Raw genomic sequence first — 50,538 nt, 5'->3', positions numbered from 1 at the left:
GCCGTCGTTTACCGAGCACGGGCGCGTCGGCGTGTATTACGAGGCGGCGGCGGTGATCGTGTCGCTGACGCTGCTCGGCCAAATGCTGGAACTGCGGGCGCGTTCGAAAACGTCCGCGGCGATCAAGGGCCTGCTTGGTCTGGCGCCCAAGGAAGCCCGGCGGGTCAACGCCGACGGCACCGAGGAAGACATCCCGCTGACCCACGTTCATGTCGGCGACCACCTGCGCGTGCGACCCGGCGAAAAGGTGCCGGTGGATGGCGAAGTGGTGGAAGGCCGCTCCAGCGTCGACGAGTCGATGCTCACGGGCGAACCGATCCCGGTCGAGAAGACCGGGGGTGACCAGGTCATCGGCGCGACCCAGAACGGCACCGGTGCGCTGGTGATCCGCGCCGCCAAGGTGGGTTCCGACACCGTGCTCTCGCAGATCGTGCAGCTGGTCGCGCAGGCGCAGCGTTCCCGCGCGCCGATGCAGCGTATGGCCGACACCGTCGCCTACTGGTTCGTGCTCGCGGTGCTGGCGATCGCGGTGGCGACGTTCTTCATCTGGGGCTTCTTCGGCCCGGAGCCGTCCTGGACCTATGCCATTCTGAACGCGGTCTCGGTGCTGATCATCGCCTGCCCGTGCGCGCTGGGCCTGGCGACGCCGATGTCGATCATGGTCGCCACAGGCCAGGCGGCACAGGTTGGCGTGCTGTTCCGGGATGCCGAAGCCATCGAGCACATGCGCCGCATCGACACCCTGATCGTCGACAAGACCGGCACACTCACCGAAGGACGCCCGGCCTTCAAGGAAGTCGTGGCCTTCGAGGGCTTCGACGCCGACCGGGTGCTGCACCTTGCGGCAAGCCTGGACCAAGGCAGCGAGCACCCGCTGGCCGATGCCATCGTGGCCGAGGCCCGACGCCGGAACTTCGAGTTCGACCGCGTGGAGGACTTCGACTCGGTGACCGGCATGGGTGTGCGCGGAACCGTAGCCGGTCATGCGCTTGCGCTGGGCAATACCGCACTCATGGACGATCTGGGCGCGGATCCCGGTGCACATGTCGACGTCGCCGAGCGTCTGCGCCGCGAGGGTGCGAGCGCCATGTTCCTCGCCGTGGACGGTCGCCTGGCGGGTCTGATCGCGGTCGCAGACCCGATCAAGGCCTCTGCCGCGGCCGCCATCAATGAGCTGCACGCCGCCGGGCTGCGCATCATCATGGCCACCGGCGACGGGCTCACCACCGCACGGGCCGTGGCCACCGAACTGGGCCTGGACGAAGTGCATGGCGAGGTCCGCCCCGAGGACAAGGCCGAGCTGGTGCAGCGCCTCAAGCGCGAGGGCCGGCGGGTGGCGATGGCGGGCGACGGCATCAACGATGCGCCCGCGCTGGCCGCGGCCGACGTCGGCATTGCCATGGGCACGGGCACCGACGTCGCGATGTCGAGCGCACAGATCACCCTGGTCAAGGGCGATCTGCGCGGCATCCTGCGCGCCCGGAAGATCTCCCAGGCCACCGTAGCCAACATGAAGCAGAACCTCACCTTCGCGTTCGTCTACAACGCGCTGGGGGTCCCGGTCGCGGCCGGGGTGCTCTATCCCGCGTTCGGGATCCTGCTGAGCCCGATGGTCGCGGCGCTCGCCATGAGCCTGAGCTCGGTATCGGTGGTGGCCAACGCGCTTCGCCTGGCCAGGTCGGCCGCAGGTCCGGCGACACCGAAGGCGACCGCGCCGGACCAGGCGCCTGGTCTGGCCCGGGGTTGATCTGGATCAGCTGCATCGAGTCCCAGTTCGCTCTGCCGGCCATAGCGAGTGCCTGGATCTCCCAGGCACGCCGGCGGCGTTTGTCGCTGCCGCCACCGACACCCGTCACGACCACCATGGCCACGGCTGCGATGCCGAGGTTCCCTCGGCGAGCAAGGCGTGTGCGGCGCACACTGCACCGAGGGTGACCTCTCGGCGGCCAGTGGGCGCACCCCTTCGATTCCGCTGATCCTTGTCGGGGCATGGTTCTCCTGGATCGCGGTCGCCGGGATTGCGGACATCGGGCCCGGCGTCACGTCCACTTGGGTGGATTCACGACCCCGGCCCGCGTCTGCCCACTGCGACACCGAGGACGGACCCGCTGCTGTGCAGGACGGCCACGGGCGCTGAGGCCGCCGCAGCGGTTCGGCTATCGCAACCGACCCCTGCCTCGTCGGTGACCTCGCTATCTTCCTTGGTGAACGGACGGATCTCCGACGGCAGGATGTCGAGCACGACCTCCGATGGCCGACACAGATGGGTACCCAGTAGCGCTTCCACCCAGAATGCAGCCCAACCCTTGATTTTCTGGGGCGGCAAGAAAGCCAGCTGCGACAGGCAGTTAGCTCGCTTTCGGCCGTTTTTTACACGAATCCCGGCCGACCCTCTCCTCCAGACCGTCCACCAGTTGGTTCCTCCCGAACAGCTGGCGCAACAGGCCGCGGACGCGGTGCGCGAGCTCATGGCGGAAGCTGCGGCCGAGAACACCACCCGCAGCTACACCACTGCCCTGCGCTACTGGGCCGGCTGGCATGCGGCACGCTACGGCATCGAGCTGGCCTTACCGGTGCCCGAAGCCACCGTGCTGCAGTTTGTGGTCGACCACGTGCAGCGCCGCTCGACTGTTGGTGAGCTGGCGTGGGAACTGCCGCCGATTGTGGACCAGGCCTTAGTGGCGGCCGGCCTGAAAGCCAAACTTGGGCCCTGGACGCTGGCCACCGTGCGGCATCGCGTTGCCGTGCTTATCCACCGCCCACCGGCTCAAACAAGCCACCAATCCCTGCGAGCAGCCGGCGATCCGCACCGTGCTCAGGCGCGCCGCGCGGGCCGCGGTCAAGCGCGGCGAGCGCCCACGCAAGAAGACAGCGATCACCCTGGCCGAGCTGGAGGCCATGTTGGCCACCTGCGACGACAGCCTGGAAGGAATTCGGGATCGCGCCCTACTCTGCTTCGGGTTTGCCAGCGGTGGGCGACGGCGCAGTGAGATCGCGGCCGCCGACCTGCGCGACCTGCGCCGGATCGGCGAGGCGGGCTACATCTACCGCCTGGAGCACAGCAAGACCCAGCAGGCCGGTGTTACCGCGAACTCGACCCCGGACAAGCCGGTGCTTGATCGGGCCGCCCTCGCGCTTCAGGATTGGCTGGACGCAGCCGGGATCACCGAGGGGGCGATCTTCCGACGGCTGTGGAAGCAGCGCGTCGGCCCTGGTCTGTCTCCGGCCGCGGTAGGCGAGATCGTCCAGCGGCGGGCGCGACTGGCCGGACTGGAGGGGGATTTTGGGGGGCACAGCCTCAGGTCGGGATTCGTGACCGAGGCCAGCCGTCAAGGAGTCTCGTTACCGGCGATCATGCAATTGACCGAACACCGGTCGGTGTCGAGTGTCATGGGGTATTTCCAGACGGGTGGCGCCACGGCTAATCCCGCCGCACGCCTTCTGGAAGACTGATCAATCACGGGTAGAGGATTTCCGCTCATTCTAGTTAGAATCCGCGCCTCGCCGGACCAGGTCGTTCATAGTAGACCGATGGAATTCGCCAAGTAGAAGTGTTCGATCTCGCCTCGAACCTAAGGTGACTGCTGTCACTGCGTGGTCATTTAGTGACGCAGTCGCTCGCCGTCAAATTTGCGAATAGGTCTTCCGACTAAGCGACTTCGTTCGGGATATTCAGGAGGTTGGATCGTTGCCTCAAAGATGCATCTCTACGGCTAGAGAAAAAGGCAGCCATCGCGCTGGGGGGTCACGATCGTCGTGCGGCGGATGGCCCGCGTAACCGCGACGCGCAGCGCCAGCCGCGACTGCGCGATGCGCCTAGCGTCTGCGTTAGCAGCCACGATGCGCCCGGAGAACGTGCCCTCGTAGATGACGACCTCATCGAACTCCTTCCCCTTGGCCTTGTGGATCGTCATCACGTGCAGCCCGCGCCACTCCTTCTGCGCGGCGACGAAATGCTCCTGGAGCAGTGCCTCGCGAAGTGCCGCCTCTGCACCTACATAGTCGCCCCGCGTCCGCCACATCTCACTGAGCGCCGTGCGCAGCGCGGAGCCCCTGTGCAGCAGGCGAAGAAAACGCGCGTCCTCGGCCACCCGGGCCACTTGGGGCGCGGTGGACGTGGCGATCAGGTATCGCATGGCAGCCCAGTCTTCCTCGGGGCTTCCTGAGAGCCTGATATCCGCGCGTTCGGCCGCGATCCTCTGGCACTCCTTGATGATGAGTTCCCTGTTCTTGCCGCGGATCTTTCCCGTCGACATGTAAGTGCCGATCGCGCCAGCGAGGTTCATCTCCGCCTGCGCAGGAGTCTTGTTGCCACCACGGCCACGGATGTGAGTGTGCAGCGTGGCTATCAGGCGTGACGCCAGCGCCGCAGTGGAGCCGCCTCCCAGCAGCACGGCGATGAAGCTTGCCGCCAACGACGGCGATTCCGCGTCCATCGCCACATCGTGCCGGAGTGCGGGCAGGCCATCCAGGTCCGAAGACAGGTACTGCGAGAACTGCAGCATGAATGCCTTTGATGGCACCAAGACGGACACCGAGGTGTTCAGCTGGTCGCGCAGGCGCCGGAGTGCGGCCAGCACCTCCGCCTTCGCCCGGAAGTGCGGGCTCTGGTTCCTGCGGAAGCCGTAGCGCACGATCTTCACGTGCGTGTACTCCTTGCCGCGGTTCCGACCAGTCAACAAATCGTTACCGAACACGGTGATATCGGTTCCGCTGCTTCGGTGGTTCTCGCCCGAGAAGTCGAAGCTCCCTGGCTGGAATACCTCGACGAATTCCCTCAAACGACGGGGATCGGCACCCCGGAATTCGTAGATGCGTTGGTCGGGGTCACCGAGCGCGATCAGGCGGCTATGTCGACCCAAGTGGCGGATCAGCGCCCACTCGTCGGCATTGGTGTCCTGGAACTCGTCGAGGATCACCGTGGGATAGGAGTCCCAGTAGATGTTCGCCAACCGGCCACTGCGCTGGAAAATCTGTGCGGCCAGCCGCGCGAATAAGTCGAAGTGCAGCCGCCCCTCCTCTTCGAATAGCCGAAACATCTCCTGCTCGCGGGCGCTGGCGTCCACATCAGCGAAGTGGGCCGCAGCCTCCGGTGGCGGCAGGAGGGTAATGGCCCTCGCGGTGTTCAATAGGTAGCCGTGGCTACGCAGGATGCCCCAGGCGAACCCGTGGTAAGTGTTGATCTCGAGATGCTTGAGCTCCTCCGGCGAGATGAGCTCCGCCGCCTTTTCGAGGATGCGCGCGACCGTCGGCCTCGCAAAGCTCAGGAATAGCACCTTCTGGCCCGGCTTCAACGCTCCGCTGGCAACCTGCTGCTGGGCTTTGATCAGCGCCACGTGGGTCTTACCGGCGCCCGGGCCGGCAAGAGCCAATGCGTGTCCTGGGTAGGCCAGGAACGCGAGCTTCTGCGGACTCAAGACCATGGGCTTCAGGCCGCGGTGGGTTCGACGGAAAGTGCAGGTGGCTCTGGGGGCGGAGGCTCAATGACGCGGAATATGCCGTGCAAGCATTGGGCGATGTATTCAGGCATCTCTTGCCAACCCGTGCAACACGCCAGCAGATCAGCCGCCTGGCCGCTACCTTTGCCCCAGGCGAAGTATTCCGACAGCGCATTCGTCAGCGTGGCCAGATCGGACTCTGCACTCGGCCTCACGGGAATCAGGTGCTGAGGCCAGTCACCGTCTGCTACCACGCCCAGCGCATAGCGCCTGATCGCCTTCTCGTTGGTCCCCTTCAGCACCAGCGACTCGAACCCCTTCATGTGCGATTCGTACGGGTAGTCGACGGCAGCACGGATGAGGGCAAGCTGTGCCTCGTCCTGCTTGTCGAAAACCGCGAAGACGGTCTTGCCCAGAGCCCTGAAGAAGTTGCCAAGCGGCGCGACCTGGGAGTCCGTCTTGGCATCGATGACCGCCACACCAAGCGCCTCGAGCGACTTGAAATATTGTGGATCGGTCTGGCTGAGCGTGCGCGCGGCCGCCGGCAGCGCGTCGAACTCCGTGCGTCCCTCGACGATGAGAACGTACTTGGCGAGCAGTGCCTCGCAGAAGCGCGCCCGGAACTCCGCCTTGTAGGCCTTCGGCTTGATCGTTGGAGGCAGGCTTGCGGAAACGGAGGTCAGCACGCCGCTCGCGCGCTTGAGCACCTTGATCTGCGCTGGCTCGAACTCCTCGAGTACGTACGGGGAGTGCGATGTGAAGAGGGCCTGCGCCGACTTCTCGCGCACGCTGTTGACGATGCGCTTCTGAGTGTGCGGAGGCAGTGCTGTCTCGGGCTCCTCCATGGCGAAGATGACGTTCTGCTTGAGCTCGGCGATGATGGACAGCAGCGCGAGCACCAGCGTATTTATGGTACCCGTGCCCTGATGGTGATACGGAGCCGCGTAGGTGCTGCCATCCGGGCGCTTCGCGCCTGTGCCCATGAAGACCGTCAGCGTACGGCGCAGGGTTTCGCGCGTGAGGTCCGAGACGCGCATGTGCGGATCCTCTGCCCAGTCAGACGGGACGAACTTCTTGATCGAGGCCTGCACTGCGGCCAGCAGCGCGGTGACGCCGAGCTCGGGCTTCTCGGCGACAGGCAGGATGCGCAGCGAACGCAACAGCTCCTCCCACATTTTGAGGCGCGATTCCTGAAGGCGCAGGATCACGTCGAGTAGTGAGCCACGCTCCAGGCTGAGCGCGCGCGAGCCGGTGCGCACAGTTCGCAGGTAGAGGAAGCCGCACTTGCGCTTGTCGGAGGCACGGAACGTCTGGTATTCACCGGAGCCAATTGGGGCGGGCAGCGCGAAGAAAGTGTTGCCAAGGAAGTCGTCTTCCTCCGCGTCGTAGGCGCCACGGAAGAAGACGCGCAGTGCGGGGTCGATGCCGGCGGCGTCGGTGGCCTCGACCGGCGGGCCGGCCAACAGCGTCTTAGCGTTCGTGTCCCACCATTCCAGGTGTTCGCGGAAGTGCCGGAGTTGCTCATCATTGAGGTCGGCGACGATGACCTCGACTGACAGCGGGATCGGCAGCTCTTCGGCACTGAGGTACTGGCCCGCATAGAAGTCGTGCTCGTCCACAACCGGCCGCCGGGAGAGCCGCTCTGGGCCCAGCACGAGGTCAATCGCCTCAAGTAGCGTAGATTTGCCTGCGTTGTTGTCGCCAACGAGCACGCTGTGTCCATCGAAGTGAACTGTGCCCTCCGCGATCCCTCGGAAGTTCGCAATCCTGACCTGAACGATCTTCATGGAACCCCCCGTGTGACTCGTTAGTGCGGCCACCTACTTAAATACGCGCTCTGCCGCTATGGTGCAAGAGGTCGACCGCCTCCTTCGCCAGGACTGCACTGCAATGGCGCTCTTTTGCAGCTAACATCAGCTGCAGAAAGATACCTTTAAGAGCGCGCTATGAATGGCCGCTTCGGACCGAAAATAGCCTTTACCTAGCCCCGATAAATCTTCCTAATTCACTTTCTATCTGCGGCTTACTTCAATCGATTTCTCTCAGGGCCAGGGCTAAACTTGGAATTTACACCTTGCCGTACCTGCGCTACATCGGGAAAGACGTCCACCATGCTGTCAGTCGCCATCTCCAAGATCCCGGCGCAGATGTGCATTGCAGTCGTCAAATAGCTTCGATCGCTATCGTTATCCAAGCCAGTGCCGCGGCCATTCGCCTCCATACGGTAAAAAGAAATGGGGTGAATATGGGAGTGCTGCGACCACAGATCCCATAATACGTCGAATTGCAGCTTCTCCATTCCCACAAGTTCCACTAATTGGGCCCGGTCCATGAACCAAGCTTTCTTGCCCGATAGGCACTGCGCTTGGACGGGTTGCGCCAGTCGCTGATAGAACGGAATGGTCTCCAATCGGGTGATAAGTTCACTTCGCTGCTTCTCAAGCCCTTTCCGCTGCTCTTCACTATCTGAAAACATCTTCAATCGACTGCAGCAGTCGTTGAGTTGGAGTAGCGTCACCCGAGCTCTGCTCTCCTCCAATTCCTCGTTGACCGGTGACATGAGGTAGTGGAAGTAGAGATTTCCTTCAAGTAACGCTCTGGCATGGCAAGCTAGGGCATGAAATCCCCACTGCTCATGGTCGCTTTCAAACCAACGGGAGAGTGGCACGGCACGTATGGCGGCGGTTCCGTGAGCGCACATGCGGGCGAAGACGTACGTGGCGTATCCCACGCAGGGGGCCGCAGCCCTTCCGGTTTGCGCTTGTCCGACGGCTAGGGCTTCGCACACAGCCTCGTCAAGGCAGTCCAGTGCCGCCTCATAGTCTTCCCGCGTGGGTGACCCCATTTGATTCAGTCGTCGAACGAGAGCTTCAGCTTTACTCATACATCGCCTCAAGTACGAGATGCCATTTTAGCTAGCACATTTGTGCATTTATACGCACGCTCAGTAAATGCGTGTCGGTAAATGGCTGCTTCTTGGATGAAGCCTAGGCCCGCTTACGGCGATGCCCGGACGAGAAGCACAAGGCTAGAAACGCCTGCGACTATAGGAAAGACAAACTCAATGACAACACGAGCCCAAGAGATTGGCCCTACAACTCTTTCGAGCATTGAGTAACGACCCACGTGGCCAGCGTTACGCCACATGGCTCCAACGCGCCGCTCAATCTCGGCCAGCTCTTCCCTATCCTCATCTGTAAGTGATCGGCTCTCAAGCATTGATTTGCGAACATTGTCGTAGCCTTGCGACTCTTCCTCCCACGCCTTTGCTGAGAAAGACATGCGCCAAGCGGCAAAGTCTGCAGCAGCGGTAACCGCGAACGACAATAGAAGAAACGCAACGACTAAGCCGAGAACCCAGAGCATTGAGCCACGGTCGGTCTGCGAGAACTCGATGCCCAATGCAGTAATTTTCGCGGGAATGAGGCCCGTAGTTGAGATGAATATGGCGATCACGCTTGCAATCAAAAGCGATTTTCGCACCGATCGAGTGTGTGGTGAAAGGGGGTCTGATATACTGATGACGCTTACTTCGAATGCACTCACTAACCGCCTCCAGCGAGAATTGCCAAGTAGCCGGAACTCTGGGGACGGTTACCTGATTTATAGACAGGCCACCGGATGGTGGATGCCCCTCAATACGGCTAGATCTTAAGGTGGCTGCGGACGGCGCACAAGCCTACGCACAAGCTAAAGGACGGCATGCACTGCGCGAGTGTCTGACGTAAGTAGAAGCTCAAACAACCCGTCGATTGGTGGCCGGTCGCTGTCTTCTCGTACCCCCGATAAATCCTCATAATCTCCCCCTCCGGCCTTGGAGTCCTCGCTTTGCTAAAGGCGGGCAGGTCACCGCCAATCTAGCGTTCTCTTCATATTAATGCATGATTGTTTCGTACGCAGTATCCAAATTCGGTAAACGCGCTTGAAGAAGCCTAAGTATGATGTTATAGCGACCCTTGGCAGAACTGATATCAGAACGGTAGAGTGGGCAGAAGAGTCGGCAGCCAGCTCGTTCAAACGTGGTGAGCTTCACGTTCATATGAATGGTGCAATTCCTGCCTCGACAATCCGAGAAATACTCGACGATGAGGGGACTATCCTGCCTGAGGGTTTCAATTTCCGGCGAGACATGGCACGGCTGACGCCTTGCAGTTCACTGGCAGAGTACCTAACACCTTGGAAGATCCTTCGTCTCTTCCCCAAGAAGCGCGAGAACCTTGATCGCCTGAGCTACTCGGTCTTCGGCAGCCTCGCTCAAAACCAAGTGGACTTTGTCGAACCGCGCAGCAGCTTGTTGTATCTGGCGACGCTTCAGCAGTGTTCGCCGGCCCAAGCGCTAGAACGCCTCATCGAGTCGACCGGAGAGGCTGCACATCACCACGGCATCCGCCGCGGCCTGATCCTCACCGTGACCCGTGGAGAGTACGGGGCCGTTAATCTCGCCAAGCTCCTGCAGGCATTCGAGGACCTCGGCCGGCCGAAGGATGTGGTGGGGCTGGACTTGGCTGGCGACGAGGAGGTGTCCTACCCCACAGAGCTGCCGTCCATGTTCCGCGATGCCAAGAATCGCTTGGGGCTGGGCATCACTATCCACGCAGGCGAGACGGGTCGTGCAGAGAACGTGCGATCCGCCGTCGAGGTGTTCGACGCTGATCGCATTGGCCACGGGACTGCCGCCGGCAAAGATCCTAGCCTGTTGGAGCTGCTGGCAGATCGAGGCATTTGTGTCGAGGTCTGCCCGATCAGCAATCGGCTCACGGGGGCGGTGCCCCCGAACGAAGCCCATCCGATTCAAGAGTTTCGGCGCCACGGTGTGCCTTTTGTCATCTGCTCTGACAACCCGGCCATCCACCAGAACGGCCTGGCTGAAGACCAAGCTGCGGCGATGGCTGAGGGCTTGTCGATTTGCGAAATGCAGCTTCAATACGGTATCGCCAAAAAGTACTCATTCATAGAGGGGCTGATTTGAAGATCCGGTTCATGTCTAGCAACAAGCACAAGATTGATGAGGTCCAGCGCATTCTTGCTCCCGTGGGCATTGACATCATTGCGGTGCCCCAGAAGATCCAGGAGCTGCAGACCGAAGACGTCTACGCTTTGGTCGAGGACAAGTTGATCAAGGCCTTTGAGGCCATCGGCCGCCCGCTATTCGTCGAGCACACAGGCCTATACCTGAGCGGGCTCAACGGGCTGCCTGCAGGCTTGACCCAGATCTTTTGGGACCGGCTGAAAGCGGACCGCTTCGCCAGCCTCGTGGCGAGTCTGGGCGACATCAAGGTTACCGCCAAGACAGTGCTCGGTTATTGCGATGGCCACAAGATGCATTTATTCGAAGGCGCCATCGAAGGAACTGTGCCGAAAACGCCTGTCGGACCACATGACTTCCAGTGGGACTGTGTCTTCACTCCCAACGGCTTTAGCCAGACCTTCGCTGAAATGGGGTCGGCCAAGGACAGTATCTCCATGCGCCGCATCGCGCTGGACAAGTTTGCGGATCACCTAAAAGGTGCGATGGGCACGAAATGAAAGAAGAACTCCTCAAGGCACACCGCAACGGCAGGCTGATGCTATTCGTGGGCGCAGGTGTGTCGGCAAACCTCGGGTTGCCGGACTGGAATGCACTGATCGGACGCATTGCCGAAGAGCTGGATTACGACCCGAAGATCTTTGCGACCTATGGGACGCCCTTGGCGCTCGCGGAGTTCTACAAGAAGAGAATGGGCGGCTTAGGTGCGCTGCGCAGCTGGATGGACCGTGAGTGGCATAACGTCAGCACAGATATCACTAAGTCCGATATCCACCGCCTGATCGCCCAAGGCAACTTCCCCAAAATCTATACGACCAACTACGATCGCTGGCTCGAGAGCGCCCATGACGCCCTCGGCGTGAAGTATGACAAGATCAAGAGCGTCGCCGATCTGGTGAAGCTTACAGAAGGTCGCCGCCAGATCATAAAGCTGCATGGTGACTTCGACTTGGAAGAATCAATCGTTCTCGACGAGACCAGCTATTTCAAGCGTTTGAACTTCGACACTCCGCTGGACATCAAGCTACGGGCCGATGTACTCGGCAGTTCGGTGCTTTTCATTGGCTACAGCTTGAACGACATCAACATCCGGCTACTATTTTATCGACTGACGGAGATGTGGGGCAGTTCAAACTTTGCCACCGCGAGGCCAAAGTCTTATGTCTTCACGAGTCGCCCCAACCCGGTGGCCGAAGAAGTCCTAAGACATTGGGGCATCGAGATGATTGTCTCTGAGGAGCATGATCCCGGAAAGGCGCTCACAGAATTTCTTCAACAACTGACGACCTGACCGCAAGCGAGCATTACATCTCCTGTCGTCTGCAGTACTGGCGATCCATTGGGCAAACCAGTGCCCGCGTGCTCAAAGATAACTCAGGAGCTGCCAAACCACGCGACAGTCTTGTGCGCCTGATTCGAGCTCGGTTAGGGATTTGGAGAACACTACAGTCAATCGGTCTCGCCTCAATCCGGAGCATGAACGACTGCCCCTAGGAGCTGATCGGATTCGTCGACACCGGACATCTGATTTGGATCGGCGCCCCCTTCCTACCCCCGATAAACATCCCATATCGACTACAGCACCTGGATCAATGAATTCTAGCGACGTCCGGCACCCTCGGGCCGGCGGCGACGATCTCTCGATCGCTGATCGTCGCCCTCGCCTTTATCTGCCTATTCACTCAGATTCGCTCGACCCTTAGTTTTAAGTGCTAATGCAAAAACTTCAAAATCGCCATTTGCAGTTTCAAGGGCACTATACACATCAGTCATCGGCGTTAGGAGCTTAAAGCGTCGCTGGACTCCTTGGCCCGTCCAGGGAATCTCGCCGATCACTCCGTCTGCAATCAAGCGCGGCAGGACGTCGTCAAACAATACAGAACTCAACACGCGGCCAGCCTTAAGCTTAAGCACAGAGGCGTCCACATAGGTTCGTCTCGTGAACGCGCGGAAAAATCTGTCAGCTGCTCTTGTTCTCTCGTCGGTGGCTCTAATCTCGCCGTGGACTTCGGAATCTTGGCCTTCGAAAACCACCCCGTGTTCACGGAGGTGCTGAGAGATGGCGCGGGGATCGAATGACTGAACATCGTCCCCTGGGATAGCCAGCGAAGCTATCCTGCAATCTTCCATGCGAATCCCGCGGAGATCCGAATCACCATCAAGTTCCAGTCGCTCGAAGTCACAGTCGACAAAGCGCACATCATCCATGTTGGCCCCATCAATTCCCGTCGGCTGCAATTCACAGGAAAGGAATGACACATTCGAAAGGCTGCGACCCTCCAGGCTTGCAGCTGAAAGTATTAGCCGCTCCAGCTGGATAGGATTGTTTACGGAGCTCGCCACCTCCGCGATCCGGATCAATAGAGCACTGCAATTCTGTTTGCTAAAGGTAAAGCCTGTCTCCTGACCGTTAATCGACGCAAGCATGTCAATGATTAATGTCAAGTTGACTCCATTACGCTCCAGATATTGCACCGCCTGTTCCACAGTAGCGTGAGGCAAAGTATTAACCTGAAGAAACGTCCTGACCTCTACCGGCCTTTCCCCTGATAACAAAAGACCTAGACTTTCACCCAAATAGAATGCCTGGAAGTCCTCGTGATCAAATGACAGCCCCATTCCACGAAGACTGTTCGCCGAAAGTAGAGAGTGCTGCCGAATCCGCTCCTTCACTTGGCGAGTAACATGGGCAGGCTTGCCCTTGCTCTCTGTGAACAAATCTACAAGCACGTCTACTACGTCGTACCGAAGCGCCCCCACGGACGCCTGCCACATCTCCTGCGCCAAGCTTGCAAGAAGGGCGTGATGTTCCTGCTTCGTGAGAAGTGGTTCACGAACTTCGCCTGCAACTAGTGCGAGCCACTTTTGACTGGCTTCGCGCTGCACGATTGTGTCAACGAAAGTGTAGAAATAGTCATGAGGGTTGGAGCCGAGCTTTGCAGCCAGCTGGTTCCTATCCTCTTCACTCTCGGCCACGTCAAACAGCCTGCTGACCAACACGGCTCGGGTCAGGAGCGGGTGATCAGCGTCGAGTCGCGCGGCAACTGTCTCATAAATTGCTGCCGGATCCGTCACGCCGCGAAGCTCTCCATATTGGCAGAACAGATCCTTATCCCAGCGCTGTAGCTGTAGTCGACCGAACACGGCTGAACGATCTCCAATCGCGTCTAGCAGGCGCGCCTGAGTACGGAAACTCAAGTACTCAAAGAAGGCCTTGCGTGCCGCAATTATCACGGACCCAGAGCTCTGTAGGGACTGAACTAAATTTCCCAGGGCCGAGACTGCTTCCCCTTTCGACCCCTCAACTAGCATCTCTTCATATCCATCAAACGCGGGCACAATCGCACCGAGCTTGACCAGGTGTAGAAATGCATCGTAGTAGTAATAGCCGAAGCGCAATTGATTAGACAGGGCGGCGATCACCGCATCATCGAAAGTTAAGAATGATCGCCCGCTCAGCGGGATGGGCACAATTAGACTTGATACTTTCTTATCTTTAAATCGTTGAGCTTGGTCAAGCGCAACGCGCTTGATCAACGTAGTCTTGCCCTCGCCAGCGTCGGAAGTTAAGTAGAGGATAGATGTGGCACCAGGCGTTGCCGAGGTTGCAGCGTCAACGAGAGCTTCGTTAGCATTTTCACGGCGCTCATCAGTTACGCTCTCATTGGTGCCCGCCAGATCGCCTGTGTATAGCGCCTTTGGTGCGACAAACGGGCGTAATCCATCGCCTAGCGGTGAAGCACGCCCCGAGCTAATGATTCGATCGGCCAGCTGCGGGAGCCTCGCGACTCTTTGGATAATCCAAGGTCGCCAGTGAAGTTTTATGCCATTTTCCTCAACGATGATACTTTGGTTCTCATCAAAAGATAGATTTGCCTCAATGATGTCGTCGCGAATTTGAGCGGTGATCTTTCCCGAGCGAACATCCACATCGGCAGGCTCATCTGCGAAAGAAGTCAGTATTTGCTTCAGCTGAGCAATGTCCATGGCTTTAGATTGAAATCTCTCTGTAGTAGCTCGAAATGTCAGGGTGCAACATATTCTTTAGGTTCGAAGCAGTGACGATCTTCGGCGTGGCGTGGACTTGGGTAACTGCGCAGCCCCCCTTTATCGCCAACAGAATTCCCGGCCATATGTCTGCGTCTGAGCTAACAACGACCACATCATCATGCTTGTCCACGAAAGTAATGTGGGCCAAATCGGCCACCATCAACGTGTCTACCATTTTTTGCTCGTCGCGCACCAGAACATCTTTTGCAGTGATCGCACAAGCTCCTTCGCTACACGGAGTGTTGTGACGCAAGTCGCCTATCGACCGCATCCCGCACGCATCGGAACTTACACACCCTGCCGGGTTAGGCTTTGGCCTGAAAGATCGCAGTGGTCGGTCCGTTTGGAGTGTGGTGGCGAACACGCCATTCCCTCCGATAGGTCCAAGTGCTAGTTGGACGACAAATCGAATCTTCTTAGCATCTGTGGAGTGGCCAGGTCTTTGAATATAAGTGTGCCCCATTGTGAGATGTGCCATCAGTCCTTGGGCGCGCTGCGTCGAGACTGAGTTGGTCTTCCAGCCCCCATACAGCCTGACGACAAGGTCTGGCTCACTTCCAATAACAGCTGCCGGTAATTGCGCGCAAATGGCGGAAGCAGCCTCAATTGGACCCGGTGACCACAGTGCCGATGGAACGTTGTCGTAATCAATTAGAACGTACAAGGTCCCCTCTCCTCTCCGAGGCGCCCCAAATCTCTGCTCGCCAGTATAGCTTGCTCTGCACGGCAGTCAGCAAAGGGTTCCCGCACGGGCTCTTGGCGATCGTTCGGGCACTGAAGCGTAGGGGTGAGTCTAGGCGCCTGGGTTCGCATTGGACTCTGGCCGGACATCTCCTCACCCGCGATAACGTGCGCTAATCAACTTCTCCTCAAGCGCCGGCTCAGCGCCGTAGAACGACCTTTCGTTTCTGCGGATGCGACCGGTAAGCACTACGCGGCTGCAGCCTTAGATGACTGCCGACGTGTCGCTACGACACTTTTACCGAGAGCCAAAGGGATAGCGCACGCGCAGGTATTGCCCTTTTCTACACCTGCCACCCGCCTGTCTGGACGTATTGGTGTAGCCCACGTTGCTGCGCATTCGCGCCGGAATGCGCCCACGACCCGAGGATTACCTGTCGTGGGTACACCCGATGGCATGGTGACCAGCTCAAGTCCGCGTGCAATCTCTAACGCTCTCAGGCTGCCCAGGGCTGGACCGTTGGCCCAGACCACGCCCCGTGGCTCAGACCTGCCCTCTTCCGGGTCAGGAAAGTGTATTCAAGGCGCGCCCGCAGGCAGTCCCCGTGCGGTCAGTACCCAGCGCTACCCAGGAAGAAGGATGGACCGGCCAGACTTCCGTAGACATTCATGAGCCGCTTTGCGCGTAGCGCCGTTCAAACTCTACAGGGGCCAGGTTGCCAGAGAAACCATGCCGGCGAATTGGGTTGTAGAACATCTCAATGTAATTGAATACATCCGAGCGTGCCTCGTCCCGGGTGGGGTAGATCCGTCGCTTGATCCGCTCTTTCTTCAGTGCACTGAAAAAGCTCTCAGCCACCGCGTTGTCATGGCAGTTTCCGCGTCGACTCATGCTTGGGATCATGCCATGCTGCTTCAACAACGATAGCCAGTCGCTGCTCGTGAACTGGCTGCCTTGGTCAGAGTGGATGATCAAGCCCGCAGCAGGCTTTCGCTTCCATACCGCAGATACCAGTGCCTGTAGCACCAGGTCGGTGGTCATCTGGGACTGCATCGCCCAGCCAACGACTTGCCGTGAGTAAAGGTCGACGATCACTGCCAGGAAAATCCAGCCTTCGTAGGTTCGAATATATGTGATGTCGGTGACCCATGCCCTGTTTGGCGCAGCGGGCGAGAAGTCGCGATTGACGACGTTCTCAACCATCCCACGCGGACCGCCTCGATGGCGTGGCTTGATGCCGTAGCCAATTTCTGCCCTTATGCCCTCTGCCTTCATCAGACGTCGAACACGATGGCGGCTGCAACGTTCACCGGCCTCACGAAGTTCCCGGGTGATCTTGCGGTAGCCGTATACCGTTCCGCTTGCCAGCCAGGCGTGCTCGATAAGGCCGCGCAAACGATCATCCTCACGACGTCGCGGCCTGCCCGAATTGCCCACCCATGCATAGTAGCCACTGCGGTTAACCCCAAGCACTCGACACATGGCCGTCAGCCTGAACTCGCCCAAGTGCTCACGCATGAAAGCGTACTTCGCCGTCACCCCTTGGCGAAGTACGCCGCGGCTTTTTTCAGGATGTCGCGCTCTTCAGTCAGCCGTTTCACCTCGGCCTTCAACCGACGCACCTCGGCTGAGTCCTTGGGCGTGGGCAACATCGACCCCTCTGGTGTGCCTGCCAAGGCCTCGCTCTTGGCCTTGCGGAGCCATTGGTAAAGGCTGTGGGATGAGACCCCCAGCCGCTTGGCAACCTCGGCTACAGCAAAGCCCCTTTCGGTGACCTGCTTGACCGCTTCGGCCTTGAACTCATACGTGTACTGCTTGCTCGTCATAGACACCTCTCTCGCTTCCATTGATTATGGCTCTGAGATGTCTACGAAATCCTGACCGATCCAGTCCGGCTAACAAGCCGATGCATAGCCGGACCCAGCAAGCAGACCATGCCGCATCTCAAGAGCAGTGGACAAGCACTGATGGATGTCCGCCTTCGGCCAGAAGCGGTCTCTAGTAGTGAACGGTCACATCCGCGCCCAGGCGAGATCAAATTGAGCAGATCCATTGAAGGAGCAGACTAAGCTACCCGAGCCAGCACAGCGGGGTATCGACACAAGCTAACCATGTGACTCAAATGCCTTTGCTCTAACACGGTTTCCCTACAGCGCGGCGCCTAACTCACTATGTTCCTGGTATCGAAGATGGATCAGGGGATAAGGTCGCCCTTGCGAGTCGACCTCTGAACGACCGGATTCCACAAACCCCATCCGTCGGTAGAAGCCAACAGCTTGGGCGTTCTGCATATTGACGTCCGTGCTCAACGCCTGATGCAGCGACAATCCGTGCTGCAGTAATTGGCGGCCGACACCCGTCCCGCGCACGTCCGGATCGACAAAAAGCGCCTCCATGTGTGTTCCATGTATCAGCATGAGTCCGAGGATCTTGTCGTCTTCGTCCACAGCTACAGTCAGGGGCGCATCGGGTAGGAATCCGCAAACTTCGGCATCAATGCTCTTTCGATCTTCGACCTTGAGAAAGTGATGGGTCGCGTCCACGGAGCGCCGCCAGAGATCAACTAGAGCGGGGCCGTCTTCAGCGCGTGACGTGCGAAGTGAGTACATGACGGTGCCCTGCATAGTCCTGATTTGAGTTGAGATGCCCGCCAACGTCGAGCTGGGCCGTAATAGCTAGCGAAGAGTACCTGACCATCTGCTTTCGGCCACAAGCAGCCACACGCCTGACGCCAGCGAGCACCGGGCACGCGCCTAAGCCTCAGGCACACCTGACAGCCGTGCCAGTACGTCTGCGCGGCACACGTCCAGGATCTCCTCGGCCAGCGACGAATCATCCGGGCAGGAGCGTGACAACACGATGGCGCCGACGGCCTGCGCGATCAACGCGATCCGTTCTGCACGGGCACCCTGGGCTGCGGTGGCCTCGACCTGCGCATGATGCCCCTGCCCCGCTGCCAACTGCGCTTCGATACCCGCTGCGAAGGCCTGCTTGACCGACGTGGGCTGCCGCGCCGCATCACTGCAGAGCGCCGCCATCGTGCAGCCCTGGCCAGGATTGTCGCGATGCTCCCGCGACAGGTAATGGCCCAGGAACGCCGCCGCGTCCATCTCGCCCAGCGACTCGGACGAGTTGGCGAATCCGCAACTGGCAGATTCGGCCATCAGGTCCGCTTTGGACCCGAAGTGTTTGTAGAAGCCGCCGTGGGTAAAGCCCGCAGCGGCCATCAGGTCCGCCACGCCCACGCCGTCGAAGCCCCGTTCCCGGAAAAGCGCGGAAGCGGTCTCGACGATGTGTGCCCGGTTGGCCTGCGCTTGTGCCTTGGTGACCTTCATGACGGCTTGCCTCTTGGTGCTCTGCCCTGCTGGAAGCGCAGTTTACCACGTATAGATGATGCGCATCATCAAACCGTTGACATCTAAGATTACGCTCATCATCATTGCGCCATCCCCGCTTCCGAGTCCTCCTCGCCATGACAGCCGCGACGCTCTTCCAGCCCTGCCCCCTTGGCCGCGTCACTCTGGCCAACCGCATCGTGATGGCACCGCTGACGCGCAACCGCGCCGGGGCCGGCCTGGTGCCCAGTCCGCTGGCTGCCACCTACTAGAGGGCTGGCAGGGAATCGTTACGAGCACGGCCAGATCTTCGCTAACCGATTGATGGATCGCTGAATTCTACCCTCGGCCGCACTTCCAGGCTCGGCCCTCCCCTGGAAGCTGTGGCACCATTCAATAATGGCCACCACGTACTACTTCTTGGACACCGAGTGGGCCGATGTAACGGGCAGCGAGCTGGTGAGTCTGGCGCTGGTGAACGAAGGGGGAGACCGCCTTTTCTACGCTGAGCGAGCCAGCCTGCCCGACCCACCGACTTCGTTCGTCAAAGCGTCTACCCGCTGCTAGACCGCGGCGACGCAGCCCTGCCTGATGCCGCCCTGACTACCGAGCTGCGCGCCTTCCTCAGCGAGGTCGACGCGCCGGCGGTGATGGCGGATTTCCCGAACGATCTCCAGCTGCTGCGGTACGCCCTTGATGGGTTTGAGTTACCCGATGACCAGGTTGCCGCGTGCGGGCCCCGGCCGGCGCCGGTCATCCTACGATCACGCCCCTGTTGCTCATGTTGGTCAGAGCGCCGGCCTTATACCCCGGTGAGAGCACGCGCCAGATAAGCGCGTACACGTCGGTTCGATTCCGACCAGGGGCACCACCGTCAGCGACGGAAGAACCGCTCCACTTGCGCGCCATGGCAACGCTTGTACTTGCTGCCGCTGCCACACAGGCACGGCATATGCTCGCGCAATCCCGCACCGAGTGACTGACCCAGAAAGTCCCTCGCCTGCAGAAGAGGCTGGATTTCGGCTGCCGGAACGCTCACCTCGCCATACTGAGATGCGCGCTCGCCGCGGTTCATCACCCGCACGATCGCTTCGGACAAGCGCATCATCCGCCTTCCTGATTCCATCACCCTGGATCAGGGGGCCGCCTTTCCCATCAACTACGTCACCGCCCACTAGGCTTTGACCCGCATTGGACAGGTGAAGGCCGGGCAGACGGTGCTGATCTCTTGAGCGTCCGGGTCCGTGGGACACGCACTGATCCAGATGAGCAGAGCGCTGGGAGCCATGCCGAGTGCCGTCGTTTCCTCGGCCGCCAAGGTTGAACGAGCGAAGTGGTCTGGTGCTGAGGTTGTTGTGGATCTGGCCGAAGATGATCTGCGTGCAAGCGTGCTGAGAGGCACCGGCGGGAAAGGTGCAGACCTGGCCTTGGATCCAGTTGGTGGCAAGGTGCTCGGCCGCTCCCGCTCCACCCGCCCGGGCCCGGGCCCGGGCAAAACATGAACAAGCCTCAGCTTGCTGAGAACTATGATGCAAGGTATCTTCCCGGCCACGTCCGTATGGGTCGAAGCAGCACGTGACTTCCCTTGCCATCCACGCCAAGCGCTACGCCTTGGCACTGCTACTTGCAGTGCTGGTAATAGTGCCTGTCGTCGATGCTTCGGTCTGTTTCTCTGAAGAGCAGTCCCATCAGGAAGTAGCAGGGCCAGGCGAGAGGCACTCCGACAAGGCACACCCAGCCTGTGGTCATGGTCATTGCCATCACAGCAGTGCATTCGTGGCGTCTAACGGATTTGCGCCGGGCGAGGCGCCACTGGATGAGGGTGGGCACGTGTTCTACGAACGGCCCGTGGCGCCCCACACCCCCGACAGGCTGATTAGACCTCCCAGGGCTTGATCGCGACCCAGGCGCTAGGCGCCTGTTCGTCCTTCTGCGATCACCCTTAGCGGATCTTTCCATGATCACATCTTGTTTCTGGGCGCTTTGTGCGTCCGGCCGACGCGTGCCTGCTCGCGCAGTCGCCGAACGGCACCGTGCCGCCTCTAAGAAGGCGGCTTGAATGCCCCTCTCAATATCTACCTACCTCCGAACTCCGCGCGGTCAAGCGGCACTGCTGATGGCAACCGCTACGGTGGTCCTCGGTGCGGGCCTGGGCCTGCGCGACCCTTGGCCTGCCGATGAGCCGAGATTCGCCTTGGTTGCCTCCCAAATGGTGGACAGCGGAAACTGGCTGTTCCCACGCCGCGGTGGAGAGCTGTACGCAGACAAGCCTCCGCTCTTCATGTGGATCCAGGCTGCCCTGCTGCAGCTGACCGGAAATCTCAGGATTGCCTTCCTGCTTCCCTCGGTGCTGTCAGGTATCGCATGTGTGTGGATGACCTACGACCTAGGACGGCGCTTGTGGTCCAAGCAGGCCGGGATCTACGCAGGTTGGGCGCTACTCCTCGCCGTGCAGTTCACTCTGCAGATGAAGCGCGCGCAGATCGATCCCCTGCTGCTTGCATGGGTCACCTTGGCCCACTACGGCCTCATTCGGCACATTGTTCGCGGTCCGGATTGGCGGATGTGGACCGTGGCGTGGTTTGCGGCCGGGTTGGGAGTGATCACCAAGGGCGTGGGAGTGATTGCACTCTTCATGCTGGTTCCAGCCCTGGCGCTGACGTTTTCCAGGAAGATGAGTGCTTCTTGGATAGGTGATCGACGCGCGTGGCTGGGACCCCTGGCCTTGTTGGTCGCGATCGGCATCTGGCTCATTCCGATGCTGATCGCTGTATGGATCCACCCCACCCAAGAGAACCTTGAGTACGCGCGTAACATCCTGTTCCGCCAGACGATCCAGCGTTACGGAAACTCATGGCATCACTTCCAGGCACCGTGGTACTTCCTCGTAGTTATAGCTACGTCGTGGTTGCCAACGATCGCCCTTCTTCCCTGGGCGGGCCCAAGCCTCTACAAAGGGCTTTGTCGCTTTGACGAACGTCTATGGCTTCCGGTCGGCAGCCTCGCCCTGATCGTACTGTTCTTTTCAGTTCCTGCAGGAAAGCGGGACATGTACATCCTCCCCGGCCTGCCGATGCTGTGCTTGGCGCTCGCTGCGTCTCTTCCAGACATTGTCGGAAGAGTCGGAGTACGAAGATTGGCGACCGCGTTTGTCTCGCTCCTGGGTACGGCAACGGCGACCTTGGGGATATGGATGCTCGCTTCCAACCCTCGGTTCGAAGTGAAGCTTCTCACTGAGCGTGGCTCTAGTGAGGACTCGCACTCGATCGCCATCCTGGTCCTCCTCGCCTCGTTGCCCTTGCTGGTTGGTGCGGCTCTTTCACTTTCAGGCAGCGCCTGGAAGGGGCTGGTCACGGGGATGAGTGGTTTTTGGGTCGTCTACGGGCTTGCGGGTCCCAGCGTCCTGAACGAGGCAAGCTCATCCCGGGGGCTCATGGAACAGGTGAGCACACGCATCGGACCTTCGGCGCAACTGGGACTGGTCGGTTGGCGCGAGCAGCAATTGCTCATGTCGCAATCAGCCACGGCGGAGTTCGGCTTCAATCGGCCTGCTAGGCAGCAGCTTGCCATGGCATTGAGTTGGCAGCAGGAGCGCCAGGACGTGCGTTGGCTGCTCATTGAGGGGTCCGTGCTAGAGAACTGCGGTGATCGAAGGCCGGATCCATCCTTGCAGTTTGGAGTAGCCAATCGAAGAACCTGGTGGCTCATTCCGGCTGGAGCTCTATCGACATGCGAAACCTCAATTCGCTAGACCTCGCCGCCGCTTCCGAGTGTCGAGGGCGTCAGGTCCTTTGCACCTGTACTGCCCCTCTGAGCACCCCTTAAGTAGACCCGCGAGCACAGCGACTTCGGTTTGCACAGCGCCGGCGTACTCGCCATGAGCGCGTCTGCGGGTCCATCAAACGGAAAAACAAATGGACTACTTGAAAAAATGCTTCAGCCGGAGTGATCGGCAAGGCCGAGCTGTCTCAGATCCACTCGGTCGGCTTGGCAGGCATGTCAGGGGACCTCAGCTGGGGATCAGTACTCTGATCATCGTTGTGGCGTTGTACTTCACGTTGTTCCTCAACAACGCCTTCTTTGCAGAGGTCATCGCCAAGAGTGGTGTTGATGGAGCGGCCCGTGCGCTGCTTCTCTTGTCAACGGCAGCGATTCTTACCTCCTTGAACGTACTCTTTCTTGGGTTGTTGTGCACTCGATGGACGGTAAAGCCCGTCGTTTCCTTGCTTCTTGTCGTGTCCGCTGCTGCCGCCTACAACTCAGACAATTACAGCGTCTACTTCGATGCAAGCATGGTGCGAAACGTGCTGAAGACTGACAGCGCAGAGGCTGGCGAGCTGCTGACCTGGGGATTCTTCCTTGCGGTGTTGATGAAAGGCGTGTTTCCAGCCGTCGTGGCATGTACGGTTCGGATCCGGCGTCCCTCCAGTGTGGCGAGCGCCGTACTTGCTAGAGTCCTTCTGCTCGGCGTTTCTGTCGTGGTCATAACTGGCGCGGCCTTCGCCTCGTTCGACAACCTGTCCTCGCTCATGCGTAACCACAAGCCAGTCAGGTACTTGGCAACACCCGGAAACTATCTTGCTTCCATTGCCAAGGTTGTCCGAGAAGAGACGCGAGCCGAACGGGGTCCGATTCAGGTGGTCGGTCCGGACGCCAGAATGGAGCCCCATCCACCAGGTGCGAAGCCACACTTTCTGGTCATAGTCGTAGGCGAGACGGTTCGCGCGCAGAACTGGGGACTGAATGGATATAGCCGGCAGACAACGCCACAGCTGGCGGCATCGGACGTTGTCAACTTCTCGGACGTGACTGCCTGCGGGTCAAATACTGAAGTTTCCGTGCCTTGTATGTTCTCGGTGTATGGAAGGCGAGACTACGATCGAGACAAGATCAGGGGCTCAGAGTCGCTGCTTCATGTGCTTGAGCGAGCTGGCATCAAGACGTTATGGCGGGACAACCAGACAGGTTGTAAGGGGGTTTGCGCGGACCTGGCATTTGAGTCCTTCCGCGTGCCTATCAAGGATGGGTTGTGCGATGACCAAGCGTGCCGCGATGAGATCATGTTGCGGGGATTGCATGACGCGATCGATGACAATCCGGGTGATGTTGTGGTCGTTCTGCATCAGCTGGGGAACCACGGGCCGAGCTACTACAAGCGATATCCCGAGGGTCTGAGGAGGTTCACGCCTGACTGCCGCAATGCAGATCTGGGCAAGTGCACACGCCAGCAGATCGTCAATGCGTATGACAACGCAGTTCTTGCAACAGATGACTTCTTAGGAAAGGCCATCCGCATGCTTGAGCAGGATCAAAGCCATGACACTGGATTGATCTACGTATCCGACCACGGTGAGTCACTGGGCGAGGCGAACGTCTATCTCCACGGTCTCCCCTATGCCATTGCTCCCGACACTCAGATCAAAGTGCCCATGGTCATGTGGATGTCCGAGGGCATGAAGAGCAGCAACAACCTAGACCTTCAATGTGTCCGGGACCGATCAAAGCGGCCGGCCAGCCACGACAACCTCTTCCATTCTGTACTCGGCCTCATGCAGGTCCGGACGAAGTCGTTGGACGAAAGCCTGAATCTTTTCTCCGGTTGTTCCATCAACTCCGGGTCCACCCCATAACGGGCGACAACGAGCACGCTGCTGGAAGCGCCCAGCAGCGGCTCTTGGGGTCCTAAATTAAGGAAGCAACGCAGTGGCAGATATGTACGGTCATCGTCCGCGGAGCATTGCCCGCGTCTTCAAGGCGCTCCGCTGGTCCCTCCAAGGACTACGATCGGCTTGGCTGCATGAATCCTCGTTTCGACTCGAGGTTGTCGCGGCCGTGGTGGCACTACCGGCAGCGATTCTGCTGGGCCACTCAGCGGTAGAGCGAGCACTTCTAATGGGGAGCGTGCTGGCTGTGCTGGCCTTGGAGCTGCTGAACTCCGCCATCGAAGCGGTTATCGAACGCTACGGCCCAGAGATCCATGAGCTGGCGGGTCGCGCCAAAGACATGGGTTCGGGCGCTGTGTTCGTGGCTCTTTGCAACGTGGCGCTCATTTGGGCCCTGGTCCTGCTGGGTTGACCCTCTAGGCACCCTAACCTGAACAGGACCCGACAGCGCGTCCGGTGTCGTAACTGTAGTATTTCTATGTAATTGTATCCGTCCAGACGAGGTTGCTAGCCTTCCCCCATGCGTCGCTCTCTGCCCGCCATCCGTATGTACCTGATGCTGCTGCTTCTGGCGGTGTTCGTGGTCGTGCCCGTGGCTGAGGCATTGGCATGCGCGCAGGAGGCTCCAGCCACCGTAGGTGACATGCACGGCGTCTCAGGCGAATCGGACCAGGACCCCGGCAAGGGCAAGGATTCGTCTGGCGCCGATAACTGTGGCCATGGGCATTGCCACCATTCAACGGCAAGCCTGCCAACTGCCGGTCACGATGATCTGTTCGCCGATGGCCGGATCTCGCTGCACAGTACCAAGCACGCGGACGTCTACGCGTTCCGACTCGACGGTCCCATGCGCCCCCCCCGTATCTGATCTGGCTCTGCCCCGCACTTGCGGGTCGTTCGCTCAGATAATTTACGGGAGTTTTTATGTCGATTTTGACAGGCCGGTCGCTTTCAGCGACCGGGTTGGCTGTGGCTATTCTGTTGGCGTTGGTGCCAACCGGACATGTGGCTGCTCAAACTGCACCATCTTACGAATCGTTGCTTTCTCGCTTGGACCAGATGCCTGCGACCGTCCAGGGCGTCGCGCTGGCTGAGGCCGCCGAGGCGCGGGTACAACAGGCTCGGGCACTACCCAATCCAACGGTCTCCATCGAAGCGGAAAATGCATACGGCACGGGACCCTATAAAGGCTTTTCCAACGCTGACAGCATTGTCACGCTTTCCCAGCCATTGGAGATCTGGGGTCAACGAGGGGCCCGAGTGCGCGCCGCGCGTGCGGAGGCAGGCGCGGCAGGCTTACGGGGTGATCTGATGCGCAGTGACGCAGCCGGACGCTTGGCGGCAACATATGCCGAAGCAGAGGCTGCGTTGCGCCGTTATGAACTGGCCAGCGAAGCATTGGCGTTGATTGAACAGGACGCTAAGGCCGTGGCTGCGATGGTCAGCGAGGGCCGTGAGCCCAACCTGCGCGGTGTGCAGGCACGGAGCGAGGTCGCCAATGCGAAGGCAAGCCTGGATGAGGCCGAGGCCTACCGGGATGCGGCGCTTGCGCGCCTGGCCGGGGTGTCCTTGGTGGACAGTCCCCTGACCGACATCGGTGAAAGCCTGCTTGACCGCGTGCCCTCTCACCCAGTCGCTATTGAGGCACCCCCGCTTGCCGTTCGCATTGCACAGGCTGAAGCGGAGGCCTCCGGTCGCCTTATAGATGTCGAGCGCAAGCGTGCCTTGCCACAATTGAGTGCGTCCGTGGCTCAGACGCGCTTCCGCCAAGCAGGCGACCAGGCCTACAACGTGGGCATCAGCCTTTCGATCCCCCTATTTGACCGTAACCGCGGTGCGATCCAGGCCGCCTACGCGGAACAACGTGCTGCCGAAGCGGTTCTGGTTGCTCAGAAGCGTGACAGTGAAGCAGCCCGCTTGGGGGCAGTTGCGAGTCTCAAAGCATCCAACAGCCGCGCACGGGCCGCAGATGAGAGCGTACAAGCTGCAGACGAAGCCTATCGGCTGGCCCGCATCGGATTCGAGGCAGGTCGTATATCGCAATTGGAGCTGCGCAGCACGCGATCAACCCTGATCGCTGCTCGTGGCAGTGCTGTGGATGCCCGTCTTAGCCGGGTGGCAGCAGAAATCGACCTCGCCCGCCTTGAAGGGCGCGAACCGTTTGTGGAGGCAAAATGAACAAGTACGGAAACAAAACGCTCATCGGAGCGACGCTGTTGGCTACCTTGCTGATGACCGGCGGGCTGACCGCATGCAGTGGCGGTGCCCAGGAGGATGCTAAATCCAGTGGTGCCCAGGCAGAGAAGCCGGCTGGCAAGGATGACGGTCACGACGATCACGCAGCTGACGCCAAGCCGGGCTCCGCAGAGGCGCACAGTGAGGGTTATGGCGATGGCGATCACGGCGAAGAGGAGGCCGAGGAAGGTGTAGTCAAGCTGACCCCTGACCAGATCAAGGCTTCTGGCATCGGCGTGGTGGCTGTCGGGCGCGGCGGTGGCGCATCGACCCGCCTAGCTGGGCGCGTCGAGCCGGCCATCGGGGGGCGTGCTGCGATCGCATCAACGGTCACCGGCCGCGTTGAACGCGTGCTTGTTGCACCTGGTACGGCCGTCAAGAGCAACCAGCCCCTGGTGATCGTTGTTAGTGGAGAAGCCGCGACGTTCAAGGCCGCCGCTACTGTCGCAGCGGCGGAGGCCGAAGCCATCCGCCTGGCCTACGGCCGCGATAAATCCCTTGTCGAGCAAGGCGTAGTGGCACGCCAGGAGCTGGAGGCGTCGCGTGCGCGATCTTTGGCCGCGGATGCTGCCGCTAGTGCTGCACGTGCGCAGGTTGCGGCCAGCGGGTCTCCGGACAGTTCCGGCCGGGTGACCATCTCGAGTCCTGTCGCTGGCTTGGTTGGCAACGTCCAAGTGACGCCCGGTGGCGTCGTCTCAGCTGGGACGCTTGTTGCGGAGGTTTCCAATCCCGACATGAATGAACTCGTATTCACTGCACCGCCAGCACTGGCCACTCTCGCGGTGCCCGGAATGAAGCTGGAAGTGACTGGCCCGGGCGGAAGCTTCGAAGCTGAGGTCATTGCCGCCGCTGCGAATGTGATGCAGCAGGGCGGCACCGCGACCATTCGCGCCAAACCAATTTCGGAGAAGTTGCCACCGGCCGGCTCCCCCGTTTCGGCCGTCATCATCGCCGATGGCGCCGCCGGAGGCATGAGCGTGCCGGCAGATGCGGTCCAAAGCGTTGATGGCAGAAGTGTTGTCTTCGTTGCCGTCGAGGGTGGTTTCAAGGCAACGCCGGTACTCGCTGGCCGTCGTGCAGGTAATCGAATCGAAATCCTTAACGGCCTGATGGGTAGTGAGCGCCTCGTAGGCGCCAATGCCTTCCTGCTCAAGGCCGAACTGGCCAAGGGTGAAGCCGAGCACGGCCACTAAGGGAACTCATACACCATGTTCAAGATCATCATTGAAGCAGCGGTCAAGTTCCGCTGGCTCGTGGTGTTTCTGGCTGCATTGATTGCCTGCTTTGGCTTGTTCCAACTGAGCAAGCTGCCAGTCGATGCTGTACCAGATATCACCAACCGCCAAGTTCAGATCAATACCATCGCACCTGCCCTTACTCCGGAGCAGATTGAACGCCAGGTTACCTATCCTCTGGAAACGGCCTTGGCCGGAATCCCGGGTCTGAACACCACTCGTTCCCTGTCACGCAATGGCTTCTCTCAGGTCACGGCGATCTTTACTGATCAGACCGACATCTATTTCGCCCGCCAGCAGGTGGCAGAGCGGATGCGGGAGGCTGCCGGAGATCTGCCCGAGGGCGTGTCCCCCATGCTCTCCCCGGTTACAACCGGGCTGGGCGAGGTTCTCATGTGGACGGTGGACTTCAAGCCATTTGACCCCAAGAAGCTAGCCAAGCCCGGCCAGGCTGGCTGGCAAGAAGGTGAGGTTTACCTGACACCAGAGGGCGATCGACTTGGAACCGCCCAGGAGCGCGCAACGTACCTGCGTACTGTCCAGGACTGGATCATCGCACCACAGATGCGCTCCAGCCCCGGCCTGGCCGGTGTTGATACGGTAGGTGGCTACGTCAAGGAATACGGCATCTACCCCGACAGCGCTCGACTGGCGGCATACAACCTGGGTCTGGCCGATTTGGTCCAAGCTCTGGAACGCTCCAACGTCCAGGCTGGTGCCGGTTTCGTCCAGCGTGCGGGCGAAGGGCTGGTCGTTCGGGCCGACGGCCTTGCCCTGACGACCGACGACCTGGCTCAGTCGCCGGTTGCCACCAAGGACGGCGTGGTGATCCGGGTGGCCGATGTTGCCGAGGTCGGGATGGGGCGCGCCCCACGGCTTGGTGCAGCTAGCCGAAACGGTCATGAGGCAGTACTGGGCACGGCACTCATGATCGCTGGCGGCAACAGCCGCACCGTCGCTCAAGCTGCTGCTGAGCGTCTGGCACAGGTCAATGAATCCCTACCCGCCGAGATCTTCGCAGAGCCAGTGCTGGACCGTAGTGTGCTGGTTAACTCCACTGTCAAGACTGTCGCCAAGAACCTAACCGAAGGTGCCCTGCTGGTCGTCGTTGTGCTGTTCCTGCTGCTAGGCAACCTGCGTGCGGCAGCCATCACCGCCTTGGTTATTCCGCTGTCGTTCCTGTTCGCTGTTATCGGCATGAACAAGTTCGGTATCAGCGGCAACCTGATGAGCTTGGGAGCGCTGGACTTCGGCATCCTTGTAGATGGCGCGGTAATTGTGATCGAGTCCACCCTGCTGATGCTTGGGAAGCGGCGTGCCGAACTTGGCCGACCCCTCAATGCAATGGAGCGACTGCGTGTGGCCGCCGACTCGGCGAGGAAGATGGCGCGTCCTGCAGCGTTCGGCCAGGTGATCATCCTGTTGGTCTTCGCACCGATCCTTACGTTGGAAGGTGTGGAAGGCAAGACCTTCCACCCGATGGCCGCCACCTTCATGCTCGCCCTCGTTGGCGCGTTCATCTTCTCCTTTACCTTCGTACCGGCGATGGCTGCCCTGCTGGTCAGGGAACCCAAGCTCCATGCGAAGAAGGAGGGACACGAGGGCGACCAGGACGAAGAACATGAGACAGCAATCATCCGCGTCCTGCGCGGCCGTATTGAACCGGCGATCCAAGCGGCGATTCGTAGGCCCAAGGCAGTGTTCGCTAGCGCCCTTTTGATGCTCGGGATGGGCGTGGTCGGCTTTACGATGCTGGGTCGTGAGTTCATGCCAACCCTTGATGAGGGAAACCTCGCCATGCAGGCATTGCGTGTGCCATCGACGTCGCTTGAGCAATCGTTGGCTATGCAGTTGGCGCTGGAGAAGGCCATTGCTGCTGAACCAGAGGTCGTGACGGTCTTCTCGCGGACCGGTACCGCAGAAGCAGCTATCGACCCCATGCCGACCAACATCTCCGACAGTGTGATCGTACTTAAGCCAAGAAAGGAGTGGCCTGACTCTTCCCTGAGCAAGGAGGATCTGATTGCGAGGTTTGAAAAGATCGCCGCCTCGCAGATAGGCAACAGCTTTGAATTCAGCCAGCCCATCGAGCTGCGCTTCAATGAGCTGATCTCAGGTGTACGTACGGACTTGGCCGTCATGATCTACGGCGACAACTTCGAGCAACTGCAAGCTGTTGCCGACCAGATCGCGCTGAAGCTAAGAAACGTTCAGGGCTCGGCAGATGTCCGTGTTGAGCAGATTTCCGGCCTACCCACCCTCAATGTGGCGATCGATCATCTTGCAGCTGCGCAGTATGGCCTCACGGCGGCGGACGTAAGCGACGCGCTTTCAACCGGTATTGGCGGCGCCGCGGCAGGCAAGATCTTCGAGGGTGACCGCCGGTTCGATGTTGTTGTTCGCCTCAGCGACGACGCACGCAATGACCCCGATCAGCTCGCATCGCTGCCGATTGCAACGCCTACTGGGGGCATCGTCCCGCTCTCCTCTGTCGCACGCATCGAGATCAGCGAGGGGCCGAACCAGATCAGTCGAAACAACGGAAGCCGCCGTGTCGTGGTGCAGGCAAATGTTCGCGGTCGTGACTTGGGCGGGTTTGTGGGAGAGGCCCAGGCGGCGGTGAAGGACGTACAGCTTCCACCGGGCGCGCACATGACGTGGGGCGGTCAGTTCGAGAACTTGCAGCGGGCTGAAAAGCGACTCATGACAGTTGTTCCGATTGTCTTCCTGCTGATCGGCAGCCTCCTGTTCATGGCATTGGGCAGTGCAAAGGAGGCGGGTTTGGTGTTCACCTGCGTCCCGCTTGCCCTAGTTGGCGGAATTCTCGCATTGCTGGTGCGTGGTATGCCGTTCTCGGTATCGGCCGCTGTCGGATTCATCGCTGTATCGGGTGTTGCGACGCTGAACGGATTGGTGCTCATGCAAGCCATCAGAGAGAGGCTTGATGCTGGTGACAGTCCACTGATCGCGGCAATGAACGGCGCCGGCAGCCGAATTCGCGCTGTCGTGACCACCGCGCTGGTGGCGATCGTCGGCTTCATTCCTATGGCCATTGCCAGTGGGTCTGGCGCTGAGGTGCAGAAGCCTCTCGCGACGGTGGTCATTGGCGGCCTGTTGACCGCCACAGTGCTCACACTGCTTGTGCTGCCGACATTTGCGGGCCGTTTGTCCAAGCCAGATCCCAAAGGGCAACCGGAAACTGCCCACTGATTGATGGAATGTTTGGGTCCGGCAGCGCATCTGCCTGCCGGACTTCCCGATCCATTCTTATGACGTTGGAGGGAACACATGAACCTGACCACAGAAATCGAACTGCCGCTACTACTCCCAGGCGTCGCTCGCGACGACAGCTGCGTGCAGAGGCTGGTCGATGGCCTTGAGGAAATGAACGGAGTATCGCGCGTGCACGCGTGCGAGGGTGGCGAGGGAGCTCTCGGAATGCTCTGCATTCATTACAACCCCGAGATCGTCTCGCTTCAGCGAGTGCGAGAGGTGGCGGCATCCATGGGCGTTGAGTTGGGTGATCGGTATGGCCACCTTTTCTTGGAGCTTGGTTCGGCCGTTCACGCACGAAAGGCAAGGACAATTGCGGCGCAAGTGCAGGCCGTACCAGGCGTCATTGAAGCCACCACCAGCCCAGCTGGCGGCATAAGTATCGAGTACGAGAGAGCCAAGACAGGCGAGGCGGAGCTGAGAGCGAAGCTTGACGCGCTGGGTGTAGCGCAAGAGCCACCGAGTCCGAGGGGAGATTTGAAGGATCAGCACGAAGGACACGATCACAAGGACGGACAGGACCCCGGTCATTCCCACGGGGGCCTCCTGGGTGGCAATAGTGAGCTGATCTTCTCACTTGCTTGCGGCCTGCTCCTGATCGTGGGATTTGCGATTGAAAAGCTTGGGTTGACCCAAACGCCCTGGATTCCCACAGCGTTTTACGTAGCAGCCTACGTCTTTGGCGGCTGGTTCACGCTTGGCGAGGCGATCGGGAATATCAAGCTAAAGCGCTTTGAGATCGATACGCTGATGCTGGTTGCAGCGGCAGGCGCAGCCGCGCTCGGCGCATGGGCCGAAGGCGCTTTGCTTCTGTTCCTCTTCAGTCTCGGTCACGCCCTTGAACATTACGCGATGGGCCGGGCGAAGCGTGCGATCGAAGCTCTCGCCAAGCTTGCCCCTGAGACCGCCAAGGTACTGAGGGATGGACGGGTGGTTGAAGTCCGGGTTGAAGCCTTGATACCTGGAGACGTCGTGGTCGTACGTCCCAATGACCGGATGCCGGCGGACGGATTCGTTATCAAAGGGGCTAGCAGCGTTGACCAAGCCCCTGTCACCGGGGAAAGCATCCCGGTCGATAAGCTGGCAGTCAGTGACCCTGCCCTGGCACGGGTTCGGTCTGATTCGGTGGCAATGGAGTCACGTGTTTTCGCCGGCACTATCAATGGCTCTGGCGCCTTGGAGGTTGAAGTCACGCGTAGATCAGGGGAATCCGCCCTCGCTCGCGTCGTCAAGATGGTAAGTGAGGCTGAGACGAGGAAGTCGCCCACGCAGCGCTTTACGGACAAGTTCGAGAGAGTGTTCGTTCCTGCGGTATTGATTCTGGCTGCACTCCTTCTCTTCTCCTGGGTTGTGGTTGATGAGCCATTCCGTGACAGCTTCTATCGTGCTATGGCAGTTTTGGTAGCAGCGAGCCCCTGCGCACTGGCCATAGCCACGCCAAGTGCTGTTCTGGCGGGGATCGCAAGAGCCGCACGTGGTGGTGTACTCATCAAAGGTGGAGCGCCGCTCGAAGAGTTAGGAATGATCCGCGCCATCGCGTTTGACAAGACCGGAACGCTCACCCAAGGCAAGCCGCGCATCACCGATATCAAGGTCATGCAGGGGGCAACGGAGAAAGAGTTGCTCCAAATTGCGGTGGCCGTAGAGGCCCTCAGTGACCACCCGTTAGCTGCAGCCATCGTTCGCGACGGGAGCGCTCGACTGGGCGACATCCAGGTGACGGGCGCGACGGATCTTACGAACTTTGCGGGGAGCGGCGTTCAGGCAAAAGTGAACGGCATCAGCGCCTGGATCGGAAAAGCAGAGATGTTCGGTAACGGTAGCATTGGAGCTCTCACCACTGACGCGCAGTCTGCTATCGATGTACTGCGCGAAGCTGGGAGAACGACCATGGCGGTTCGCCTGGGCGACCGGGACCTGGGCATCATCGGGCTGATGGACACGCCGCGCCCAGAGGCACGTGAGGCATTGGAAAAGTTACGGAGCTTGGGCATCCAGCGGATGATCATGATCTCCGGTGACCATCAGACTGTTGCCCAAGCTGTAGCAAGGGACGTCGGTTTGGACGAGGCATGGGGCAATCTCATGCCCGACGATAAGGTAAAGGCGATCCGTCAATTAAAAGAGACGGAGCGGGTGGCGATGGTGGGCGACGGCGTAAATGACGCACCTGCAATGGCCAGTGCAAGTGTGGGTATTGCGATGGGAGCGGCCTCTTCCGATGTCGCGCTGGAGACTGCTGATGTTGCCCTCATGTCCGAGGACCTGAAACAGGTTGCCTTCGCTGTGGAGCTCAGTCGTCGCACCCGAGGGGTGATCCGTCAGAACGTCTATGTCAGCCTTGGCGTTGTCGCACTGCTCGTTCCAGCCACAATCATGGGTCTTGGCATTGGTCCCGCCGTAGCCGTGCACGAGGGCTCGACGTTGCTGGTGGTGTTCAATGCCCTTCGGCTTCTCGGCTACCGTCAGTCCTGACATGCGCCTTCTTGTCATTGACCGTGATCTCCGGGTTGCCAAGGCGATTTTCGAGTATTTCGAGTGCAGGGGGCATCAGCTCGATGCTGCGGGAGACGGCGTCACAGGGCTGCACCTTGCAGTGTCTAATACCTATGACGCAGTCGTCTTGGATTGGACGTTGCCGCGTATCGAAGGCCCTGATCTGATCAGCAAGCTGCGGTCTGAGCATGGTGTATCGGTACCAGTTCTGATGCTTACTGAGAGGCGGGAGCTGTCCGATAAAATTCGTGCCTTCCGTTCTGGGGCGGATGACTATGTAACCAAGCCATTTGACATCCCGGAATTGGAAGTCCGGCTTCAGGCGATAGTGAACCGCGCCCAAGGGCGTCCGGCCACCAGACGGCTGACAGTCGGTGGCCTTACTCTCGATCTGGCAACGTTGATAGCGACCAGGGAAGGAAGGCAGCTGCGGCTCTACCCTGGATCCCGAAAGTTGCTACAAGTTCTGATGCGGGCGAGCCCTTCGGCTGTGAGTCGCCAAGAGCTGGAGCACGCTTTATGGGGGGACGATCCGCCAGATCGGGACCTGCTCCGATCTCATATGTCCGCCCTCAGACGAAGCGTTGATGGGGGGTTCGACGAGAGGTTGATACATACGCTGCCACGCTTTGGCTATCGATTGGGGGCCGAGATGATCGTTTCGGGCTCGCCAAGAAGAGCCTGCACGTCGGATGTAGCAGCTCTATGCGAAAAGTAAGCCAAGCTGTATGGCCTATCGTGTCGTTCCTTGCGATGGCCACCTGGGGCGTGGTGGCTATGGAGCCTTTCGCGCCGGGACCGGAGGAGAGGATGCTCTGGATCCCAGCCTGTATCACGCTATCCAGCATGGCCGCAATGACGGTGGCTAGCCTTATTCAGGACATGTTTGCATTAGCCCGAAGAAGTTGGGGGCAGTTCCTGAGGAGATATCCCAGCGTGTGCCTTGAGGCACTGGTCTTGTTGGCGGCTCCATTCCTTCTTTACACGCAGCAGTCTGGTTGCCAGCTTCTGTGCCCCGCATTAACGGCAAGCCTTTTACTGATTCTTCTGTCGGCTGTAGAAACGCTTTCCACCTCGGTTGTCTTCAGGGTTCGCACTTCGCCGACGTCGTTGATAATGCTGGCGCATTCCGGTGCAGGCATGTTTGCGACGTATATGTTTACCAAGGGGCTGAAGGTTACCTCGCCCATTAGTCATTTCTGGTTCTTTGGCTCCGTCCTTATGAGTGGCGTGCTGTCTTTTCTCATTGCTCGGTTCTGGACCAACCTGCTCAGAGGTGCGACGGTGGGGTATTCAACTGTAGTTGAAAGGATCATTAGGACCTTCAGCGCGGAACCGTCTGCTGCCCAGTGGATTACAAGGCATGTGGTGACAGGGGGTAGGAAGCAGAAGGCAGCGAAAGGCCGATGCAGAACCATAAAACGCAAAAAGTAGCCAGACGTACGTCTCATCTGACGGCGTAACGGATGGCTCTCGTGAGGGCCGTTTAGCCGCCTGAGCCTTTTTTCTGCTTTCATCAACTGCGACCAATTATCATGGGCACAAAGGTTCTCATTGGACCGGCCAAGATTTCGTAGACATCTCAGAGCCATAAGCAATGGAAGCCAGAGAGGTGTCTATGGCGAGCAAGCAGTACACGGATGAGTTCAATGCCGAAGCGGTCAAGCAGGTTACCCAAAGGGGCTTTGCTGTAGCCGAGGTTGCCAAGCGGCTGGGGGTCTCATCCCACAGCCTTTACCAATGGCTCCGCAAGGCCAAGAGCGAGGCCTTGGCGGGCACACCAGAGGGGTCGATGTTGCCCACGCCCAAGGACTCAGCCGAGGTGCGTCGGTTGAAGGCCGAGGTGAAACGTCTGACTGAGGAGCGCGATCACTCCAATTAGAGAAGACATATGAAAATGCTGTCCCTTACACTTGGCACGCTTTCGGCGCTAGGCCTCCAGAGCAACGCAGATGCTGCAGGCGTCTCGGGCGCGACGACGTCGTTCCAGCAGATACGCAATGCCACGGCTAAGATTACGTATGGCGAAACCGTATTGCTGGTGGACCCTATGCTGGCCTCTAAAGGCGCCTATCCAGGCTTCCCGGAAACGTATCGCAATGAATTGCGCAACCCGACCGTCGAACTTCCCTTCGACACCGGTCAGGTGCTCAAGGGAGTGGATGCGGTGCTTGTGACACATACCCACTTGGATCATTGGGATCCCGCCGCTGAGTCGCTGATTCCGAAGCAGATGCCCGTATTCGTCCAAAACGAAGTTGACGCTAAGCTGCTGAGGGATAAGGGTTTCAAAGACGTCCGGATCCTGCGTCCGCGCGAAATTTTTGGCGGAGTGGCTATCTCCCGCACTGTGACTCAGCACGGCTCGGATTCAATGTACGCGATTGAGTCGCTGGCGAAGAGACTTGGCAGTGTTATGGGTTTGGTCTTTGAAAAGGCTGGTTCACCAACGATCTACCTTGCTGCTGATACCGTCTGGACGAATGAAGTACAGGATACGATCAATCGCTATAAACCGGATGTTATCGTCCTCAACACTGGCGATGCTCGCATCACGGGTTTTGATACGGGGATCATCATGAGTTCTGGGGATACACTTAGGGCGCACACGCTCGCCCCTAATGCGAAGATTGTGTCCGTGCATATGGATGCCGTGAACCACGCGACTGTCTCCCGCGCCGACCTGCGGCAGTACGTTATCGAAAATTCGCTCCAAGGCAGCGTCTTGATTCCTGAAGATGGTGAAACGCTCAAGTTTTGACCCCGCCACCTCTGGCGATGATGCGTTAGCGTTGGCCGCTGCAGCTGGATGGATCCTCTGCGTATGGGGCAGGGCGATAGCTTTGATTTTGCGCCGGCTCGAAGAAATAAGGCCGGCCACGGGATCAAGCTACTGCACATCTCGATAAATTCGGTAGACCAGCGGCGACCTCTAACGCAGGGGATGAGCTGAATGCTCAACGTGAGTATTGGCACATCATCGCCAAAGCCGGCCAGCGAATGGCATGCCTACTTGATCCAGATCCGGGCGCCGCCCTCCAGCTCAACGCAGTCGGGAGTCTCGACGGCATCGACCAGCGTGATCCATTTGAAGAGCTGCAATTCGACGCTGGGGATCCTGTTCACCTGGGCGTTGCTCATCATGGATCAGGTACCTCACGGGTCTATTGCGGCGAGTGGGATCCGGGGCAGGACTGCACCCTGCCCCGCTTGCGGATGATCGGGCTGGCCTAGCTAATCGCACCGGTCATCGGCCTACCCCGAGCGCGCCTTGCGGACCGGTTTTGCCTTGGTTCGCGCGGGCGCTGCCGGCGGTGTGAGTGCAGCGCGCACTTGCTCGGGCAGATCGCCCAAGCGCTCAAGCTGGCTGGCATAGGCGCTTGCCAGCGCGCTCTGGATGTCCCGGTCGCGCAGTGCCTGGGCGGTGGTCTGTTCAGCCTGCTGGCGGGCCGCGCTTAGGTTGCTGAGCTCACGCTGGTGCTGAAGGGATTGCGCGGTGACGCTGTGCTGGAGCTGCTGCAGCGCCTGGCGTGCCCGGTCCACCTCGGTCAGTGCGCGGTCTTCGGTGGCGCGGAGATGCGCCAGCAGCTCATCGCGCTCGGCGGTGTGCTGGTCGGCCTTCTGCGCCAGCTCGGCGCGCAGCGCGGCCACCTGTTCCTCCAGGAGTTCGTTGCGCGTGGAAGTGCCGTCGCGTTGGCGGCGCAGGTCGTCGCGCTCGTCGTGCAGCTGGCGCAACTGTTCGCGCAGGGCGGCGGCGCTGGTCTCAGCCGTACGGGCCTCGTGCTGGGCTTGAGTCAGCCGCTCCAGCGCTTGGGTGCGCTCATGCGCCAGCACGTCCTGCTGGCTGGCCACGGCGGCCTGCGCCGCGTGCAAATCGGCGCGTTCGCCAACCACCAAGGCCTGCGCGTGGTCGGCGGCGGCCTCTAGGGCGGCGGCCCAGCAGCGCTGCGCCAACGCGTCCACCTCCGTCGGCACGTCCGGGCGGCCCTGCTCGCGGGCGCGCTGCCGCAGGCGTGCGCCGACGCTGGCCCACCAGCTGTCCAAGTGACGGGTCACGGTATTGGGTGAACCGGTGCCCAGGTGGGCGCGGATGCGTTCCACCGTGGGGCGATCGCCTCCGGCGATGAGGTCGTCGGCGGCCTGATGGACGTCCAGCTCAGTGAGGCCCCGGGCCATAAACATGTCTCCAGCTGCGAAAAAGAACGAATCCGAGCGGTACATCCGATAATGTAGAATTATCGGATGTATCGACGCCAGCGTGTAGTGAGAGGTACATAGTACATATGAAAAACATCACTTCCATTACCGTTGATCGGAGTGTCGCCCTGCCCGATCCGGCCCGGCTGTCGGCGCAGGCCGCTACCGCCGCTGACCAGATCCTGGCGGCGGCGCACAGCGCCAATACCACCCGCAGTTACCGTACCGCCCTGCGCTACTGGGCCGGCTGGTACCAAGGCCGCTACGCTCAGCCGCTACGCCTGCCGCTGCCGTCGGCAACCGTGGTGCAATTCATCGTCGACCACGTGGCGCGCGACACCGCCGAGGGTGTGCGCTGGGAGTTGCCGGCCGCGCTGGACCAGGCGCTGGTGGCGGCCAAGTTGAAGAGCCGCCCTGGCCCGTGGCGGTTGGCCACCCTCACCCACCGCGTCTCGGTGCTGAGCAAGGTCCATCAGCTGCAGCACTTGGCCAATCCCCTCGACAGCGTCGAGGTGCGCCAGCTGCTGGTCAGCGCCCGCCGGACTGCGCATAAGCGTGGGGAGCGCCCACGCAAAAAGGCAGCGATCACACGGCTCGAGCTGCATGCGCTGCTGGCCACCTGCGGCCCCGGCTTGGCAGGCCTGCGCGATCGCGCCCTGCTCTACTTCGGCTTTTCCACTGGCGGTCGCCGTCGCAGCGAGGTGGCGGCAGCGACCCTGGCGCATCTGCGTGCCCTGCCCGAAGGCGGTTTTGTCTACCACCTGGACCAGGCTAAGACGAGGGCTGGCAGGGAATCGTTACGAGCACGGCCAGATCTTCGCTAACCGATTGATGGATCGCTGAATTCTACCCTCGGCCGCACTTCCAGGCTCGGCCCCCCGGGAAGCTGTGGCACCATTCAATCATGGCCACCACGTACTACTTCTTGGACACCGAGTGGGCCGATGTAACGGGCAGCGAGCTGGTGAGTCTGGCGCTGGTGAACGAAGGTGGAGACCGCCTTTTCTACGCTGAGCGAGCCAGCCTGCCCGAGGCTCCCACCGACTTCGTTCGTCAGAGCGTCTACCCGCTGCTCGACCGCGGCGACGCAGCCCTGCCGGATGCCGTCCTGACTACCGAGCTGCGCGCCTTCCTCAGCGAGACCGACGCGCTGGCGGTGATGGCGGATTTCCCGAACGATCTCCAGCTGCTGCGGTATGCACTGGATGGTTTTGAGCTACCCGATGACCAGGTTGCCGCATGCGGACCCCGGCCGGCCCCGGTCATGACATGCATGTCGAAGGAAGGCCTTCCTGGGCTGCTGGTCGAGGACTGGTTCGCAGCCCATCCGGAACATAGGGCCAGGCGCCACCATGCGTTGGTGGACGCGCAGGCCTTGCGGATGGCCTGGCTGGTGGCGACCGGCCGGATCTCTGCTCCGGCGTGGGCCCACTCCTACCGCCGCGCCCGGGGATAGCGGCATAGCGTCCATCCCCGGTATGCTTGCCCCATGAACCGCCTGAGCCAGCTCGACCCTCGAATACCGGCGTGATCGCATCGATCGATCACGCCCCTGTTGCTCATGTTGGTCAGAGGGCCGGCCTTATACCCCGGTGAGAGCACGCGCCAGATAAGCGCGTACACGTCGGTTCGATTCCGACCAGGGGCACCACCGTCAACGACGGAAAAATGCTTCTACTTGAGGGTCGGCAGGGATTCGTGAGAAAAACAGCCGAATCGGCTCTATCGCCATGATTCAACGAGGAAACACCCCTCGACGTCAACAGTTCGTGGATTACAGAGCTAGGCTTGATCGAACCAGAAGTCGCGTGACAGAGGCATTGCGGAAGTACTGCTCAGGCACGCGTGCCCTTCTTGAATATTGGATTCAAGAGTTTCCACGCTCCTGACCCAACGGAAACCCTCAACAAGAAGGCTCCGACAGTCGCCTGACCCATTGCAGTAGTTCCTAGTGCGGGATCGTCCGTCCAGCGTCGACGTCGGCCAAACCCTCGCGGGTCTGCCGATCCTTCTCCTCCTCGGTCAATTCCGGTATGTGATCGCCGCCGTGCTCCCTTCTGAGGCCGACACGCCAGCCGCCCCGGCCGCATCCCCCTGCTGCGGCGGATGCCACCGCTGAGTCCGCGCGATGGCTTGATCGTGATCAATGCCAGTCGGCCCCAAGAGGGCTAGACTGGCAATTATGAGAGCTCGCACGTCCCCTGCCCTGATCTGCCCAGCGTCCGCAGGCGCTGCTTCGGGCGTGCGGGAGCTGTCATGGTGAAGCTGCTGAGGCGATGGCGGCGACCCCGTCCTCGTGCCCGACTGGCATGGCTGGGACTGTGGGCGCTGCTGCTGCAACAACTGGCGCTGGTGGCCTACGCCTGTCCGCTGGAATCGGTGGATGCTGGACAAGCGACCCTGATGGTCGGTTGCGAAGAGATGTCCGCGCCGGATCCCGATGCTCCGGCGTTGTGCGACCAGCATTGCCAGCGCGATCACATCGCCACGGCCGATGCGAAGGCCCCTCAAGTGCCTTACCAGCCCGCGCTGGCCGCCTCCGCGCTCGTGCAGGCTCTGTTGCCACCGGTACACGCACGTTCTATCGGGATGTTCCGGTGTGCGTGTCCGATCCGCCCCCCCTGCAGCGCTTCTGTAGCCTGCTGATTTAAGCCCCTCCTGGATTGACCCGTGCTCGTGCTGCTTGTGTTGCAGCACGCTCGTTGTCGTTTGTCCGGAGGTCTTATGGAGATGTCCTTCTTTCTGCGTGCAAGACGCAGGATGGCGTGCGGGGTGTTGTTTGCCCTGGCGCTCAGTGGTCCTGTGGTGGCGGCACCGCCCGCTATCCCGATCAGCTATCCCGAAGCACTACAACAAGCGCTTGCTAACGCCCCTACCCTGCAGGTGCGCCGATCCCAGATCGATGCAAGTACCGAAGAAGCCGCGCGTGCCGGCGCGTTGCCCGATCCACGTCTGATCGTGGGGCTGGCGAACTGGCCCGTCAGCGGACCCGATGCCTTCAGTCTGCGGGCAGACGAGATGACCACCCAGCAAGTCGGGCTGATGCAGGAGTTTCCTGCCCGTGCGAAACGACGTGCCGAGCAAGCGCTGGCTCAAGCGACGCTGGCACAAGCGCGCTCACTGTCGATGGTCGAACAGCAGATGGTGGTCCAAGCGGCCGCGCAGGCCTGGATCGAGCTGCGGAGTACGCAGCAAGCCGTAGATGCGTTGGAAGGTTTGCGCGAGCCGGCGCGCATAGCCGAGCGTGCGGCGCGTGCTCGCTTGGCAGGTGGCACGGCCGGGGCCAGTGACGTGCTTGCCGCCCAGGCCGTCCTACTGCAGTTGGACAATCGCCTGGAGCAGGTACATGCGGAGCACGCCGCGGCGCAGGCCGGCCTGGCGCGGTGGTTGGGTATTGCACCAGAGGCGATCTTGGCCAGTGGTACGGCGCCGGATTTTTCGCAGTTGCCATTGGAGCCCACCCAACTGCTGGCCAACCTGGACCAGCACACACCACTACTGGGCTGGGAGGCACGCCAGAGCTTAGCCCAGGCCCAGGTGGATGCGGCCGTGGCCGAAACCCGCCCGGATTGGAGTGTGGAGCTCACCTACGGACGTCGCGAGCGCGCACTCGACGGCATGGCGCGCAGCGACATGCTCATGGTGGAAGTGGGCGTGGGCCTGCCGCTGTTCCAGAAGAACCGCCAAGCACGAGGCATCGTGGCACGACGGGCTGAGCTGGAGGCGGTGTCCGCAGAGCGCGATGAGGCCCGGCGCATCCAAGCCGAGTCGGTGCAACGCGCGATGGCGCGATGGCGCGGGTTAACCGGCCAGTTGGAGCGTCAGAACACGCAGAGCCTGCCTTTGGCGCGCGATCGCGCACGCACGGCGTTGGCCGCCTACGGCGCCGGTGCCGACCTGCAGCCGTGGCTGGAAGCGCGGCGCGATGAGATCGAATTGCAACTGGAGAACGCCCGTCTGCTGGGCGAACAGGGCCGTGCCTGGGCGGCACTGGCCTATCTGCTGCCCCATGAGGAGAACACGCCATGACCCCGACCAAGACGCGTCTCACACAGCTCGCCGTGGCCCTCGGGTTGCTGGCGCTCGGCTTTGCCAGCGGCTACGCCTGGATGACTCGAACCTCTGATTCCACCCCGCCCACCGGCACGAGCGGCGCAGGTCAAGCGCGCAAGGTGTTGTACTGGTACGACCCCATGGCGCCGGAGCAGCGATTCGACAAGCCGGGCAAATCTCCGTTCATGGATATGAAGTTGCTGCCCAAATACGCAGATGAGGCCATGGGCGGCGGAACGCAGATCAATCCGCGCCTGCAGCAGAACGTGGGCATACGCACTCAGGAAGTGACGGTAGAGTCACTAGGGACTGCTGTACGCGTGCCGGGCACACTGACGAGGGATCTGACCCAGGAAACCGTGGTCAGTGCGCGCACGGAAGGCTTGATCACCCAAGTGCAGGTAAAGGCGCCGTTTACCGAGGTTCGTCGTGGTCAAGCGCTGGCCACCGTGCAGGCCCCGGCATGGAACGCGGCCATCGCCGAAGCACATACCCTGAGCCAAGCTCAGTCCGCGAGCGCGCGTGAGCTACAGGGTGCCGCGCAACAACGGTTGCGTTCGTTGGGTGTTCCTTCTGGCGCCTCGGCCAGAAGTGGCGTCGTGCTTGGCGCAGACCACAGTGGTGTCGTGACCGAGATCCTGGCACGCGAGGGGCAGACGGTGATACCCGGTACGCCACTGTTCAAGATCAATGGGCTGGACACGCTGTGGCTGGAGGCCTCGGTGCCCCAGGCAGCGCTGGGCACCTTGCGGCTGGGGACCTCAGTGCAGGCCACGGTCAATGCATGGCCGGCAGAGCGCTTTGGCGGACAGATCCAGGCGTTGCTTCCCCAGGTCGACATGGCTAGTCGCACGCAGCGGGCGCGAATTGTGCTGCGCAACCCGCAGCGTCGGCTGGTGCCGGGCATGTTCGCCGAGGTTCTGGTGCAGCCCGATGCGAGCAGGCCTTGCCAGTCGTTCCCACGGAGGCGCTGATTGCCACCGGGCGGGACAGCCGGGTCATCGTGCAGGATCCGGACGGGAGCTTCCGGCCAGTGCGGGTGAGTGCCGGACGTAGCGTGCAAGGGCGCACGCAGATCGTGGCAGGCTTGGCCGGTGGTGAACGCGTGGTGGTCTCGGGTCAGTTCCTGCTCGACTCTGAAGCCAATCTCTCCGGTGCGTTGGAGCGCCTGGGCGCTGCACAACCTACAAGCCCTGCCAGCGCATCAGGTGTACACGAGCGCCATGACGCCGGGCACGACGCACGCACTGTCGTGCCGTCACCGTCCAGACAGCCTGCGCCTGTCGCGCCAGAGACCTCCACCTCCACGCCGCCACGCTGCCCGGTGCAGTACTGGTATGACCCGATGGTGCCGGAGAAGCATTTCGACAAGCCGGGCAAGTCACCGTTCATGGATATGCAGTTGGTACCCAAGTTCGGCTCCGCCGCAGCCGCTGATTGCCAGGCAAGCGCCGTCATGTCCGAAGCGATGGAGGGCACGCCATGATCGCGCGCCTGATCCATGCTTGCATCGCCAATCGCGTGCTGGTGCTGGTTGCCGCCGCGCTGCTGGCGGTGGTCGGCATCTGGTCGATAAAGAACACGCCGCTGGATGCGCTGCCGGACCTGTCGGATACCCAAGTCATCATCCGCACGCAATGGGCTGGGCAAACCCCGCGTATCATCGAAGACCAAGTCACCTACCCGTTGGCCACCACGATGTTGTCCGTGCCGGGCGTGAAAGCGGTACGCGGCTTCTCCTTCTTCGGTGATTCGTTCGTCTACATCCTGTTTGACGATGCCACTGATCTGTACTGGGCTCGCTCTCGAGTGCTCGAGTACTTGAGCCAGGTGCGCGATCGACTTCCGCCGAATGTGAATCCGGCGCTGGGTCCTGATGCGACAGGGCTGGGCTGGATCTACCAGTACGCCTTGGTGGATCGGACCGGTCAACGTGATGTGGGGCAGCTGCGTGCGTTGCAGGACTGGTTTCTTCGTTATGAGCTAAAAACCGTGCCGGACGTGGCTGAAGTAGCCAGTGTGGGCGGTGCGGTGCGCGCCTGGCAGATCCAGCCGGATCCGCAGGCGTTGGCGGCCCGTGGACTGACGCTGGCCGAGCTCATCGAGGCGGTGGATGCGGCCAACGGCGCTACCGGGGGCTCCGTGATCGAACAAGGCGAAGCCGAACTGATGGTGCGTAGCGAAGGCTACCTGCGCACACAGGAGGCGTTCGAACAGGTGCCGGTAACCGGCAACGACGGCATCCCCGTCTTGCTCGGCGAGGTGGCCACGATCAGTCGCGGGCCGGTCTTCCGTCGTGGTATCGCAGAGTCGGATGGTCAAGGTGAGGTGGCCGGCGGCGTGATCGTCCTGCGGACCGGCAAGGATGCCTTGGGGGCCATTCGGAACGTCAAAGCGCGACTGCAGGCGTTGCAATCCAGCTTGCCCGAAGGCGTGGAAGTGGTGGCGGTGTACGACCGCTCCGAGCTAATCCAGGATGCGGTACGCAACCTCACCCATAAGCTTGGTGAAGAGTTCCTGGTCGTAGCGCTGGTATGCCTGCTGTTCCTGTGGCACCTACGCTCGGCGTTGGTGGCCGTCATCACCCTACCCTTGGGTATCCTAGCGGCCTTCATCGTGATGCACGCCCAGGGGATCTCCGCCAACTTGCTGTCGTTAGGAGGCATCGCCATCGCCATTGGTGCGATGGTCGATGCAGCGGTGGTGATGATCGAAAATGCACACAAGCATCTGGAGCACTGGCGGGAGGAGCACGGTCGGGAACCCCAGGGTGAGGAGCGCTGGCAGTTGATGGCCCGCTCGGCGGCCGAGGTCGGACCGGCCCTGTTCGCGAGCTTGCTGGTCATCACCCTATCCTTCGTGCCGGTTTTTGCCCTGCAGGCGCAGGAAGGGCGTTTATTCTCGCCCTTGGCCTACACCAAGACCTACGCGATGGCCGCCGCAGCAGGGTTGTCGGTGACCTTGATCCCCGTGCTGATGGGCTACCTGATCCGCGGCCACATCCGGCCGGAACAACAGAACCCCATAAATCGCATCCTGATCGCCGGATACCGGCCCATTCTGTTGTGGGTCCTCAAACATCCCGGTGTCACCTTGCTGCTCAGTGGCCTGCTGCTGGTGCTCACCTTGATCCCCTTTAGCCGGTTGGGCAGTGAATTCATGCCACCCTTGGAAGAAGGCAGCCTGCTGTACATGCCCACTGCGTTGCCAGGCCTGTCAGCCGACAAGGCGCGCCAGTTGCTTCAGCTCTCAGGACGGATGATCAAAACCGTACCGGAGGTCGAGCACGTGTTCGGCAAGGCCGGCCGTGCCGAAAGTGCGACCGATCCGGCACCTATGGAAATGTTTGAGACCACCGTGACCTTCAAGCCGCGGGATCAATGGCGCCCGGGCATGACCCTTCAGAAGCTACGCCAAGAGTTGGACGCCGCGGTCAAGATTCCCGGTCTAACCAATCTATGGGTACCGCCCATTCGCAATCGCATCGATATGTTGGCCACCGGCATCAAAAGCCCGATTGGGATCAAGGTCTCCGGACCAGATGTGGAGCAGATCGAGCGCCTGAGCCAGCAGATCGAGCAGGTGGCCAAGACTGTGCCCGGCGTGAGTTCGGCACTGGCCGAACGCGTCACCGGCGGGCGCTATGTCGATGTACAGGTGCGCCCGGAAATCGCTGCGCGTTATGGATTCACTCAAGGCCAACTCCAGCAACTGATTGCCACGGTCGTTGGCGGCGATCCAATCGGGGAAACGATCGAGGGGCGCGAGCGCTATCCCATCGTCTTGCGCTACCCCCGTGGCCAGCGCGACTCATTGCAGGCCTTGCAGGATCTGCCGCTGATCGCGCCAGGCGGTGTGCAACTGACCTTGAGCCAGGTGGCGGAGCTGTCAATCAGCCCAGGCCCGCCGATGCTCAAGAGCGATAACGGCCGGTTGGTGGGCTACATCTACGTCGATGTGGCCGATCGCGACTTAGGATCGGTGGTCCAGGACCTGCAAGCCGCGATGCAGACCCAGGTGAGTTTGCCTGCCGGCTATGGTCTGGCCTGGTCGGGGCAGTACGAGTATCTGCAACGGGCATTGGCACGCCTGCAATGGGTGGTGCCCGCGGCGTTGGCGATCATCTTCCTGGTCATCTGGATGGTGTTTCGCCGGCTCAGCGATGTATCCATCATCCTGCTCAGCTTGCCCTTGGCGTTGGTGGGCGGTTTCTGGTTGATCTGGGGGCTGGGCCATGCGATTTCGGTAGCCAGCATGATCGGATTCATCGCCCTGGGTGGCGTTGCGGCTGAGTTCGGCGTCATCATGTTGCTGTACCTGCGTCATGCTTGGGAGCAGCGCTTGGCCAGCGGTGCGCCGGAAGATGTGTCTACCCTGCAAGAGGCTATCTACGAAGGTGCCGTGCAGCGGGTGCGCCCGAAGGCGATGACGGTAGCCGTCATCCTGGCCGGGTTGTTTCCGCTGTTCGTTGGTGCCGGTGCCGGCTCGGAGGTCATGCAACGTATCGCCGCGCCGATGCTGGGTGGCATGCTCACCGCACCGGTGCTCTCTATGGTGGTGATTCCCGCAGCGTTCTATCTGGTGCGGCGACGTGGATTGCGCGCGGCGCGGGGCGACCAATGAGAGACAGACTGAGCACCTGAGGTCCGTCCCCACAAAAAGACGCGAGTCATGGAAGAAGTCATGACTGGCGTCAAAGGGGAGAGTACCGCCTACGTGCCTACTTGTCAGTGCCCGGCGTGCGGGGAAATCTCAAAGCTCAGCGACGCCCGATCCGACACAAAATCCAAAGCCTTTTGTGTAGAGGGCACCATGTGATTGGTGTGGATGTACCAGGTCTTGGCGGTGGTCACCTGGAAACTGGCTTGGCCTTGGGCATCGGTGCGCAGGAGCGTAGCGCTACCGTGCCCGCCCTTGACCGGTGCATCAGCACGATGACCGACGTACACGCGTAGGTTGGGCACTGGCGTGCCCTGCTGCAGCACTTGGAACGACAGCTGTTCGCCGACCTTCACGCTTCCAGGATTGCGGGTCAAGCGGATCTCCAACGGATAGCCCAGCGAGGCAGCGAAGTCGTCGGTCAGTTTCGTGCCCACCTGTCCAATGGCACGGGCATGCTTGGTATAGCTATAGGTGACCCCTTTGGGGAACTTGCTTGCGTCATAGGTGGCCAGCGTATCGGGCAAGTCTTCCAGCTCCAGGTACTTGCCGAACTCGCTGGCCGTACGTGTGCTGGTGGAAGCCATCGTCGAGACACCCAGCAGATAGGTGCCCTCGCCCGCCGGATGGACGGTGAGCTGGCTTTGCTTGCCGATCTCTTTCCAACTGGCCAGGTCCGGGGCGGCCTTGGCACCGTCCTGGCTCAGCGAAACGTCCTGTAGACGCGCTCGGGTGACTGCGCCAGCACTTTCATCGAAGGTGCCGTTGTTCACCAAGGCGGTGTTCGCCTCGCCCGCTGCGGTGCCAGGCTTGGAGAAAGCGACAAACAGGTCGTGCGCACCGGCACTGCCGGCCACAGCGAACAGCAGTAGTGTGGCGGATAGTTGCGTGTTTCTCATGATGTGTAGCTCCTCGTGATCGTGGCTTACCAGTGGTAACCAAAGCGGACATTCCAGCGACGACCCAGCAAGTCGTACGTCATGGTGTCGGTGTCGGTGTTGGGGTTGTTCTTCACGAACGGCGCCTTCTTATCGAGCACTTTTTCAACGCCGGCGGAGATATCCCATTTCTTCTTGATGCCGTAGCTCAGTTGCAGGCTGTGGTACACCACGCTGGACACATGCGAGCCGATCGTGTCGGGCACGGCGATGATGTCGTCCGCGCTGCCGATGTACTGCGCCGAATAGACGCCGGTCCAACGGTTCTTGCCCATACGCAGTGAGCCCAAGCCACGCCACTGGGTGTAGCTACCCAAGCCGCTGGTGATCTTGCCGGCGTACTCAATGGTGGTGGCCCCGGGCGTGAGCGCCCCCAACCCACGCGGGGTGAGTCTGGAGGTCCTGGAAGCCCTGCTGGATCTGGTCATGGCCTCGGGCAAGGTACGTGTGGTCGACGTGGCGGAACTGTGTCCGCCCCTGGATCCGGATCAAGCCACCGCACGTGTGGCCGCGCGTTTGATCCACCGAATGGTCAGTGCGCAGGCTCAGTGAAGTGATATCGGCTGGCAAAAGGCAGTGAGCTAACGGGAACGCTCAGCCAGCAACTGCTTCATTTGCGCGATCTCCTGTGTCTGCGAGGTAATAATGTCCTGGCAGAGCTTCACCAACTCAGGATCCTTCAGACGATTCTCCTCACACATCAGGATGGCGCCAGCGTGGTGGGGAATCATCGAACGGATGAACTGCTTGTCAGTGACCGCTGCTTGAGTGCGAATGCCCCACCAGCAGAACAGCATGAACGCCACCGTCAGACCAGCCAGAATCAGATTGCGTCGGCGATCGGGGTACATGCTGGACATTAGCCACAGCTCGATCAGCAGCATGGGAGCGGCCATCAGGCCCGCCATGTAGAACTGGTTGACGTTGTTATAGACGTTAGCCCACTGATCGACCATTGCGTACATCAATGCGTACATGGCCACGAAAGACAGGCCCATCATCAACAACAGGCGGCCGTAATGGCCTTGATGCCCTTGTTGTGCCTGGTGGGCAGGTTGGTGTGAGGCGTGCGGTTTTGCGTGCTGGGACTGCGGGTCTTGCGCGTTTTCGTGCGTACCGTGCGAAGAGGACATAACAATCTCCGTGGGAATGGCAGAACGGCGGAAGAACCCGGGAACTGTTGGAACAGCTCCCGGGCTGAGAACACTTACATACCCTTGCCGGCAGCGAATTCCTGCGGGCTCAGCTTGCCGTCTTTGTTGCTATCGAGCATGCCAAAGTGCGGCGCCAGCTTGTGCTTGGCCAGTTCTTCCTTGGACAGCGAGCCGTCCTTGTTGGCATCGAGCTTGGTGAAATCGGCATCGGCCGCCGCCGGCTTGTGCTGACCGTGGTCGGTGGTGGGCGTGGTGGTCTGGCCGCCGGCGAAGGCCGCGCCCGCCATCAGGAACAAGGCCATCATCGAGAGGGAGGCATAACGCTTCATTGCAGTACTCCTTGTGGGATATGAGCCATCAGTGACAGGAATGGCCGCGCGCAGGCTCATCGGCGCGGTCAGGGTGGGGGGTGGCAACAACGGTGGAGCCGGACAAACGCAGGGCATTGGCGACCACCGAAACCGAGCTCACGCTCATGGCGAGCGCCGCGACCATCGGACTCAGTAGGATCCCGAACGCGGGGTAGAGCACCCCGGCCGCGAGCGGAACCCCGAGCGCGTTGTAGACGAACGCGAAGGTGAGGTTCTGCTTCATGTTGGCCACGGTGGCCTGAGAGATCTTCCGGGCGCGCAGGATGCCGCGCAGGTCGCCCTTGACCAGGGTGATCTGCGCGCTCGACATCGCGACGTCGGTGCCAGTACCCATGGCAATGCCGACGTCGGCGGCGGCCAGCGCCGGCGCGTCGTTGATGCCGTCGCCCGCCATCGCCACCCGCCGGCCTTCGCGCTTGAGGCGCTGCACCAGTTCGGCCTTGTCCTCGGGGCGGACCTCGCCATGCACTTCGTCCAGGCCCAACTCTGTGGCCACAGCCCGTGCGGTGGTGAGCCCGTCGCCGGTGGCCATGATGATGCGCAGCCCGGCGGCGTGCAGCTCATTGATGGCGGCCGCGGCCGACGCCTTGATCGGGTCTGCGACCGCGATCAGACCCGCCAGGCGACCGTCCACGGCGAGGAACATGGCGCTCGCACCCTCGCGGCGCAGACGCTCGGCGACGTCGACATGCGCACCGGGATCGGCGCCCAGATCATCCATGAGGGCGGTATTGCCCAGCGCAAGCGCGCGACCGGCGACGGTTCCGCGCACACCCATGCCGGTCACCGAGTCGAAGTCCTCCACGCGGTCGAACTCGAAGTTCCGGCGTCGGGCCTCGGCCACGATGGCATCGGCCAGCGGATGCTCGCTGCCCTGGTCCAGGCTGGCCGCCAGGTGCAGCACCTGGTCGGCGTCGAAGCCCTCGAAGGCCACGACTTCCTTGAACGCGGGGCGTCCTTCGGTGAGGGTGCCGGTCTTGTCGACGATGAGGGTATCGATGCGGCGCATGTGCTCGATGGCCTCGGCATCGCGGAACAACACGCCCACCTGTGCCGCCTTGCCGGTGGCGACCATGATCGACATCGGCGTGGCCAGACCCAGCGCGCAGGGGCAGGCGATGATCAACACCGAAACCGCGTTCAGGATGGCAAAGGTCCAGGCCGGCTCCGGGCCGAAGAAGCCCCAGATGAAGAAGGTGGCCACCGCGATCGCCAGGACCGCGAGCACGAACCAGTAGGCGACGGTATCGGCCATCCGCTGCATCGGCGCGCGAGCGCGCTGCGCCTGCGCGACCAGCTGCACGATCTGCGACAGCACAGTGTCGGAACCCACCTTGGCGGCGCGGATCACCAGCGCGCCGGTGCCGTTCTGGGTCGCGCCGATGACCTGATCGCCAGTGGTTTTCTCGACCGGGATCGGCTCGCCGGTGAGCATCGACTCGTCGACCCTGGAGCGGCCTTCCACCACTTCGCCATCCACCGGCAACTTTTCGCCGGGTCGCACGCGCAGGTGGTCGCCGACATGCACGTGGGTTAGCGGGATGTCTTCCTCGGTGCCGTCGGCATTGACCCGCCGGGCTTCCTTGGGCGCCAGACCAAGCAGGCCCTTGATTGCCGCGGACGTTTTCGAACGCGCTCGTAGCTCCAGCATCTGGCCGAGCAGCGTCAGCGACACGATCACCGCCGCCGCCTCGTAATACACGCCGATGCGCCCATGTTCGGTAAACGACGGT

At 60.9% G+C, this 50,538-nt stretch carries 39 protein-coding genes, 2 tRNA genes and 5 pseudogenes; 28 read left to right on the top strand and 18 right to left on the bottom strand.

Annotated features, from left to right (window positions below; translation table 11 throughout):
• Positions 1-1,747, top strand: a 1,747-nt coding sequence (locus CXG43_RS02180) for a copper-translocating P-type ATPase (RefSeq protein ID WP_101098495.1), incomplete at its 5' end; no start/stop codon positions are given.
• A 423-nt stretch (positions 1,748-2,170) separates the two neighbouring features.
• Here CXG43_RS02180 and CXG43_RS19615 read toward each other — a convergent pair.
• Positions 2,171-2,275: pseudogene (locus CXG43_RS19615) on the bottom strand (arsenate reductase (glutaredoxin)); the annotation flags it as partial.
• 193 nt (positions 2,276-2,468) lie between these two features.
• On the opposite strand from CXG43_RS19615, the pseudogene CXG43_RS02165 reads away from it, so the two are divergent.
• Positions 2,469-3,453 (top strand): annotated as a pseudogene (locus tag CXG43_RS02165) (site-specific integrase).
• 260 nt (positions 3,454-3,713) lie between these two features.
• Here CXG43_RS02165 and CXG43_RS02160 read toward each other — a convergent pair.
• The 4 genes from CXG43_RS02160 to CXG43_RS02145 form a co-directional block, all read right to left on the bottom strand.
• Positions 3,714-5,417, bottom strand: a complete 1,704-nt coding sequence (locus tag CXG43_RS02160) for an ATP-dependent helicase (protein WP_232767552.1) — start codon at positions 5,415-5,417, stop codon at positions 3,714-3,716.
• Between the two features lie 11 nt (positions 5,418-5,428).
• Complete coding sequence (locus tag CXG43_RS02155) at positions 5,429-7,225, bottom strand: AAA family ATPase (protein ID WP_101098490.1); 1,797 nt, start codon at positions 7,223-7,225, stop codon at positions 5,429-5,431.
• A gap of 236 nt (positions 7,226-7,461) precedes the next feature.
• A complete protein-coding gene (locus CXG43_RS02150) occupies positions 7,462-8,322 on the bottom strand; it encodes a DUF5677 domain-containing protein (RefSeq protein ID WP_157825038.1) in 861 nt (286 codons plus the stop codon).
• A gap of 113 nt (positions 8,323-8,435) precedes the next feature.
• Entirely contained in the window at positions 8,436-8,984 is a 549-nt protein-coding gene (locus tag CXG43_RS02145; RefSeq protein ID WP_157825036.1) for a hypothetical protein, read from the bottom strand.
• Between the two features lie 376 nt (positions 8,985-9,360).
• Between CXG43_RS02145 and CXG43_RS02140 the strand changes: the two genes are divergently transcribed.
• From CXG43_RS02140 to CXG43_RS02130, 3 genes are read left to right on the top strand one after another with little or no spacing between them, the layout of a single operon-like run.
• The gene (locus CXG43_RS02140; protein ID WP_198551468.1) at positions 9,361-10,407 is read left to right on the top strand and encodes a hypothetical protein; all 1,047 of its coding nucleotides are present in this window, start codon (positions 9,361-9,363) and stop codon (positions 10,405-10,407) included.
• A gap of 11 nt (positions 10,408-10,418) precedes the next feature.
• Positions 10,419-10,964: a non-canonical purine NTP pyrophosphatase gene (locus CXG43_RS02135; protein ID WP_198551467.1), complete on the top strand. Its 546-nt coding sequence runs from the start codon at positions 10,419-10,421 to the stop codon at positions 10,962-10,964.
• Complete coding sequence (locus tag CXG43_RS02130; RefSeq protein WP_101098485.1) at positions 10,961-11,755, top strand: SIR2 family protein; 795 nt, start codon at positions 10,961-10,963, stop codon at positions 11,753-11,755. Before CXG43_RS02135 ends, CXG43_RS02130 begins: the two co-directional genes overlap by 4 nt.
• A gap of 383 nt (positions 11,756-12,138) precedes the next feature.
• Here the strand turns inward: CXG43_RS02130 and CXG43_RS02125 are convergent, their stop codons facing one another.
• The 5 genes from CXG43_RS02125 to CXG43_RS02105 form a co-directional block, all read right to left on the bottom strand.
• Entirely contained in the window at positions 12,139-14,451 is a 2,313-nt protein-coding gene (locus CXG43_RS02125; protein ID WP_101098484.1) for a hypothetical protein, read from the bottom strand.
• A gap of 4 nt (positions 14,452-14,455) precedes the next feature.
• The gene (locus CXG43_RS02120; protein WP_157825034.1) at positions 14,456-14,767 is read right to left on the bottom strand and encodes a hypothetical protein; all 312 of its coding nucleotides are present in this window, start codon (positions 14,765-14,767) and stop codon (positions 14,456-14,458) included.
• Positions 14,768-15,862: 1,095 nt separating this feature from the next.
• A protein-coding gene (locus CXG43_RS02115; protein WP_101098482.1) for an IS3 family transposase occupies positions 15,863-17,022 on the bottom strand; the annotation gives its coding sequence in 2 pieces (ribosomal slippage) (positions 15,863-16,758 and positions 16,758-17,022; 1,161 coding nt in all).
• 321 nt (positions 17,023-17,343) lie between these two features.
• On the bottom strand, positions 17,344-17,805 hold the full coding sequence (locus tag CXG43_RS02110) for an acetyltransferase (protein WP_101098494.1): 462 nt from the start codon (positions 17,803-17,805) through the stop codon (positions 17,344-17,346).
• Positions 17,806-17,949: 144 nt separating this feature from the next.
• On the bottom strand, positions 17,950-18,531 hold the full coding sequence (locus tag CXG43_RS02105) for a TetR family transcriptional regulator (RefSeq protein ID WP_101098481.1): 582 nt from the start codon (positions 18,529-18,531) through the stop codon (positions 17,950-17,952).
• 137 nt (positions 18,532-18,668) lie between these two features.
• On the opposite strand from CXG43_RS02105, the pseudogene CXG43_RS02100 reads away from it, so the two are divergent.
• A pseudogene (locus tag CXG43_RS02100) lies at positions 18,669-18,800 on the top strand (alkene reductase); the annotation flags it as partial.
• 499 nt (positions 18,801-19,299) lie between these two features.
• Positions 19,300-19,402 (top strand) — tRNA-Ile (locus CXG43_RS02090).
• A 3-nt stretch (positions 19,403-19,405) separates the two neighbouring features.
• Here the strand turns inward: CXG43_RS02090 and CXG43_RS02085 are convergent.
• The gene (locus tag CXG43_RS02085; RefSeq protein WP_232767550.1) at positions 19,406-19,639 is read right to left on the bottom strand and encodes an SEC-C metal-binding domain-containing protein; all 234 of its coding nucleotides are present in this window, start codon (positions 19,637-19,639) and stop codon (positions 19,406-19,408) included.
• Positions 19,640-20,647: 1,008 nt separating this feature from the next.
• Here CXG43_RS02085 and CXG43_RS02070 point away from each other — a divergent pair.
• From CXG43_RS02070 to CXG43_RS02015, 12 genes and pseudogenes are all read left to right on the top strand, one after another.
• The gene (locus tag CXG43_RS02070; protein WP_157825032.1) at positions 20,648-22,282 is read left to right on the top strand and encodes a glycosyltransferase family 39 protein; all 1,635 of its coding nucleotides are present in this window, start codon (positions 20,648-20,650) and stop codon (positions 22,280-22,282) included.
• Positions 22,283-22,445: 163 nt separating this feature from the next.
• A complete protein-coding gene (locus CXG43_RS02065; RefSeq protein WP_101098477.1) occupies positions 22,446-24,161 on the top strand; it encodes a phosphoethanolamine--lipid A transferase in 1,716 nt (571 codons plus the stop codon).
• 73 nt (positions 24,162-24,234) lie between these two features.
• Positions 24,235-24,606: a diacylglycerol kinase gene (locus CXG43_RS02060; RefSeq protein WP_101098476.1), complete on the top strand. Its 372-nt coding sequence runs from the start codon at positions 24,235-24,237 to the stop codon at positions 24,604-24,606.
• Positions 24,607-24,750: 144 nt separating this feature from the next.
• Positions 24,751-25,062 (top strand): hypothetical protein, encoded by a 312-nt coding sequence (locus CXG43_RS02055; RefSeq protein WP_232767549.1) that lies wholly within the window; start codon positions 24,751-24,753, stop codon positions 25,060-25,062.
• Between the two features lie 56 nt (positions 25,063-25,118).
• Positions 25,119-26,372, top strand: coding sequence for a TolC family protein (locus CXG43_RS02050; RefSeq protein WP_101098474.1), 1,254 nt, complete (start codon positions 25,119-25,121; stop codon positions 26,370-26,372).
• A gap of 53 nt (positions 26,373-26,425) precedes the next feature.
• Positions 26,426-27,622, top strand: a complete 1,197-nt coding sequence (locus CXG43_RS02045; RefSeq protein ID WP_332870932.1) for an efflux RND transporter periplasmic adaptor subunit — start codon at positions 26,426-26,428, stop codon at positions 27,620-27,622.
• Between the two features lie 15 nt (positions 27,623-27,637).
• Positions 27,638-30,874 carry a CusA/CzcA family heavy metal efflux RND transporter gene (locus CXG43_RS02040; protein ID WP_101098472.1) on the top strand — a complete coding sequence of 1,079 codons (3,237 nt, stop codon included), beginning with the start codon at positions 27,638-27,640 and terminating at the stop codon, positions 30,872-30,874.
• Positions 30,875-30,952: 78 nt separating this feature from the next.
• Positions 30,953-33,412 (top strand): heavy metal translocating P-type ATPase, encoded by a 2,460-nt coding sequence (locus CXG43_RS02035; RefSeq protein WP_101098471.1) that lies wholly within the window; start codon positions 30,953-30,955, stop codon positions 33,410-33,412.
• 1 nt (position 33,413) lies between these two features.
• The gene (locus tag CXG43_RS02030; RefSeq protein ID WP_080341495.1) at positions 33,414-34,151 is read left to right on the top strand and encodes a response regulator transcription factor; all 738 of its coding nucleotides are present in this window, start codon (positions 33,414-33,416) and stop codon (positions 34,149-34,151) included.
• 92 nt (positions 34,152-34,243) lie between these two features.
• Positions 34,244-34,867, top strand: coding sequence for a hypothetical protein (locus CXG43_RS02025; protein ID WP_146027638.1), 624 nt, complete (start codon positions 34,244-34,246; stop codon positions 34,865-34,867).
• 184 nt (positions 34,868-35,051) lie between these two features.
• Positions 35,052-35,303 (top strand): annotated as a pseudogene (locus tag CXG43_RS02020) (transposase); the annotation flags it as partial.
• A gap of 21 nt (positions 35,304-35,324) precedes the next feature.
• A complete protein-coding gene (locus CXG43_RS02015) occupies positions 35,325-36,194 on the top strand; it encodes an MBL fold metallo-hydrolase (RefSeq protein ID WP_232767548.1) in 870 nt (289 codons plus the stop codon).
• Between the two features lie 248 nt (positions 36,195-36,442).
• On the opposite strand, the gene CXG43_RS19540 is transcribed toward CXG43_RS02015, so the two are convergent.
• Both CXG43_RS19540 and CXG43_RS02010 read right to left on the bottom strand, forming a co-directional pair.
• On the bottom strand, positions 36,443-36,574 hold the full coding sequence (locus CXG43_RS19540) for a hypothetical protein (RefSeq protein ID WP_269801247.1): 132 nt from the start codon (positions 36,572-36,574) through the stop codon (positions 36,443-36,445).
• Positions 36,575-36,688: 114 nt separating this feature from the next.
• A complete protein-coding gene (locus tag CXG43_RS02010; protein WP_157825030.1) occupies positions 36,689-37,609 on the bottom strand; it encodes a DNA-binding protein in 921 nt (306 codons plus the stop codon).
• Between the two features lie 107 nt (positions 37,610-37,716).
• Here CXG43_RS02010 and CXG43_RS02005 point away from each other — a divergent pair, with 107 nt between their 5' ends.
• The 8 genes and pseudogenes from CXG43_RS02005 (at position 37,717) to CXG43_RS01975 (ending at position 46,306) form a co-directional block, all read left to right on the top strand.
• Positions 37,717-38,454 carry a hypothetical protein gene (locus CXG43_RS02005; protein ID WP_182338190.1) on the top strand — a complete coding sequence of 246 codons (738 nt, stop codon included), beginning with the start codon at positions 37,717-37,719 and terminating at the stop codon, positions 38,452-38,454.
• A gap of 80 nt (positions 38,455-38,534) precedes the next feature.
• Entirely contained in the window at positions 38,535-39,086 is a 552-nt protein-coding gene (locus tag CXG43_RS02000) for a 3'-5' exoribonuclease (protein WP_074058992.1), read from the top strand.
• 92 nt (positions 39,087-39,178) lie between these two features.
• Positions 39,179-39,281: transfer RNA gene (locus CXG43_RS01995), tRNA-Ile, on the top strand.
• Between the two features lie 605 nt (positions 39,282-39,886).
• The gene (locus tag CXG43_RS01990; protein WP_224096875.1) at positions 39,887-40,276 is read left to right on the top strand and encodes a hypothetical protein; all 390 of its coding nucleotides are present in this window, start codon (positions 39,887-39,889) and stop codon (positions 40,274-40,276) included.
• Between the two features lie 24 nt (positions 40,277-40,300).
• Positions 40,301-41,659: a TolC family protein gene (locus CXG43_RS01985; protein ID WP_224096874.1), complete on the top strand. Its 1,359-nt coding sequence runs from the start codon at positions 40,301-40,303 to the stop codon at positions 41,657-41,659.
• On the top strand, positions 41,656-42,657 hold the full coding sequence (locus CXG43_RS01980; protein WP_232767547.1) for an efflux RND transporter periplasmic adaptor subunit: 1,002 nt from the start codon (positions 41,656-41,658) through the stop codon (positions 42,655-42,657). Before CXG43_RS01985 ends, CXG43_RS01980 begins: the two co-directional genes overlap by 4 nt.
• Before the next feature lie 350 nt (positions 42,658-43,007).
• Positions 43,008-43,100: pseudogene (locus CXG43_RS19610) on the top strand (heavy metal-binding domain-containing protein); the annotation flags it as partial.
• A 65-nt stretch (positions 43,101-43,165) separates the two neighbouring features.
• A complete protein-coding gene (locus tag CXG43_RS01975) occupies positions 43,166-46,306 on the top strand; it encodes a CusA/CzcA family heavy metal efflux RND transporter (protein WP_101098468.1) in 3,141 nt (1,046 codons plus the stop codon).
• Positions 46,307-46,410: 104 nt separating this feature from the next.
• Here the strand turns inward: CXG43_RS01975 and CXG43_RS01970 are convergent, their stop codons facing one another.
• Both CXG43_RS01970 and CXG43_RS01965 read right to left on the bottom strand, forming a co-directional pair.
• Positions 46,411-47,241 carry a DUF4198 domain-containing protein gene (locus CXG43_RS01970; protein ID WP_005995738.1) on the bottom strand — a complete coding sequence of 277 codons (831 nt, stop codon included), beginning with the start codon at positions 47,239-47,241 and terminating at the stop codon, positions 46,411-46,413.
• A 26-nt stretch (positions 47,242-47,267) separates the two neighbouring features.
• On the bottom strand, positions 47,268-47,555 hold the full coding sequence (locus CXG43_RS01965) for a TonB-dependent receptor (RefSeq protein WP_005413409.1): 288 nt from the start codon (positions 47,553-47,555) through the stop codon (positions 47,268-47,270).
• 88 nt (positions 47,556-47,643) lie between these two features.
• Here CXG43_RS01965 and CXG43_RS01960 point away from each other — a divergent pair, with 88 nt between their 5' ends.
• Entirely contained in the window at positions 47,644-47,832 is a 189-nt protein-coding gene (locus CXG43_RS01960; RefSeq protein ID WP_187756563.1) for an arginase family protein, read from the top strand.
• A 29-nt stretch (positions 47,833-47,861) separates the two neighbouring features.
• On the opposite strand, the gene CXG43_RS01955 is transcribed toward CXG43_RS01960, so the two are convergent.
• The 3 genes from CXG43_RS01955 to CXG43_RS01945 all read right to left on the bottom strand — a co-directional run.
• Positions 47,862-48,413 carry a DUF305 domain-containing protein gene (locus CXG43_RS01955; protein WP_005995733.1) on the bottom strand — a complete coding sequence of 184 codons (552 nt, stop codon included), beginning with the start codon at positions 48,411-48,413 and terminating at the stop codon, positions 47,862-47,864.
• 74 nt (positions 48,414-48,487) lie between these two features.
• Positions 48,488-48,763 carry a hypothetical protein gene (locus CXG43_RS01950; protein WP_005413412.1) on the bottom strand — a complete coding sequence of 92 codons (276 nt, stop codon included), beginning with the start codon at positions 48,761-48,763 and terminating at the stop codon, positions 48,488-48,490.
• Between the two features lie 28 nt (positions 48,764-48,791).
• A partial coding sequence (locus CXG43_RS01945) for a copper-translocating P-type ATPase (protein WP_101098467.1) occupies positions 48,792-50,538 on the bottom strand: 1,747 nt, incomplete at its 5' end.

Origin of the sequence: Stenotrophomonas sp. Bg11-02 (assembly GCF_002836635.1) — a bacterium.
Lineage (GTDB): Bacteria > Pseudomonadota > Gammaproteobacteria > Xanthomonadales > Xanthomonadaceae > Stenotrophomonas > Stenotrophomonas lacuserhaii.
The sequence above is the reverse complement of the archived record's forward strand: the minus strand, read 5'-3'. Positions and strand labels throughout refer to the sequence as shown.

Excerpts from the sequence above, each read along its gene's own strand:
- CXG43_RS19540 (WP_269801247.1), bottom strand. The coding sequence starts at position 36,574 with ATGAGCAACGCCCAGGTGAACAGGATCCCCAGCGTCGAATTGCAGCTC.
- CXG43_RS02025 (WP_146027638.1), top strand. The coding sequence starts at position 34,244 with ATGCTCTGGATCCCAGCCTGTATCACGCTATCCAGCATGGCCGCAATG.
- CXG43_RS02035 (WP_101098471.1), top strand. The coding sequence starts at position 30,953 with ATGAACCTGACCACAGAAATCGAACTGCCGCTACTACTCCCAGGCGTC.
- CXG43_RS02125 (WP_101098484.1), bottom strand. The coding sequence starts at position 14,451 with ATGGACATTGCTCAGCTGAAGCAAATACTGACTTCTTTCGCAGATGAG.
- CXG43_RS01950 (WP_005413412.1), bottom strand. The coding sequence starts at position 48,763 with ATGAAGCGTTATGCCTCCCTCTCGATGATGGCCTTGTTCCTGATGGCG.
- CXG43_RS02065 (WP_101098477.1), top strand. The coding sequence starts at position 22,446 with ATGGACTACTTGAAAAAATGCTTCAGCCGGAGTGATCGGCAAGGCCGA.
- CXG43_RS01990 (WP_224096875.1), top strand. The coding sequence starts at position 39,887 with ATGGTGAAGCTGCTGAGGCGATGGCGGCGACCCCGTCCTCGTGCCCGA.
- CXG43_RS02135 (WP_198551467.1), top strand. The coding sequence starts at position 10,419 with ATGTCTAGCAACAAGCACAAGATTGATGAGGTCCAGCGCATTCTTGCT.
- CXG43_RS01975 (WP_101098468.1), top strand. The coding sequence starts at position 43,166 with ATGATCGCGCGCCTGATCCATGCTTGCATCGCCAATCGCGTGCTGGTG.
- CXG43_RS02155 (WP_101098490.1), bottom strand. The coding sequence starts at position 7,225 with ATGAAGATCGTTCAGGTCAGGATTGCGAACTTCCGAGGGATCGCGGAG.
- CXG43_RS01965 (WP_005413409.1), bottom strand. The coding sequence starts at position 47,555 with ATGGGCAAGAACCGTTGGACCGGCGTCTATTCGGCGCAGTACATCGGC.
- CXG43_RS02040 (WP_101098472.1), top strand. The coding sequence starts at position 27,638 with ATGTTCAAGATCATCATTGAAGCAGCGGTCAAGTTCCGCTGGCTCGTG.
- CXG43_RS02130 (WP_101098485.1), top strand. The coding sequence starts at position 10,961 with ATGAAAGAAGAACTCCTCAAGGCACACCGCAACGGCAGGCTGATGCTA.
- CXG43_RS02010 (WP_157825030.1), bottom strand. The coding sequence starts at position 37,609 with ATGGCCCGGGGCCTCACTGAGCTGGACGTCCATCAGGCCGCCGACGAC.
- CXG43_RS02070 (WP_157825032.1), top strand. The coding sequence starts at position 20,648 with ATGGCAACCGCTACGGTGGTCCTCGGTGCGGGCCTGGGCCTGCGCGAC.
- CXG43_RS02015 (WP_232767548.1), top strand. The coding sequence starts at position 35,325 with ATGAAAATGCTGTCCCTTACACTTGGCACGCTTTCGGCGCTAGGCCTC.
- CXG43_RS01955 (WP_005995733.1), bottom strand. The coding sequence starts at position 48,413 with ATGTCCTCTTCGCACGGTACGCACGAAAACGCGCAAGACCCGCAGTCC.
- CXG43_RS01980 (WP_232767547.1), top strand. The coding sequence starts at position 41,656 with ATGACCCCGACCAAGACGCGTCTCACACAGCTCGCCGTGGCCCTCGGG.
- CXG43_RS02030 (WP_080341495.1), top strand. The coding sequence starts at position 33,414 with ATGCGCCTTCTTGTCATTGACCGTGATCTCCGGGTTGCCAAGGCGATT.
- CXG43_RS02150 (WP_157825038.1), bottom strand. The coding sequence starts at position 8,322 with ATGAGTAAAGCTGAAGCTCTCGTTCGACGACTGAATCAAATGGGGTCA.
- CXG43_RS02050 (WP_101098474.1), top strand. The coding sequence starts at position 25,119 with ATGTCGATTTTGACAGGCCGGTCGCTTTCAGCGACCGGGTTGGCTGTG.
- CXG43_RS02110 (WP_101098494.1), bottom strand. The coding sequence starts at position 17,805 with ATGTACTCACTTCGCACGTCACGCGCTGAAGACGGCCCCGCTCTAGTT.
- CXG43_RS02105 (WP_101098481.1), bottom strand. The coding sequence starts at position 18,531 with ATGAAGGTCACCAAGGCACAAGCGCAGGCCAACCGGGCACACATCGTC.
- CXG43_RS02000 (WP_074058992.1), top strand. The coding sequence starts at position 38,535 with ATGGCCACCACGTACTACTTCTTGGACACCGAGTGGGCCGATGTAACG.
- CXG43_RS02045 (WP_332870932.1), top strand. The coding sequence starts at position 26,426 with ATGACCGGCGGGCTGACCGCATGCAGTGGCGGTGCCCAGGAGGATGCT.
- CXG43_RS02055 (WP_232767549.1), top strand. The coding sequence starts at position 24,751 with ATGCTGCTGCTTCTGGCGGTGTTCGTGGTCGTGCCCGTGGCTGAGGCA.
- CXG43_RS02005 (WP_182338190.1), top strand. The coding sequence starts at position 37,717 with ATGAAAAACATCACTTCCATTACCGTTGATCGGAGTGTCGCCCTGCCC.
- CXG43_RS02085 (WP_232767550.1), bottom strand. The coding sequence starts at position 19,639 with ATGATGCGCTTGTCCGAAGCGATCGTGCGGGTGATGAACCGCGGCGAG.
- CXG43_RS01970 (WP_005995738.1), bottom strand. The coding sequence starts at position 47,241 with ATGAGAAACACGCAACTATCCGCCACACTACTGCTGTTCGCTGTGGCC.